Origin of the sequence: Breznakiella homolactica, from assembly GCF_016616095.2 — a bacterium.
Lineage (GTDB): Bacteria > Spirochaetota > Spirochaetia > Treponematales > Breznakiellaceae > Breznakiella > Breznakiella homolactica.
Genome location: NZ_CP067089.2, coordinates 2,014,893 through 2,072,563 on the forward strand (window position 1 = coordinate 2,014,893; position 57,671 = coordinate 2,072,563).

Here is a 57,671-nt window from a genome sequence, read left to right on the forward strand (position 1 = left end):
ATACGCACAGCCCCGGACGATGCTCTGGGTCGCAAGGGTTACTACAAAGGGTGTTATTTTTGCACCTGTCACAAGTGCCCCGTTGACCGCTCCCCATAAAGCCGATAATCCAAGCGCGCAGGCGGCGGCGATAACCGCGGGGATGCCCTTAGCCATCATGACTGCGGAAATTACGGTCGCAAAAGCCGCAATGGAGCCAACCGAAAGATCAATACCGCCGGTGACCACGACAAAAAACTGTCCCACCGCAATGATCGATATTACGGCAGAAAACTGAAGAATGTTTCCCAAATTACGGGATGTTAAAAAGTACGGAGAAACTATTGAACCGACCACCACTGTAAGAATCAAAACTAATACTAAGTAATTGGAAATCAGCTTCTTTCCGAAGGTTACCAATAACTGTTTGCCGCTTTCTGCGTTCATAATGCTATCTCCCGCCGCTACTGGAATAAATTTAAAATTGAGTCCTCAGACTCGATATCATCGTGGGATATTTTTCCCTTAATAACACCCTGGTGCATGATAAGAACTTCGTCGCACATAATTGCTTCACTGATTTCGCTGGTTATCAGAATTACTGAATTTCCGGCTTCCGCATATTGGCGGATAAGCTGGTAAATTTCTTCCTTAGCGCCGACATCAACACCCCGGGTTGGTTCAGCGAAAATCAGGATATTGCAGTTACTGACCAGCCATTTCGCAAAAACCACCTTCTGCTGGTTTCCGCCGCTCAATGCGGCTACCGGCTGCAGGTAATTATTTGAACATTTCAGCTTCACCTGACGGGCCATGTTTCCGACCACTTTTGCTTCTTTTACCCGGTTCATCACCGAAGCCCTGCTGAATGCCTTTAAACTCGCCAGAGACATGTTATGGGTTATGGACAATGGCAGGACCAGGCCCTGAAGCTTTCGTTCTTCCGGCAGCAGACCGAGGCCATACCGGACAGCATCCTGGGGGCTTTTGATTTTTACTTCCTGGTTATGTATACATACCCGGCCTTCCTTGAGAGCTTTGCCGTCAAAGAGCATCAGGGCCAATTCGTTCTGACCGCTTCCGACCAACCCGGTAATGCCGAGGATTTCTCCTTTATGGAGTTCGAAATTGATATTGCTTATATTCGCTCCGTTTCCGATATTTTCGGCGGAAAGAACCACCTCGTCAGTCCCCCCTTTTCCTAAACGGACCGCTTTTCCTTCAAGGGTGCTTTCCATAAGCGATGTCTGCAGATCCTGGCCGATCATCGCCTTGACGAGGAATTTTTCATCCACTCCCTGGAGGGGATACGTATCAATTTTCTTTCCATCCCGCAGAACTGTTGCTTTTCCGCAGAGCTGAAGCATTTCATCCAGCCTGTGGGAGATAAAGATAAAAGTAATGTCCTGCTCCGCCGAGAGGGTTTTAAGAACCGAGAAGAATTTTTCCACATCGGGCTTGGGCAATGCCGCGGTGGGTTCATCGAGCAGAACAATCTTTGCCTTATGATGAAGGGCTTTTCCGAGCTCGACACACTGTTTCTGGGCCATACTCAGAGAGCTGATCGGCACTGTGACATCAAGGGAAAATCCGAGCCACGACATAATTTCCCGGGCTCTTTTATTCATGGTTTTCCAGCTGATAATCCCCATCTTGTTTCTCGGCAGGGATTCAAGAAAAATATTCTCCGCCACGGAGAGGGCCGGAATAAGACTCAGCTCCTGAAAGATCGTAAAAATTCCAGCCTTCTGGGAGTCCCGGGGATTATGGATGCTGGCTTTTACGCCGTCAATTATTATCTCGCCGGAATCCGGTATTTCCACACCGGAAATCATTTTTACCAGGGTCGATTTTCCCGCGCCGTTCTGCCCCAGAAGACCATGGATTTCCCCTTTATGCAGATCCAGGGAAAAATCAGCGAGGGCGTGAACCCCGGGATATGTTTTATTGAGATTTCTAAGCTTTAATAACGGCTGACTATTCATCAGACAGTTCCTCCCGGATACACAGGTTAGATTTCCTTAAATTGGTATGAAGCCAGCAGTTCCCTGTAAGGTTTGAGAGATTCCTCCGTACAGGGTTCAAGGTCGGTCAAGGAATACTCAATTCCCAGGTCTTCATACTTTCCGCGGCCCAGTCTGTGGTAGGGCATAATTTCCACGGAAGTTTGCGGCGACAGATTGCCCTTCACGAAATCAAGGATATTCCGGAAATCAGGCAAAGATGAAACAGTCGGGATAACCGGTATTCTGACGGTGAAATCTTTCTGCAGGCGGTCCATCAGTTTTGACATTTCAACCGCGTTGCTTAATACGAGCTCGTTTCCAGTTCCCATAAAAGTTTTATGGAGCTCATTGTCAAAGAGTTTTATATCAAGGAAAAGATAATCCAGACTGTTCAATAACTTTTCAAAAACTTCCCAGGATGCGATGCCGCAGGTTTCCATCGCGGTAGTTATTCCCAATGATTTTGCCCGTTCCAGAAGGGAATACGCGAAGGCATCCTGCATGGATGCTTCACCGCCGGAAAGGGTTAAACCTCCGACCCGGCTCTTCTGGTACATCAGCTCATCCTTCATAACCTCACGGATTACTTCATCGACGGTTTTCAATTCCGCCACAGCCCGGATCGCCTTCGCGTAACACTGCTTCGTGCAGGGAAAAACGTTGAGCCCTTCTTTATAACAGGTCTCCCTGCAGATCTTACGGTTGTAAGCCTGCCGGCCGTCTTCTAGCGTTACCGCGCCATGGGGACAAAGGCTTACACAGCGGTGGCATCCGATACACTTATCCTTAAAGAAAACAAGTTCATTATGTAAATTCTGGGATTCAGGATTACAGCACCAATTACAGCGCATGGGACAGCCTTTGAGAAAAACAACAGTTCTTACCCCAGGTCCGTCATGAATGCTCCAACGCTGAATATCAAAAACCAAACCCTTGTCCGCACCCAATTCACCCTTTGCCATGGTACTCCTCAAACAGTTCTTCGATATATTTGAAAAAGAACAAAAGCCATATTTAAAAACCCTCGCCGCTGGTTTGGGCAAATTTTTAATATACCATAGTGACAAAAAGCCTAGCCTATGGATGGCTTTTGAATATTTATTGCCTCGCCGGCAGAATGGAATCTTACAACCCGGAATGGTTCCGTTATCTGCAGAACCATTCCGGATCGGTATAACGCCTAAATCCGTTCCTCTGTACGCTCGATGATATCCTGCTGTACTGTTTTATCGAGTCCGACAAAATACGCTGAATACCCAGCGACACGGACAATCAGGCTCCGGTATTTATTGGGATCCTCCTGGGCCCGCTGCAGTGTCTCTCGGGAGACAACATTAAATTGCATCTGCATTCCGCCTTTATCAAAGTAGAAGTCAATAAGATTCACCAGACGTTCCAGGCCTTTTCCGATTTGAACTTCCTGTGCGGCTACTGCCATAGTACTCACCTCCTAGTCCCGCAGATCCGCGGGGCTTAATTTCAAATTGTACAGAGAACCCTCGGACAGATATTTCAGTTCGAGTTTCGAAACTGAACTGACCGCTGCCGTGGGGCCGAGCACATCGGTACCGCGGAAAGGGGACTGCCCGTCAGAGAGCGGGGTTTCTGCCTTTCTGCCGTCCGGTGTAGCGCCGATTGACTTTCCAAAGGGCGTATTGGATGAAACCGTTGTTGTTGACGCCTGGAAATGGCACCCGATTGGTCCCCGTCCATACCGTGTATTCTTGTATTTGGGGAATTCATCACAAACCATCCTGAGGGCGTCCCGGGCGATAAAATCGACTTCATCAATATCATTGCCGTACTTCGGAACCGACAGACACATCTGCTGGATCATCGGACCGGTAGGATCGGTGGTCATATCGGTGAAGTCCGTCCGCAGGGCGTGCTGGAGCTGTTCTCCGGTAATCATTTTATCTTCAAAAATAAGCTTGCGGATGGCGTACAGACTGTTGGCAACCACCGCGAGTCCAATGGTTTGATTGCCGGTAAAGTCGTATTTGGCGCCGCCCTTTTTAATGGATTTTCCCCTGGGAAGGGTTGTTTCCGGACAGGCAAGTATGGCGCTAAAGGGTTCATCGATGTATTCTTCGTATTCCTTGTCGATAGCCTGGTCAATGATTACATGAAGACGGAGGTAATATTTCGCCTGCTCCACAAAGGAATCCCAGAGTTCGTCGTAGCTGGTAAAGGTCCGGAGATCCTTGCCGTTTGAGTTCTTCAGGAGACAAATATCCGTATTGGGATCTGTCCCGCCGTACAAAGCCATTTCCATGCACTTTGCCAGGGAATACCAGGCGGCACCGGTTCGTCCGCCCCGCAGCCCGGGAGGTCCCGGTTCGGCGCATCCGATAATGCAGTAATTTGCGGCATCCTCCTGGCTGTACCCGCGGTTCATCATCGCTTCCATATACATTTTGTCGTTGGCCACCGCAGGGAAACCGGTACCGAGACGGATGGTTTCTACCACTTTCTTTTTGTATTCCGGGGATGATTTATCATTCCACCGGGCGTAGTGCGAAGGCTGGATGGTCCTGGTGTTCTGAATGGCATCGAGAATCAGCATTGACACTTCGTTGGCCGCGTCCTCGCCGGTCTTGGGATCAATACCGCCGATCGTCAGATTCTGGAAAATCGGTTTTCCCCGGAAAAACTGTGTATCGGTCCAGCTCCGGACCCGTTCTACCTGGGAGAGCATGATAAAGAAATTCTCCATCAGTTCCAGAGCGGTTTCATAGGTTTCTATTTTTGCATCAATATCGTGGCGGTAAATATCGATCATCACCTGGTCAAATCTGCCGGGGCATGTTGCCTGGGCGTTGTCTTCGACCTGGACGGCCAGCTGAAGGAACGTGATAAGCTGGAGCGCTTCATGGTATGTCTCGGCGGGAAACTCAGGAACCTTCCGGGCAATTGACGCCATTTTAAGCAGTTCGGCTTTCCGTTTCGGATCACTTTCCTTGGCCGCGGTTTCCTCGGCAAGGTCCGCGTACCGGTGGGCCCATTTGATCACCGCTTCGCAGGATATGATAACAGCCTTGTAAAAAGCCCTCTGATCCATACCGTCACTGCTGGTGGGATCGGCTTTTTCCAGCCCGTCTTTTGCCTGGTTTATTACATCCCGCAGGCCGTGTTCAATATGCCATTTGTAGGGCGGCGCAAAATGGCCGTCTCCGCCCTGGACGTAATTCAAATCATTAATAACACCGATTTTATCCTGCGCAATCAGGACTTCCTCGGGAAGATGGGCGTACACATGATCCTGGTGGGTCTTTCCGCTCCAGTACTCGGCAATTTCCTTTAGTTCAGGAATAATTGCGGGATCCACATTGAATTTATCCGCCGGACGGTCAGGAAGGAAATACGGCTGGCCGCCGATGATTTCCTGCTTAATAAAGTCGGTCGAAAAATCAGGTGCCAGGGGAGAATAGTTGGGCTTGCATGCGTGGCCGCCCATCAGCAGGCTGCCCGGTAAAATGTATAAGGTCATTTTATCCAGGGCATTGGCAAAAGCCATGGCTCTCCTGATAATCTGGGGATATTTTTCTGTCTTTTTGTACGATTCGGTAAAATACCGGGCACGCTCAATGTCGATACCGGCTTTCTGGGAGGATACGTAATCATACAAATTCTGTATCCGGTCCGTCCGCTTTGCTTTTATTGCATATTGGAAATGCAACGGTTCATTTTCCATTGACTCCTGATCACCTGTAAAACTCATAGATCTCTCCGCTTCCAGTTAAAAAATTTACATCCTGATAGGGAATGGTATCCCCATTCCCTATCAGCCGGAACAGCCCGCTTATTTTTTCACCTTGCGGCTGTTTATACAAATCAGAGAAGGATCGTAATACTTCGCGGCGTCTTCGGGGCCGAATGAAGAGGTCTCAACGTATACGGTACCTTCGGGCTGGCCGCCGTTGATCGCGCGGAGCGCCATCTTAACCGCGTCCCATCCCTGGGAATAAGGCTCATTTGTGGTCATGGCCTGGATCGGGCCGTTGGGATTATCCATCATTTCCTTAACCGTCGTCTGGTATCCGTCGTATTCAGCCATAATAACATTGGGCCATATCCCGGCCGCATCCAGGGCCTGAACGATGCCCGCATGCATTACGTCACTGAGACTGACCACGACCTGGAGATCCTGGTGGGCCGTCGCGATGTCACGGATTACCGGCATGGCATCATTGGGAAGCCAGTTGCCGTACTGCAGCGGAAGCCAGTTAATTGTTATCGATTTTGAGGGATTGTCGTTGTTCCACTGGGTCCAGCCTTTCATATATCCTTCAGCGCGGTTTTCGGAATTCACATCCCCGGGATTGCCGCCGATTATGACGCCTTTTGTGCGCCGGACACCGGGGTATTTTTCAGAGAACTTCTGAGCCAGGAGATATCCGCCGGTAGCGCCGCCCGCGACCTCATCTTCAACAACATAACCGTAAATTTTGCGTGCCAGGGTTGCATCCAGCGCGCAGTTAGCGGCAATTACCGGAATCCCGGCATTGTTGGCGGCATTAATTGCTGCGGTAAGTCCCAAAGGATCATTGGGATTGACAATAATCGCACTCACACCACGGTTGATGAGAGTGTTAATATCGGCATTCTGCTGTACCGTATCGCCATTGGCATCAAGGACGATAAGTTCCACATTAGCTTCCTCTGCGGCACTTTCGGTTGCCCCCTGAACCATGGTTTTCCACCAATCACTTCCGGCCAGTCTCCGCTGGGAATAGCCGATAACGATCTTTCCTGAATCGGTATCGGTCTTTCCGCCGGCAAAAATCGAGCCTCCCAAAACAACAAGCGCTAAAAATAAAACGACCAACCTCTTCATCTTCATTGTCCTCCTAAAATACTGATGCGTTAACGTGCACGCATGTGTATTATACTCCAATTTCTTAGGTTGTCAACTTTTTTTTATTTATACAATTTTTTAGAATTTTTATATTATTTAGATAAAAAAAAATTTTCTTATTTTTATTTTTTTTGTTTGACTGCTAATTACTTCTGTGATATTATGCGTGTACGATAACGCTTTCAGTGGCAGAATTGTGTTTTTTGGGGGATTGTTTGGCGGAAAAATGGTGAAATAGTATTTTTCGGCGAATTTGTTATATAATTTATAATTGGTTTTTCTGCTTTTTTTCAGAAGAATCTTTAAAAAAGGTTTGCCTGAAAGATTAATATTGAAACTCCAAGAAAATTATCTAACACCGATTCAGGGGATATGCCATGACTGTCAAACAGATTGCTGAACTCGCGGGGGTCTCCATAGGAACAGTTGACCGTGTTCTGTACCGAAGGGGCCGGGTTTCGCCGGAAACAACAGCAAAAATTGAAGCACTAATCGCAGAGCATAATTTTACGCCAAATCCAATCGCCAGAAGGCTGAAGCGGAACAGGGCTTACCGGTTTTACGCGCTGGTTCCCCAGCAGAATCAGGATTCCGGATATTGGAGACAGGTACGTGAGGGAATCCAGGGAGGGGCCAGCGAAATAACATCCATGGGTGTTGAGACTGAGGTTCTTGAATTTGACCGGTACAGCCCGGCTTCCTTCCATTCCGCGGCCCATTCTATCCTGGAAGCGAAACCCGACGGGGTACTCTTCGCGCCGATCATGCCCAGTGAAACGATTCAGTTTATTCGTTCCCTGGAGGAAAACCGTATTCCCTATGTCTTCTTTGACGCGGATATCCCGGAATCCAACCCTCTGAGCACAATCGGCCAGGATTCATCGAAGGGAGGTTACCTAGCGGGAAGGCTTATCCATCTTTTTGCGGGAAACATCACCGGGCCCGTGGCGGTGCTGGATGTCCATGGTGAGGACTACCATATCATCCGCCGGAAGGATGGGTTTCTCCGGTATGCGGCGGAGACTGGTATAAAAACAATAACTAAGGAATATTTTGATTCATCGGGAGCTCAGCCGGATGAAGGGGAAATGGAGGAATTTCTCCGTGAACACAGCGACCTTAAGGGAATTTTCGTAACGAACTCATCGGCGCACCGTATTGCCACGGTCCTAAAAAAGCTGGGAAAGAAAAAGGATGTTATTATAGTCGGGTACGATTTAATTCCCGAAAACCACGCTCTTTTGAAAGAAGGGTTTATCGACGCCATTATTTCACAGAGACCTGCGACTCAGGGACGGCAGGCGCTGCTTAATCTGTACCGGAATATTGTATTGGACAGGCTTGTTCCGGCAAAAGTAGACATACCCCTGGATGTCTATATCAAGGAAAACGTACCGTCGGAACTTATTGAGATAAATTCAAATACCGATAAAACGGATCAATAAACCCCGCGGAGGCTCGGTACAATACCATTCCGGCTGTACTGTTTCCCGGATTCATACCTGGACGTTGTACGGACGGAAGGCTAATGACGCTTTTTCGGGCCGCTGCTTTTGACCGCGGTTACGAAGGAATCCGGCGCGGGGACTGAAAAGCGCATGACCGTTCCGTTCCGGGGATGGCAGATAACCAGGGATTCCGCGTGCAGGGCGAGCCGTCCCACAGGATTGGTTTTTGCGCCGTACTTCGCGTCTCCGGCGATAGGATTGCCGATATGGCTGAGGTGGACCCTGATTTGATTGCGGCGGCCGGTACCGAGTTCCAGGGAGAGCAATGTGTAAAAGTCCCCGCTGCGGATAGTTTTCCAGTGAGTTACCGCCGGGCTTCCGGTGCTGGTCACCGTCATACGGCTTTCGGAGATTTCTCCCACAGGAGCGTTGATGGTTCCCTGTTCTTCCGCAATCCGCCCCTCCGCTAAGGCTACATACCGGCGCTCCCGGACGGATTCGTTCCATCGTTCCATAAGGTGCTGTTTGATCCGGCCCGATTTTGCCCAGACCATGACACCCGATGTATCCCGGTCCAGCCGGTGAACCGCCGCGGGCCGCCGCTGCTCGCCCTTCTTCCGGAGATACTCGGACAGAATCCAATAGACGGTTCTGTCCCTTTCCGAGGAAGTCGCCACCGAAAGAAGCCCCGCCGGTTTATTTACCACCATGAGATCCCGGTCTTCATAGAGCAGTTCCAGCCGGCCCGGAAGCATCTGGGGAAAACGCGGCCCGCGGCCCCGCGGCGGAGATTCCGCAGCGGAAGGGTTCGTTCCGGAACGGATATTTCCGCCGGCGCTGGGGGCAGAATGTTTTCTACTCATCGGTGTTTTTCCGGAATCACCGCGGCGGCTTTTATTCAATAAAGTCCATCCTCAGGAAGATAAAAACAATCCGTCATATCATGGTCCACAAAAATCTCAATTCCTATAATATCTGTTCATCAATAGGTTTGCCCCCGGGAACCATGGGAAGGACTTTTTCATCCCGGTCGATCCGGGCATCAATAACCGCGGTTTTCCCCGCGGCGATATCCTTCATGGCGTTTTCCAAAGCCGCCGTAAACGAGGCTTTGTCATGGGCGCTGTATCCGGTCAGGCCGTAGGCTTCGGCGAGTTTCACGAAATCCGGCGGACGGTCCAGGGTTGTTTCGGCGTACCGGCCTTCGTAGAAGAGGGTCTGCCACTGTCTGACCATGCCCAGGACACCGTTGTTGAATACAACCACCAGGACAGGAATTTTGTAGGCGTTCACCGTTGAAAGCTCCCCGCAGTTCATCCTGAAGCAGCCGTCGCCGGTAAAGAGAACCACCGGTTTCGCCGGGTTGGCGATCTTGGCTCCCTCGGCGGCTCCCAGGCCGTACCCCATGGTACCGAGCCCGCCGGATGTAAGGAAGCTCCGGGGTTTCGTAAAGGGATAGAACTGGGCGGTCCACATCTGGTGCTGCCCCACATCGGTGGCCACAATCGCTTCGGGACCGAGACGCTTGGCTGTTTCTTCTAATATAAAGCGCGGATGAAGGGCGGTATCACGGCTGTTGGCGGCGGGGCTTTTCTTTTTCCAGCCGTCGATATCCCCGTTCCACTGGGTTTCCATTTTCTGGGGAAGCTTGCCGAGAATTGTTCTGATGATGCATTTAATATCCCCGATAACCCAGGCTTCGGATTTTACGTTTTTATTGATCTCCGCGGGATCTATGTCAAGGTGAAGCACTTTGGCGCCCCGGGCGAATTTATCGGCCTGGCTGGTGACCCGGTCGGAGAAGCGTGCGCCGATACTGACCAGAAGGTCCGCCTTCTGGACCGCTCTGTTGGACGCAACCGTACCATGCATGCCGATCAGTCCGGTGTACAGCCGGTGGTCCGACGGAAAGGAACCGATTCCCATGAGACTTAACGCGACCGGGGCATTAAGCCGTTCGGCAAAGTTCTTAAGCTCTTCGCAGGCGCCGGAAATAATCACCCCGCCGCCGGCATACAGAACCGGCCGTTTGGCTTCAAGGAGCAGTTTTACCGCGGCACCAATATCCGCTTCGGTTACGGTCTGCCGGGTATTGCGTTCAGCCAGGCGCTGAGCTCTGAGGTTAAGGGAGGATTCTCCAGCAGGCGAGTTTTTATCCCGGGGCGCAAGCGCCGCGGTACCGGAATCTGCGGGCCGCCATTCCGCCATGGCGGCGGTAACGTCTTTGGTAATATCGATCAGCACCGGCCCGGGCCTGCCCGACCGGGCCACAGCAAAGGCTTCACGGACAACCTCTGCCAGTTCATTGACATCTTTTACAATCCAGTTGTGCTTAACGATGGGCATGGTAACCCCGGTGATGTCCACTTCCTGGAAACTGTCCTTGCCAAGGAGTCCCGTGGCGACGTTTCCGGTAATTGCCACCAGGGGAACCGAATCCATGTACGCGGTGGCTATACCGGTTACGAGGTTCGTCGCCCCGGGACCGGATGTGGCCAGACATACGCCGACTTTTCCCGTGGACCGGGCGTAGCCGTCCGCCGCGTGGGCGGCGTGCTGTTCATGGCTTACAAGAATATGCCGTATCCGGTCGCTGTTTTTGTACAATTCATCATAGATAAAAAGGACCGAACCGCCGGGATATCCGAAGACAGTGTCCGTGCCCTGTTCGATAAGCGCTTCAATCAGTATCCGGGCTCCGCTGTACTGCATGTCAGACCTCCTTAAAGACCGCCCCGGAAGCGGCGGACGTTACCTGCTGAGCGTAGCGGGCAAGGTATCCGGTGGTCACCCTGGGCGGCAGAGGCTTCCATTCAGCCTTCCGCCGCTCGAGTTCACTGTCGCTGAGTTTTACGGAAATTGAATGGTTATCGATATCGATCGAAATGATATCTCCGTCCTTGAGCAGTCCGATGGTTCCGCCGTCGGCGGCCTCCGGGGAAACGTGGCCGATGGATGCGCCCCTGCTGGCGCCGGAAAACCGGCCGTCGGTGATAAGCGCTACTTTGTCGTCGAGCCCCATTCCGGCTAAGGCGCTGGAGGGTCCGAGCATCTCCCGCATTCCCGGGCCGCCCCGGGGGCCTTCGTAGCGGATGACGATCACATCCCCGGCTTTGATCGTACGCTTCATCACCGCGTCAAAGGCGTCATCCTCGCAGTCGAAAACCCGGGCGGGACCTTCGTGCTTAAGCATGGCAGGCGCCACGGCGCTCCGCTTTACCACCGAACCGTCGGGGGCAAGATTTCCTTTGAGGGCCGCCAGGCCGCCGGTTTCGGAATAGGGATTTTCTATCGGGCGGATAACCTCCGTATCGAGATTAACGGCATCCCGGTAGGCGTCCTCCAGGGTTCCGTACACCGTGGCGGCGGAACCGTCCACGAGATTCCGTTTTGATAACTCCTTGAAGACCGCGGGAATCCCGCCGGCGGCATGGAGGTCCTCTACCGCATGGAATCCCGCCGGGGACAACTTGCAAAGGTTGGGGGTAACTTCGCTGACCGTATTGAGCAGATCCAGGTCGAGCTTTATCCCGGCCTCATGGGCCACCGCCGGGAGGTGGAGCGCCGTATTGGTGGAACAGCCCAGAGCCATATCGAGAGCCAGGGCATTCATGAAACCTTTCTCTGTCATAACCGACAGGGGAAGGATATTCTTTTTCAGAATGTCCATAACCAGCATGCCGGTCTTCTTGGCCAGGCGCAGCCGCTCGGCCATTACCGCGGGGATAGTACCGTTTCCCGGCAGGGCCATTCCCAGGGCCTCGGTGACGCAGTTCATGGAATTGGCGGTAAACATCCCGGAACAGGAACCGCAGCCGGGACAGGCCGCTTCCTCCAGGGCGTACAATTCAGCCTCATCCATGGTCCCGGCGCCCACGGCGCCCACCGCCTCGAACATGGAGGTAAGGGTCAGAGGCTTGCCCTTCCTGCGGCCCGCGAGCATGGGACCGCCGGACACAAAGATCCCCGGTATGTTCAGCCGGGCCGCGGCCATGAGCATTCCCGGAACGACCTTGTCGCAGTTGGGGATATACACCATGGCGTCAAACCCGTGGGCTTTGACCATACACTCCACGGAATCGGCGATCAGCTCCCGGGTAACCAGGGAATAGCGCATGCCCTCATGGCCCATGGCGATTCCGTCGCAGACGCCGATAACCGGGAACTGTACCGGAATACCTCCGGCAAGCCGGACCCCGTCGGCGGCAGCTTTGGCCACGGTATCGAGATGAATATGGCCGGGCACAATCTCACTTTTTGCCACCGCAATACCGATGAGGGGCCGCTGGAATTCCTCATCGATGAATCCCATGGCTTTGAACAGCGACCGGTGGGGTGCCCGGGCAATACCTTTATTAACGGAATCGCTTCTCATATTTTTCTCCTTCCAAATCTACAGCTTGCCTTCCAGAGCCTTGATCACCGCTTCGCCCATGGCTTTGGTACCGACGATTTTCTCTTCGCCCTTTTTGCCGTCCCGCCGGGCAATGTCCCCGGTACGGTACCCCGCGTCGAGCACCGCGCTGACCGCGGCTTCCACAGCGGCGGCTTCCTTCTCCAGTTTGAAGGAATACCGAAGCATCATGGCCGCGGACAGAATCGTCGCCAGGGGATTGGCAGTATCCTTCCCCGCGATGTCCGGCGCCGACCCGTGGATCGGTTCGTACATCCCCATGACGGTTCCCTTTTCCGAATCTGTACCGGCGGATCCGAGGCTGGCGGACGCCAGCATGCCGATGGAACCGGTCAGCACCGAAGCCTCATCCGACAGGATGTCGCCGAAGAGATTGCTGGTCACCATAACATCGAACTGCCCCGGAGCCCGGACAAGCTGCATGGCCGCGTTGTCAACATACATATACGTTGTTTCAATATCGGGATACTGCTTTGCCGTCTCCTGGGCAATTTCCCGCCAGAGCCGGGAGGATTCCAGGACATTAGCCTTATCCACAACGCAGAGTTTTTTGCGGCGGACCGCCGCCGCCGCGTATCCCGAGTGGAGAACCCGTTCGATCTCGGCTTTGGAGTAGGTCTCGGTATCGAAGGCGGACGTGCCGTCACTGCTCCGCCCCCGCGCTCCGAAGTACAGCCCGCCGGTGAGCTCCCGGACGATCAGGAGATCAAAACTGGGTTTGCCCTCGGGATTGCTGGCCGCCAGGACTTCATCCTTGATGGGACAGGCATCCCGGAGCTGGGGCAGCAGCGCCGCGGGCCGGAGATTCGCGAACAGGCCGAGTCCGGACCGGAGCCCCAGAAGCGCCCGCTCCGGGCGGAGATTTCCGGGGAGGGTTTCCCACTGCGGGCCGCCCACGGCACCCAGGAGAACCGCGTCGCACTGTTTTGCCGTTTCCAGGGTCGACGCAGGCAGGGGTTCGCCGGTACTGTCAATGGCGCAGCCGCCGGCTTCAAGTTCAGCGTAATTAAATATATGGCCGAACGTATCACCCACTACATCCAGAACTTCCAGGGCAGGGGCAATTACTTCGGGGCCGATACCGTCTCCGGGAATAACAGCAATTGAATAATTCATGTGATTAATAACCTCTCTATAAATAAGCCTTAAAACGGCGTTCTATATCGCCGATCAGTTTGTATTCTATGGAATCCACCAGGGCGGCCCGGCTTGCTTCAATAATGTCGGCGGAAACACCAACGGTACTCCAGTTTGACATGCCGTCGGTGGATTCGATGAGTACCCGGACCTTTGCGGCGGTGGCATCCTTGCCGTCGATAACCCGGACCTTAAAGTCCGACAGCCGGACCTGTTTCAGTTCGGGGTAGAAATGGTTAAGGGCCCGGCGCAGGGCGCCGTCCAGGGCGTTCACCGGTCCGTCCCCTTCGGCGGCGGCAATTTCGGCCTGGCCGTCGACCCAGACTTTTGCCCAGGCGTGGGAACAGGTTAAGGCATCGCTGCTGGGATGTTCACTGACTACCCGGTACCCTTCAATCTTGAATAGAGGTTTGTACTTGCCCAGCTCCCGCCGGACCAGAAGCTCGAAACTGGCGTCGGCTCCTTCAAACTGCCATCCTTCGGCTTCCAGTGCTTTAAGCCGGGATGCCAGCGCGGCGGTTACGGGATGATCCTTGGTGATCGACGGATCGATTTTTTTAGCCCGCTCCGCGATTGCCGAACGGCCCCCTACTTCGCTCATGAGAAAGCGCCGGTCGTTGCCCACCTTCGCGGGATCGATATGCTCAAAGGAGCGGCTGATCTTGAGGATCCCGTCGGCGTGCATCCCCGCCTTGTGGGCAAAGGCCCGGCTGCCCACGTAGGGCATATCATCCGGAACCGCCACGTTGGCGATCTCCGCCACCCGGCGGGTGATTTCAGAGATTCGCTCCAGCTTTCCCTCCGGCAGGCAGCGCAGCCCGAGTTTAAGCTCTATGGAAGGGATTACCGCTGCCAGGGCGGTATTGCCGGACCGTTCCCCGAAACCGACCAGGGTTCCCTGAACGTGGCGGCAGCCGGCCTGGACCGCGGTGATCGTGTTGGCGCTGGCCATGTCCGCGTCATTGTGGGCGTGGATACCGATCATGGAGGAGGCCGTGACGGAGCCGCCGCCCGCCTTCACCGCGGGGACCTTCATGGATTCACTCTGCTGTATTACAGCGGCGATCCCCGCCCTGATCGTATCCGGAAAGCAGCCGCCGTTGGTATCGCAGAGTACGATCCGGTCGGCTCCGGCTTCCAGGGCCGCCTTTATTGTCGACAGAGCATATTCCGGATTGGCGAGCCACCCGTCAAAAAAATGCTCCGCGTCGTAGATGACGGTCTTGTTCTCTTCCTTAAAGAACGCCACCGTCTCGGCGATCATGGCCAGATTTTCCTCCAGGCTTACCCGGAGGACTTCGGTCACATGGAGATCCCAGCTTTTCCCGAAGAGCACCACCGCATCGGTTCCGGCGTCCAGGAGGCTTTTTACCATGGGATCTTCCCCGGGGGTGGTCCCCTTCTTGCGGGTTGCGCCGAAAGCGCAGAGGGTGGCATTTTCCAGTTTAAGTTCCCCGGCGATCCGGAAGAACTCCATATCCTTGGGATTGCTCCCGGGATTGCCCGCCTCTATCCAGCGGACTCCCAGTTCATCTAAGGCCTGGGCGACGGCGATTTTATCCTGTACCGAAAAAGTTATCCCCTCCCCCTGGGCGCCGTCCCGCAGGGTGGTATCGAATATCTCAACTTCCGGATGAAACCGCTGGTCTTTCTCTAGATGCTCCTCCGGGCTTTTACCGGAATTCCGGTTTTGTTCCATATATTTCTCCATAATAAAGGCCTTCATCGGATCTATACGGATGCTCCAATGGAGCACCCGTGAAAACCCAAGTACGAAGCTAAGCTTCATACTCTGATTCAGACACCTTTCATTGCCTCTTCCCGTTTTCCCTTGGCAACATCCGTGGCGGACAGTTCCCACTCCATAGCGTTGATGGCGGCGATATACGCCTTAATTGAAGATTCCACCACGTCCGTGGAAATACCCCGGCCGTTCCAGAACCGGCCGTCCCAGCTGATCTTAACCGTGGTCTCGCCTTGGGCGTCCTCGCCGCCGGTGATGGCTCCCAGTTCATAGGATTCTAGGTCTGGGTCTTTGCCGGTGATCTGATCGATCGCCTTGAACGCCGCGTCGATGGGGCCGTCCCCGACGGCGACCTTTTCATGGAAACTGCCGTCCTTGTGCTGGAGCCTGATGGTACTGGTGGCGGTCAGAGCGGAACCGGAGTTGACCACCCAGCGGTCGAGCTTGTAGGTCTCGGGCACCGACGAGGCGGCCCCCATCACCAGGGCTTCGATGTCCCGGTCGCTGACCACTTTTTTCTTGTCCGCCAGAACTTTGAACTCCATGAATACCGCGTCCAGGGTTTCCTTCTCCACGGTATATCCCATATCCTTGAGGCGGTCCTCGAAGGCGTGGCGGCCGGAATGTTTGCCCAGGACCATGCGGTTCTTGGGGATACCCACGGATTCGGGGGTCATGATCTCATAGGTCGCCCGGTTTGCCATGACGCCGTGCTGGTGGATTCCCGCTTCGTGGGCAAAGGCGTTTTCACCCACCACCGCTTTGTTGGGCTGTACCTTGACGCCGGTCACCTGGGAAACCAGGCGGCTGGTTGAATAAATCTGTGCCGTATCGATCCGGGTATCGATACCATAGAAATCCTTCCGGACCTTGAGGCCCATAACGATTTCCTCGAGGGAGGCGTTGCCGGCCCGCTCGCCGATGCCGTTTACCGTACATTCAAGCTGGTCCGCACCGGCGGCGGCGGCGGCCAGGGTGTTGGCGACACCGAGCCCCAGGTCGTTGTGGCAGTGCACCGAAAGCCGGGCCCTGTCCATATTAGGGGTGTTCTCTTTCACGTAACCGATAAGCTTGGCGAATTCGTCGGGCATGGCGTACCCCACCGTATCCGGCACATTGACCACCGTGGCCCCCGCGTTTATTACGGCCCCAAAGACTTTGCACAGAAAATCGGGATCACTCCGGGAAGCGTCCTCCGCGGAAAACTCCACATCGCCGCAGAATTTTTTGGCGTAGGCCACCGCTGAAACCGCCCGTTCAATAACCTGTTCAGGGGTCATCTTCAGCTTGTACTCCATGTGGATGGGACTGGTGGCGAGGAAAATATGGATCCGGGGACTTGCCGCGTTCATTAGGGCTTCCCGGCCGGCGTCAATATCCTTTTCCAGGGACCGACACAGGCCGGCCACGGAACAGTCCTTGATAATGCCGGCAATGGTTTTTACCGCTTCCAGGTCTCCGGGACTCGCCGCGGGGAACCCCGCTTCCATCACATCCACGCCGAGTTTTTCAAGCCGGCGGGCTACTTCCAGTTTCTCCTGGAGATTCATGCTGCATCCGGGAGCCTGTTCTCCGTCCCGGAGGGTGGTGTCAAATATCTGCGCAATACGGGCCATAGGGGCCTCCTTCCTTTATCTAGACTTCAGATTTCGGGAGCCAGCTCATCATAGAGCGCAGCTCCTTTCCCACTATTTCGATGGGGTGCTGGGCTTCGATAGCCCGGGTTCTATTGAAGAAGGGACGGTTGGTCTGGTTCTCGCTGATCCAGTTCTTGGCAAAGGTGCCGTTCTGTATCTCCTTCAATACCTGGCGCATGGTGTTTTTCGTTTCCTCGGTGATGATCCGGGGACCGGTAACGTAATCGCCGTATTCGGCGGTGTCCGAGATGGAATACCGCATGTAGGAAAGACCGCCCCGGTTCACCAGATCGATGATGAGCTTCATCTCATGCATCACCTCGAAATAGGCGCTCTCCGGCTGGTAACCCGCTTCGGTAAGCACTTCGTAACCGGCTTTCATGAGGGCCGACACGCCGCCGCAGAGGACCGCCTGTTCACCGAAGAGATCGGTTTCGGTTTCTTCCTTAAAGGTGGTCTCCAGAACACCCGCCCGGGCGCCGCCGATTGCCGCCGCGTAGGCAAGGCCGAGGCGCTTGGCGTCTCCCGAGGCATCCTGGTACACCGCAATCAGACAGGGAACCCCCGCTCCGGCTGCGTACTGTTCCCGTACGGTGTGGCCCGGGCCCTTGGGGGCGATCATCACCACATTGATATCCTTGGGCGGAACTATCTGACCGAAGTGGATATTGAAACCGTGGGCAAAGGCCAGGGTCTTTCCGGGCTTGAGCGCGGGCTTGATGGATTCATCGTAGAGCTTCGCCTGCTTTTCATCGTTGATAAGGATCATGATAAAATCCGCGGCGGCGGCGGCGTCCTTGGCGGTCATGACCTGGAGCCCCGCTTCCTCAGCGCGTTTCCAGGATTTTGAACCTTCGTATAGGCCGACTATTACCTTCATGCCCGATTCTTTGGCGTTGAGCGCGTGGGCGTGTCCCTGGGAACCGTACCCGATAATCGCGATGGTTTTGCCCTGTAGGGCCCCTAGGTCACAGTCTTTTTCATAGTACATAATAGCCATAATGCCTCCTGCACACGGTTTTTCCGTGCAAAATTAATTGTGATCAATTTCAAAAAACGGTTATTTTCGAAATCAATCCTGGAAAAAACAGCGTAAACTCCGCTTTTTCCTATACGTCTGCTGTTACTTTTTCAAAATTGGACATTTTGAAAAAGTCCTTCCTGAGAATCCGGCGCAACCATTGACATTCCGGCGAAGCCGCTCCGAAGAGGACCGCCGCGTTCAATACCTGCGCCGGTTAAATGCTAATGCTTAGGGAAGGTACCGATAGTACCAGGGAGCCGCGCTCCAGGGCTACGAGGCCGGTGCGGGCGAGTTCAAGGATGCCGTAGGGGCGTAGCAGGATAAGGAGGCCTTCCAGCTTTTCAATATCACCGGTAGCCTCGACGGTAATGGTAGAAGGGGATACGTCGATAATCCGTGAGCGGAAAATAGAAGCGATTTCGATAACCGCGGGCCGGGTCGTTTCGTCGGCGCTGATTTTTATGAGCATGATTTCCCGGCGGATACAGGATGAAGAATCCAGTTCCCGGACGGAAATTACGTCCACCAGTTTGCTGAGCTGCTTGACGATCTGTTCAAGCACCGAATCGTCTCCGGTCACCGCTATGGTCATCCGGGAAACCGAAGGATCTTCGGTCTCCCCGACAGTCAGGCTGTCGATATTAAAACCGCGGCGGCTGAAGAGGCCGGAAACCCTGCTCAAGGTTCCCGATCGGTTTTCGACCAAGGCCGAAACCACGTGCCGTTTCATGCCTGCCCCCTATCCCATGGCTTCATTATGAAGCCCTGTACATCCCGAGGAAACGGAAGTCCTCGGTCTTCGTCTTAAGTTCCTCCACGGCTTCATGGAAAACGGAACCCGTTTCAGGAAGTCCCACATCGACGTAAAACATATACCGCCAGGGCTGGCCCTGGATCGGCCGTGATTCAAGCTTAGATAAATTGATACCCTTTTCGCTGAGGATTTTCAAGCATTCAAAGAGGGAACCCGGTTTATCGGAAACCGTAAACACCACCGACGCCTTGTTGGGCGTTCCCGAGCCGAGGCTCGGGGGAACCGGGGCCGCGTCGCCGCCGTTCCGCCGGGAGACAATAACGAACCGGGTATAGTTTAAGGGGTTGGTTTCGATCCCCGCCTTAAGTACCTTGAGGCCGAAGGCTTTGGCCGCGGCCTCACCGGCAATAGCGGCAACCCTGGTGGCTCCTTCCCGGGCGATGGAAGCCACGGCGCTGGCGGTGTCGTTGCATGCCTCCAGCTGCCATTCGGGATGCTTATCGAGAAAGTCCCGGCACTGGGCGAATCCCTGGGGATGGCTGCGGACAATTTTTATGGAATCCATATCGGCTTTTTCATCCCCGATAAGGCAGTGGACAATGCGTAGCTTCAGTTCCCCCACCACGGCGATATCGGGATACCGGAGGAAGAGGTCGTAATTTTCGTGGACCGAACCGGCCAGGCTGTTTTCCACGGGCACCACCCCGTAGACCGCTGAGCCGTCAAGCACGGCATCGAAAATAGCGCTGAATGACGGACAGGAAAGCCGGGGAGCTTCCTCACCGAAGGCCCGCATGAGGGCCTGTTCGGCGAAGGCTCCGGTTTCGCCGGAAAAGGCGATCTTATCGGAAACAGGGGTTTCCGCGGTTTTTTGAAGGGAAACGCCGGGGGCCGACGGCCGGGGGGTCCGGAGAAGCTCCTTACCCACCACCGGGGCCAAAGCCTCAATATCCCGCATGAGCCGTTCGAACTGTTCCGGGTACAGGGACTGGGGCCCGTCGGAAAGAGCCTCGTCCGGGCGGGGATGAACTTCGACGGTGAGGCCGTCCGCCCCGGCGGCGATGGCCGCGAGCCCCGCGGGGCTTACCTTGGCCCGGATACCCACTGCGTGGCTCGGATCCACGATAACCGGCAGATGGGACAGGCGCTTGACCACGGGGATGGCGGAAATATCCAGGGTATTCCTGGTATAGGTCTCAAAGGTCCTGATTCCCCGTTCGCAGAGAATCACGTCCTTAGTCCCGGAGGCCAGGAGGTACTCCGCTGAAAGAAGCCATTCTTCTATGGTCGCGGATGGTCCGCGTTTGAGGAGCACCGGTTTTCCCAGGGCTCCCACTTTCTTGAGCAGCTCAAAGTTCTGCATATTCCTGGCGCCGATCTGGAACATATCCGTCAGATCGTTCATCTGGGCCGCCAGTTCCGGGGAAACTATCTCGGTCACAATGGGCATGCCGTAGGCCTCGCCGGCTTCCTTCATGTATTCCAGGCCCTTCATCCCCAGGCCCTGGAAGGCGTAGGGGCTGGACCGCGGCTTAAAAGCGCCGCCCCGGAGGATTACCGCCCCGGATTCCCTGACCCGGCCGGCGGTTTCCATGATCTGGTCCCGGCTTTCCACGGCGCAGGGACCGGCGATGACGGAAATCCGCGATCCGCCGATCTTTACGGGCCCCACCGTGACAATGGTATCCTCGGGTTTCGTTTCCCGGGAAGCCAGTTCGTAGGGTTTTGACGTGGCGGCGACCCGCTCGACCCCGGGGAGCAGCCCCAGTTCGCGGAGATCCGCCACGCCTTTTCCGGAAGCCCCGATGAGTTCGTCTTCCCCGAAATGCTGATCCCGGACGGAAAACCCCCGGTCCCTGAGATAAATACGGACCAGTTCTTTTTCATGGGGAGAAGCATCTTTGGATAAAACGACAATCATTGCAGGGACCTCCGAATCCCCCAAACAAATGGGTGATCCTTATAGTATCCGTTCACCAGGAAATATTCAAGGGTATTTATGCATGGATATGCAATAAAAGGGATATCCGCTGTATTTTTTTTCACAATTAAAGAAACTGAATTATAGTTAAAGTTTTTATATATCCATATCCAAAAATATCCGGGCCAGGGCCTCCTGCATGGTGGTGCAGGACTGCAGAAGGGATTTCTGCTCCTCCTGGGTCAGTTGGCTGAATGCCGTGTTCATAGCTTCGTACCGGCGGTCCATCTCATTTTCCGCCATTTTTGTCCCCTGGGGCGTAAGGGTGACAAGGATTTCCCGGCGGTCGCTGTCATTGGCAACCCGGTCCACCAAGCCCTGTGTTACCAGCTGGTTGACCCGGTTGGAACAGGCGGAGGCCTTGAGTCCCAGGGTTTTCGCCAGTTTATTGAGGGTACATTTCTTCTGGTTGTACAGAACGAGAATGGCCCGGATATTCAAACTGTAGCTTCTGTTCGGTTCGTTGATGATCCTGTGGAAAATACTCATGCTTCGCCAGGTATCGTAATAGGCCTTTGCCAGTCCGGGGATTGTTGTCATCGTGTCAGTCCTTAATAATTACTATTATTAATTTGCAGCATTAATAGTACATTATTGTAAATATCAGAAAAGCACGAGGTACGCAAGGGCAGGAATGGTGAAAACCGCCAGGACCGTTGAGCAGACCAGGAGTTTCCCCGCGGCGGCGGTGTCGGCATGGTACCGCTGGGCCAGTATGGGAATGGTACTGGCCGACGGCATGGCGGCAATCAGGGTCGGAACCGCCCACATATAGTAATTATCCGGAAACAGCGGACGGAGTATCCCGCACACACCCAGGGGCAGCACCACGAGCCGCAGCAGGCAGGTAAGGTAAACCCGTTTATCCATCAGGGCCTCCCGGATCGGCAGGGACGCGATGGTGATTCCGATACTGAACATCGCCAGGGGCGTGGTGATTCCTCCGATCTGGTTAACAAAAGCCAGCAATTCCGGGCCTACCGGAATCCGCAGAAAGGACAGAATCAGTCCCAGCAGGGCGCCGAGCAACGACGGCGTCAGGAGAATATCCTTCAGCTTCCGCCCTTTTCCGCCGGATAGGATATACGCCCCCGCGGTATGGTTAAACAGACTGAAAACCACGATGAACATGGACGCGTACAGCATGGCGTCCGCGGGCCAGAACGCCCGGATTATGGGAATCCCCACAAAGGCGACATTGGAAAAAACAATACAGTACTGGTGGACACCGGCGCTCTGTTTCGGCAGACCCAGGATTTTCGCGTAGGGTACTGAAAGAAGGAAGCATGCGCCATAGATGGAAATGGCAATCAGGAGGACAATCCCGGTTTCTCCGAGGTTGTCCGGCGAAAAGTTGGTATATACAGAAGAAAAGATCAGCATGGGCAGGGAAATATTGAAGGTAATCCCCGTTATGGTTTTGGGGGCGGAATCATCAAGTATTCCCGCTTTTTTAGCGATAAAACCGATAACAATCATCGCCACGATAAGCAGCAGCCGTATGTAGATGACACTGAAATCCATGGTGGTTAACCTTCTAAAAAAACGGCCCCGCGATCCCGGAGCAGAGTGCGTTCCGGGATCGCGGGGTATGGCGGAATCCGGTCTCAGCGCCGGAGCAGGCCGATGACCGTGTTGAGGGTCAGGCCGAGGGCAAAAAGATAACTGAGGACCATAAAGACAATGAGGGCGGTGGGCCGTTTGTATCCCTGGTTCAGTTTCTTGCTGAACAGCAGCAGCGTAAGGAAGAGCCCAGCCACGGGGGTGGCCACGGAGGTACAGACCTGGGCAACGATGACCAGCTGTATGGGCTGGCGTCCGAAAATAAACGCAACAATCGCCCCGAATGCCAGTACGCAGGAAGAGAAAATCTTGGTGCTCATGTTGTCGAGGCCGCAGGGTTTTCCCAGACTGTCCAGCATCAGCACGGCGGTCCGCTGGGAGGTACCCAGCAGGGAGGAAAACGCGGCGCCCAGCATGCTGAGGCCCATAATTATGGGGGCGAAATTGCCCAGCACCGGACGGAGCTGCTCCGCAAGTTCAGTGGGGCTGCGTACGATTACTCCCTTGGGATAGAGCACAATGGCGCTGGTGAGCAGCATGAGTACCGTTATCAGGGTTACCGAAAAGACGTGGGCCATGGAATCGGTGGTGGTGGCGCCGTTAAAGAGATCCGCCTTCTTCCACTTTTTTTCCCGGCCCAGGTAGGTACCGTAGAGTCCGGTGGTTACCGTGGCGCTGGTACTGATAAACGCCAGGGCGGCGGGAAGAGAACCTTTGGGTACCGAGGGAATAAAAAATCCCTTGGCGAATTCTCCCCACTTCGGCCCGCCGGAAGCGATAACGGTGATGCCGAAACAGATTATCATCAGAAACACGCAGGCGGTTATGGCTTTTTCCAGAATTTTGTAAACCCCGCCGCGGTAAAAAATAACCAGGAGGCACACCAGGCCCATGATGCAGGCGCCGGCCTGCCAGGGGATCCTGAAAATAAGGGTCATGCCGATCCCCGTACCGGTAAAGTTACTGATCGTAAAGGCGGCGCCGCTGAGAAAAGTGGCGGCACCGACAATTACCGTCACCGTACGGCCGTAATGGTCGTGGATGACCTGCAGCACCGGCTTGCCCGCCAGCATTGCCACCCGGTAATTGGTAAGGACAAAGGCGGTTCCCATGACGAATATGGGAATCAGGAGCCACATGAGCTGGTAGCCATAGGTCGAACCGAGAACCGCGGCGGTGGTAATACTGCCGGGACCGATGACCACACCGGTGAGGATCATGCCGGGTCCAACCCTTTTCAGAAGTTCCTTAAAGGGCAGTCTTTTTAATTGGGACGGATCCACCGGTTCTTCGGCTTCCGCCGTGATGGTTCTGCCGGTTTCATTGTTTGACATACCGTACCTCCTTACTGTGACTTTTATATACCCCCCGGGCGTAATGCCTCGGGGGCAAATTCTCCTGTACAGCGGTTTGGCCGCTGTATGTAAACCCGCCGGGATTTACCGCGGCAGTTTGTTGTACACCGCCATGATCCTGTCCTCTGAAATTACCGGCTGGCCGGCAGCGGTGAGCAGGACGCGGAGGTCGTCGATTTCACTCTTCAGAGGGAGTATCATCGGAAGGCGGAGGTATGGGGTGGGATACAACCCCTTGAGCCAGGCGGCGACCTTAAACACCGTGTGCAGCCGGGCATGGGAGCGACCAACGTAGTTGTGCAGATTGTACAGCCCTTTCTCCAGCCAGAATTTTTTAGCTTCGCCGTAGTTTCCGGCCCGCAGGGCGGTGATCAGTTCAATATTGGGTTCCTTGGAATAATTCCAGAAACAGCTCACACTGCCGTCGAGAAGATCGTAAAAATAGTCTTCGTAGAAATGGTGGGCACTGGACTGCAGAAGCCCCACATGGGGTTTGCCCTGTTTTTCCCGTTCCCGGATATGGAAACCCACATCCTTGATGGCCCGGAAGTTGTACATCATTTTCCACCCGACAATATTGGGGAAATGGTCGAGAATAAAATCCACCGTATCCGGGGGATAGGAAAGGCCGTAGACAGGATCTCTGGGACCCGCGCCATGGATGATAAATGGTACGTCACCCACCGCATCGGCGATTATCCCGCAGTTGCTGGTAAAAACCTCGGGGAATCCCCGTACATCCCAGCCGGTGGTCACGTCCAGGCAGCCCATGGGGGGCATAACAAAAATGCCGTCCGCCCCTTCGGCCATGGCATCCTTGGCTTCGTCCCCGAGATAATACGGATCGGCATTGATCACCCCGCAGAACATGGGGACTTTTCCGTTATTTTCTTCCGCCGCGATAGCCATGATCTTCCGTTTTTCTTCCCGGGTCATGGTAAAGATTTCCCCGGCTTCGGGGTTGACGATCAGACCGCCGCCGATACCGATAAAGTCGTCGGTAAGAAAATACCGTACCAGGCTCCTGAACGCTTCATAATCAATTGTGTGGCAGTCTTCCTTTATCGGGAGTCCCAGGGCCACATAAAACCGGTCATACTTGTTTCCGAAATTAACAGCCATACCATTTCTCCTTGTCATATATAATTCGATTATCGTAATATATGATTTTCATATATTTTGATTATCAGATAATTCGATTTTCGTAATATTTGATTTTAGGAGTTTATCACTGCTTTACTGTTCTGTCCAGAAAAATGTTATTGGAGAAATAAGATTTTTAAGACAAATATCCGCCGGCCGGGAATGGAACAGAAATGATATCAATAATACCAGCCTCCCGGTTGACCTCCAGCCCCGGTCCGTGTCCTAATTGTTATATGAAGAAAAACCTAACCCATATCAGGTCGAAAAAAGCGTTTATAATTGACATGGATGGTGTCATTTACCATGGGAATCAGCTGCTCAAGGGGGCCGCGGAATTCGTGGAATGGCTTAACCGTAATGAAAAATCCTATCTTTTTCTGACCAATTCAAGCGAACGTTCTCCCCTGGAACTTTCACAGAAGCTTGCCCGATTGGGGATCATGGTTGATCCCATACATTTCTATACCAGCGCCCTGGCGACGGCGGCGTTTCTGGCGACCCAGAATCCCGGCGGGTCCGTATACGTCATCGGCGAGCCCGGACTTATCCAGGCGCTGTACGACGCCGGTTTTACCATGAATAATGTTAATCCCGATTATGTGGTGGTGGGGGAAGGCCGGGGCTACGGGCTGGAATCCCTGGAAACCGCTGTAAGCCTCGTGCGGAAGGGAGCCCGGCTTATCGGAACGAATTCCGATATCAACGGGCCGTCGGAAAAAGGCATTGTCCCGGCCTGCGGCGCGCTGGTAGCTCCCATAGAACTGGCCGCCGAAACCAAGGCGTATTTTGTGGGGAAACCGAACCCGCTGATGATGCGCCACGCCCTTAAACGGCTTAACGTAAAACTGGAAGACACCGCCATAATCGGCGACCGCATGGATACAGACATTCAGGCGGGGGTTGAATCGGAGATCGAAACGGTTCTCGTTCTTTCGGGGGTAACGGCGCCCGGGGATATCAGCCGCTTCCCGTACCAGCCCAAGCATGTGCTGGAAGGGGTTTTTGAAATCCCCGAAGACTGATAAACCGATAGTTCCTACGCTTTGCTCTGGAGCTTTCCCTGTTTTTTAAGCTGAATAATATAGTCCGCGTATTGTTTGTCAGAAACCGCGATGTGGGTCAAAACCCAGTCCCGGAGAAACCGCACAAAGGTATTGGGAACGAATTTTTTACCGTCCTGGAAATTCTTTACCTCGTTGAGCACTTCCATCACAAAATCTTCATGCTGTTTCTTGTGTACGGAATAATCGGGATAGCTTATTTTCCTGAGAATTTTTTCTTCCGTGTCAAAATGAAGTTTTACGTAGTCCACCGCTTCATGGATAGTCTTAAGAAAAAACGCCCGGGCGGCATCATCCCCCAAACGGCAGCCGGTATAAAGGTCGTTGGTCATCTTCACAAGACCCCGGTGCTGGTCATCGACAAGGGGAATTCCCACGGAAAACCGGTCGTCCCATTCTACAATATGTACCTCGCTCATAACGCCCCCAAAACACCAGAAAGTATATCCGGTAATTTGCTAAAAAGCCAGAATTTTCATTGCTGAAATTCATTTTTCCCTGTATTAGTTTATCATTTCTATCAGGTTTTTCAAGAAAAAAATTAGATATTTCTAACTAAATTAGCTAAGGGAATTCAGCCGGTTTGACCCTGATACGGCTGGGGATTGTCCTTTGCCTCGGCGCGGGCTTTTCGGAGCCGGTCATTGACCGCGGGTCCCAGTCCGGTCTCCGGCACTTCCACAGCCCGGATCGCGGTGTACTGCGGATTGTCCAGTTCGTGGAGAAAGTCAAAAAGATTGGCCGCGGCTTCGTTCATGCTGCCCGATTCGCTGAGGACCCGGATGTTGGCGGGCACCCCGCCGGATGATTCTTCCAAACGGTTTCCGGCTATCCATTGATCCCGGAATTTTCCGTCAAAAAAAACAAAGGCTTCGCTCTTGTTCCAGGGAACCGCCATCATCGCCTCCGGGGAATACAGGTAAAGCCCGGTCCGCGGCGCGTAATGGCTTTTCAGCTGCCCCGGTGCTGCGGGAAGGGGCCCCTCAGCCGCCGCGGTATCCACCGGGCCTATGAGTTCCTCAATCCGTTCCCGGGGCATGCCTCCGGGCCTGAGTATACGGGCACGGCGGCCGCTGATATCGAGAACCGTGGACTCCACGCCGACCCGGACCTTTCCGCCGTCAACGATATAATCCACCCGCCCGCCGAGCTGCTCCGCCACGTGTTCCGCCCGGGTGGGGCTGAGGTACCCGAAGGGATTGGCGCTGGGCGCGGCCACCGCGCCGGTGGAATACCGGATGATTTTCAGCGCCACCGGGTGGTCCGGCAGCCGTACCGCGGCGGTCGGAAGGCCGCTGGTCGCCAGATCGGGAACGGAGTTTTTTTTGGGAAGCACCAGGGTAAGCGGGCCGGGCCACAATTCCGCGCTGAGTATATCCAGGGCTTTCCGCATTTCCGCATCCAGGGCGGTAAGGTCCGCGACCCGTTCCAGGACGGAAACCTCGGCGATATGGATTATGAGCGGATCGAACCGGGGACGCTGTTTCGCCTCGAAGATTTTTGCCAGCGCCGCCGGGTTAAAGGCGTCCCCGCCCAGACCGTATACGGTCTCTGTGGGAAAGGCCACAAGATCGCCGGAACGCAGCGCGGCGGCGGCCCGGCACAGGTCATCTTCCGAGTCGGAAAGCATCTCCATGGACGGCTACACTTCTTTTCTGAAAAGGACCGCGGAACCGGTTCTTCCGATTTCCGTAAACCCGATGCGCCGGAGGTACGATTCGTGGGCGGGAACCTCCGCGGCGGCGGTAAAGACGGATCCCTTCGGCGCGATGCTGGTGGCGGCGGTTTCGAAAAAGAACCGTGCGTTTTTCAGGTCCCGGTATGCCGGCACCGCGTAATCGAGGAGAATCGCGATTTCATTGTCCTTTTCCCGCCGGAACGCCACCAGAGAAACCGGCAGGGTTTCCCGCAGGATAAAACAGCACTCCGCTCCGGCCAGGGTACCGGTTTCGGGATCGGAATTATACGAAGGAAAAAAACGGCGTATATCGTCGTTGCTGAAACGGAGGAACCGCCGGACGTATTCATCCTGCTTCGGATCCACGGCTATGACATCAAACACGCTGGGTTTCCGGTAATCCTTCTGCATCCGGATCAGGTAAAAAATATTGACCCCCACGGTAAACACATTCAAAATCATCACCGGGAAGGATACGATACAGAAACCGTACACCGCAAAACAAAAAGACCCGATCAGATTCATGATCCGCAGCCACTTGATATTCTTCATGGTGAGACTCACCGCGACCAGCACGGAAGACAGCACACCGAACCATTCGACAAACACAGCCCAGCTCATTGGCAATTATTCCTTATATCCATTTTTTTCTTTTGAAGTATACTATCATACCGATAACAATTACAAACATCACCCCCCAGGTGACGTAATAGGCGTAGGGATAATCCAGTTCCGGCATATTCGAAAAATTCATACCGTAAACACCGACAATAAATGTTATGGGGATAAAAATAGTTGAAATAATGGTCAGTACCTTCATGACGCTGTTCATGCGGTTTGAAACCGCCGACATGTTGACTTCCAGAACCCCCGACAGAAGCTCCCGGTAAGTTTCGACGGTTTCCGCGGCCTGGAGCACATTGTCGTAGAGATCCTTGAGGAAGGGGTCGAGATTCTCATTTACCAGGGGCGTTTCCATGCGCTGAAGGGAAGACAGGTTTTCCCGCAGAGGCCAGACAATCCTGCGGATTTTGAGGAGCAGCTGCTTCATATCCTGGAGATCCGGAATAAAGGACGCGTCGTTGTCCAGAATTGCCCGGTCCTCAAAATCTTCTATTTTAGTTCCGATATCATCAAGGGCGACGAAGTACCCGTCGATGACGGAATCCATGATTGCGTAGGCGAGGTAATCGGAACCCATTTTGCGGATCCGCCCGACATTGCCCAGAATCCGCCGGCGGATAGGCTCAAAGAAGGGGCCGTGGCTTTCCTGGAAGGTTATTACCGTATCCTTAGTGAGGATAATGCTGACCTGCTCAATCTCAATACGGCGCTCGGAATTCGCTTTAATGAGCTTAAACGTAATAAAGATGTAATCATCGAATTCCTCAACCTTGGGGCGGTGCTCCGTATTGAGGATATCCTCAAGGGTCAGCGGGTGAACGCCGTAGGTTTCGGAAAGCCGGGAAAGAGCCTCGCCGCAGTCCTTTAGGCCGTTGACGTTAATCCAGGTGATACCCCCGGAACTCCGGTAGCCCAGGAGTTCCTCCATCGTGCCGGCCTGCCGCATCCAGGCACCGGACGGATCGTACCCTATGATGGAAAGCTGCATTTCCCCGGGATCTTTATCCCCCACATACACGGCGCTTCCCGGAGGCAGGCCGATGTCCGGACGATTACTGTTTGCAAGTGAATCCATATTTTAACGATAGTACCGATTACGGTTCCGGGCAAGGTCCGCGGGGAACCGCAAACAGCACAAAACCAGCCGCCGGAATACCCGGTTTTTTTATTAAAATATTATCAGTATTTATATCATATTAATATGATATAAATAATATATTTTATTTCATTATATTATATAAAGTTACAGATAAATAAAAAATTGACATCGAGTTAATATCATGTTATTCTGCTTTAAACAGATTAACCTGATTTTATATTCAAAATTTAACAGAACAAGGAGAAGTCTATGAAACGAGCTGCGGCGCTATTTTTGACCCTGTTCATCGTCCTGTCCGGCGCTTTTGCCGGAGGGTCCCAGGACACCAAAGGAAAAACAACGGTGGTATTCTGGAACGGCTATACCGGCCCCGACCGGCCGGTATTGGAAAAAATTGTTGAAGATTACAACAATGCCCAGGATTCGGTGATCATAAAAATGGAAATTATGCCCTGGGATACCCTGTTCCAGAAGCTTATGCCGGCGCTGATCGCCGGCAACGGACCGGACCTGATCGCCATGTCGGTAGGCCGGTACGCGGAATACGCCCAGGCCGGAAAGCTGGCTAACCTTGATTCCATGCTGGCCCAATCAAAAGACCTCAGCGCCACGGATCTGGTCCCGGGGCTTATGGATGCCGGGATCTTCGGCGGCACCCGGTACGCCATGCCCATGTCTTTCGCGGCGATCGTTATGTACTATAACAAGGCCATGTTCCGGGAAGCCGGCCTCAACCCGGACAATCCCCCCAAAACCATGGCGGAGCTCCAGAACGCCTGGGGCCGGCTCATTAAAAAAGACGCCAGCGGCCAGGTAACCCAGTACGCCCAGGCGGTGGGGGTTAAATCGACGGTCGCCATGGTGCCGATCTTTATGTGGATGTACGGAGCGGACTACCTGAAGGACGGAAAGAGCGTGCTCAATACGGCCCAGGCGCGGCAGGCCATGACCGTACTGGCGGACGCCTACAAATTGGGTCTGTCCCCGGTGGGCCTTACCGGCCAGGAAGCGGACAATCTCTTTGCCGCGGGCAAGGCGGCTATTGAATTCAACGGCCCCTGGGCCATTAACGGCTTCCGGAACGCCGGAATCGATCTCGGCATTGCCGAGGTTCCCGCGGGACCCGCCGCGCACGTGACCTGGGGAGGAGACACGGTTCTCAGTATTACCGCGGATTCCAAGGTCAAGGAAGCGGCATGGGCTTTTATAGAACACTGGAACAGCGCGGAAACACAGCGGACCTGGGCCCTGAATGTGGGGTTCCCCCCTACCCGCACCGACATGGGGAACGACACCGAACTGCTCAAGGGAAATCCCGACATTGTCTATTTCCTCAGGTCCGCCCAGTACGCCCGGATTTTCCTCCCGGCGGAACCCAAGGCTAACCGGATCGATGAGGAAATTCTCGTTCCGCTGTACGAATCGGTATTCCGGGGACTCAAGACTCCCGAGGCGGCCCTCGCCGAGGCCCACGAAAAACTGAATGCCCTGATGGCCGAGTAAACCGCAGAGACCGTTCCTTCCGGGACCGCCGGCGTTCCGGCGAACCCCGGGAGGAACCGCGCAAGGAGATAGGATGAAAGCACTCAGCCTCGACCGGAAAGCCGCCCGCTCCGGGGTGGGCATGGTACTTCCGGCGATGATTATCCTCGGAGTATTTATACTGTACCCGATTGTTCAGTCTTTCTGGATGAGCCTCCACGACTGGAATATTCTGAAAAACCAGAGATCCTTTACGGGGATTTCAAATTATACAAAGGCCTTCAGCGACGAACGCTTTATAGGCGCCATGAAGAATACCCTGATCTATACGGTGAGTTACGTACCGATCCTGATCGTAACATCCCTTATCACCGCGGTATTCCTGAATTACGGATTTACCGGCGCGGGCTTTTTCAAGGGGCTGCTCTTTATACCGGCGATTACATCCATGGCGATCATCGCCATCATTTTCCGGTTTCTCCTGGACGGTGACATCGGGCTGGTGAGTATCTGGCTGCGGAACGCCGGACTGCCGGTAAAGGATTTTCTCAGGATGCCCGAGACGGCCATGGGATCGGTAGTTTTCGTGGGGATCTGGCGTCAGCTGGGATTCAACACGGTGATCTTTCTTTCCGGCCTGAACGCCATCCCCGACAGCCTGTATGAGGCCGCGGAAATCGACGGAGCCGGACGGTTCAGGCAGTTTATTTCCGTCTCGCTTCCCCTGCTCATGCCCACGATGAGTTTCGTGCTCATCACCAATCTGATCAACTCCTTTCAGGTCTTCGATCAGATTTACGTCATGACCAAGGGCGGCCCCATGTTCAGCACCGAAGTGCTGGTGTATTACATTTATTACCGTGGATTCAATGTGTTTGATATGGGCTACGCCTCGGCGCTGGCGTTCCTGCTGTTCTGCATAATCCTGGTCATTACACTTTTCAATCTGAGGGGATTCGGCAAGGCTGAACGGGGCGGAGGTTACGGATGACGAAACTTTCAAAACCCGCCAACGCGATTTTTCTGCTGCTCTTCATCTGCATCGGGGTGATTTTTTTTATTCCCTTCCTGTGGATGTTCCTTTCGTCGTTTAAGCCCGAGGCGCTGATCATGGGGCAGCCGGAAAAACTGTTTCCCGCAAAGGTAACCATGGACAACTACCGGAGCCTGCTGACCCAGATACCCTTCGGGCGGTTCCTGTTCAACTCCCTGTTCTTCGCCGGAGGCGTTACCCTCTGCTCACTGGTCCTGGATTCCATGGCTGGGTACGCCTTCGCGAAACTTCCCTTCAGGGGGAGCCCGGTCCTGTTTATTCTGGTACTGATCACCATGATGGTCCCCTTTCACATTACCATGATTCCCCTGTATCTGATGATGAGCAAAGTCAGAATTATCAACACCTTCTGGGGACTCATGCTGCCGCGTTTTTCCAACGCCTTCGGAATTTACTTTATGCGCCAGGCCTTCCTGTCGGTGCCCAACGACCTCATGGACGCGGGAAGGATCGACGGGCTTTCGGAATTCGGTATCTTCCGGCGGATCATGCTTCCGGTGGTGACGGCGTCTCTTTCGACCCTGGGGGTCTTTCACTTCATGTACAACTGGAACGATTTTCTCTGGCCCATGCTGATGACCAACACCGTGGAGATGCAGACCCTGCCGGTGGGACTCGCCCTGTTCCAGGGGGAGCATGTTATGGAACACGGCCCGATTTTCGCCGGCGCGGTCCTGTCGATCCTGCCTATTCTGGCAATCTTCCTGGCTTCGCAGAAAACATTTATCAAGGGGGTTGCCCTGAGCGGCATCAAAGGATGAATCATGAACAAAGCTGACACCTCGAAGTTTCTCTGGTGCGCGGGTATCGAGGATACTTTCATAGCGGACCCCTTCCCCGCCACGGGAAAGACCCTGGATGAATACGAACTGACCGGCCATTACGGCCAATGGAAAGAGGACTTCGACCGGGTGCAGAACCTCGGGGTGGACGGGCTTCGCTGGGGCATGCCCTGGTACAGGGTGAACCCCGAAAAAAATAAATGGGACTGGACCTGGACCGACGAAACGATCCCCTATCTCGCCGAAGAAAAGGGCATCACCGTGATCCTCGACCTGATGCACTACGGCACTCCCCGCTGGCTGGAACATGCTTTTGTCGATCCCGATTATCCGGCTTATGTTGAAGAATACACCGCCCGGGTTATCGAACGGTACGGAAAATGGCTCACCATGGCGACACCCTTCAACGAACCCCATACGGCCTGCGAGTTTGCCGGCAGCCGCGGCCAGTGGCCGCCCTACGGCACAGGCTGGGACGGGTACGTCCGGGTGCTCAGGGGAATCGTGTACGGCGGACTCCGGCAGACGAAGCTGCTCCAGGAAGCGGGGATCCTCTGCGTTGAGGTTGAATGTTCCGGCGGTGCGGTGGCGGCGGAGCCGCGGTACGAGGAACAGGCTCTGCTGGAACGGACCGTTCAGTCCATGTATTTCGATTTCCTCACCGGCGATATGGAGGCCCTGGAACCGATCCGGCCGTTTCTGCTGGACCACGGCATGACGCAGAAGGACCTTGACTTCTTCTCCGCCAACGGAAGGCCCATCGATATCATGGGAATAAATTATTATCCGCAGTTTTCTTTCCAGGAACTGTACACCGGGGAAGGCGGCGGCATGGAACGGCGGAACCATCAGGAATGGACCGAAGATCTCCGGCGTATCGTGGAAAGACGGTACGAAAAATACCGCTGCCCCATGATCATCACCGAGACGAGCATCCGGGACGACCAGGACATGAAACTCCGGTGGCTCCGGGAATCCGCGGACCTGGCGGTGCAGCTTAACCGGGAGGGGCTGCCCCTGATCGGCTATACCTGGTTTCCGGTGATCGATATGTACGACTGGGAATACCGGATAAATCCGGGCCCCAAGGAAAACTTCAAAGCCCGGTTCGGGTTCTGGGACCATGAACGGAACGCGAACGCCTGTGTCCCGCTCTACCGGGACATAATTTCAGCGTATAAGGAAAGGGAAAATGGAAAGTAACCTGCCCCGGAGCGAATACCCGCGGCCTGACTTTAAACGGAACATCTGGCACAGCCTCAACGGTACCTGGAATTTCGCCTTCGACGACAGCGAAACCGGGGAAGCCCAAAACTGGCACCGGGACGGCGATTTCACCGGCACCATCACCGTGCCGTTTCCCTATCAGAGCGCCGCCTCCGGGATCGGCGACACCGCGTACCATCCGGTACTGTGGTACTCCCGGTTATTCACGGTGCCGGAAAACTTCGGCGGAAACCGGATCCTCCTGTGTTTCGGGGCCGCGGATTTCGAGGCTAAGGTCTGGCTCAACGGCTGCCTGCTCGGAAGCCACACCGGCGGATATACCCCGTTCTCCTTCGACATCACCGATGCCGTGTCAGCAAAAGGGAACAACCGGCTTGTGGTCTCGGTGACCGACCGGAACGATACGGACCAGCCCCGGGGCAAGCAGTACTGGGAAGCAAAACCGGACCGGTGCTGGTATACCCCTTTCTCGGGGCTGTGGCAGTCCGTATGGCTCGAAGCCGTCCCGGATGTGTACTGTACGCATATCAGCCTGATCCCGGATATCGACAGCTCCAGTGTTTCCGGGTGTCTCAGGCTCAGTGCCGCTCCGGCGCAGGAACTGCGGTGTTCGGCAGCTGTACAATTCAAAGGCCGGACAATCCAGACCATGGATTTCTCCGTCCGGGAACGGTCAACTTCATTTACGATCCATATCCGGGAGGAGGATTCCATTGATGAAATCCATTACTGGACCCCGGAAAAGCCAAATCTCTACACCGTCACATTCAAACTGGCCGGGAGCGAAGGAACCGACGAAGTTGCGTGTTACTTCGGGATGCGGAAGATCTCAATCAGGAACGGCCGCATCCTGCTCAACAACAAACCCCTGTACCAGCGGCTCATCCTGGACCAGGCCTACTGGGACGACGGACTCGTCACTCCGGTTTCGGACGAAGAATTCAAACGGGATGTGGAGCTGATAAAGGAACTGGGTTTCAACGGAGTGCGGCTCCACCAGAAAATTGAGGACCCCCGGTTTTACTACTGGGCCGATACCCTGGGACTCCTCGTCTGGGGAGAAATGCCCAGCGCCTACCATTTCAGCCAGGATTCGCGGAAGCATATTATCAGTGAATGGCAGGCTTTTATTGAACGGGATATGAACCACCCGTCGATCATCTGCTGGGTTCCCCTCAACGAATCATGGGGAGTCCGCAATATCGTCAGCAGCAGAGTCCAGCAGGAATTCGCGGTTTCCTTATACCATCTGACGAAATCCATGGATCCCTCCCGGCTGGTGAGTACCAACGACGGCTGGGAACAGGTCACGTCGGATATATGCGGACTCCACGATTACGTCAGGGACGGCGCGGAATTTACACAGCGCTGGGCCGACCTGCCGGCGCTGATGCGCGGGGCGGCACGGGACCGGCTCGCATACGCCGGCGGCTATTCATACCAGGGAGAACCGGTGCTGGTCACGGAATTCGGCGGCATCGCCTTTGCCCGGGACATGGACGGCGGCAATTGGGGATACGCCGGCGGCGCGGCGGATGAAGCGGGATTCCTTACACGGCTGGAGGAGCTGGTGAAGGCCATTCTTTCGGTAAAAGAAGTCCAGGGGTACTGCTACACACAGCTGACCGATGTGTTCCAGGAAGTAAACGGTCTGCTGCACAGCGACCGGAAACCAAAACTCCCTATGAAGGAACTCCGGAGGATCTTCACCCTGCTTCCTTAAAAAAATAAAACCATACCGGCGTGCCGGGAAACCGGCCGCCGATTCAGCCGAGGCGCACCGTAAGGCGGATATCCTGGGGAAAGTTCCCGAACTTTGAACCGAAGATATTGATGCCTCCCCGGTTCTTGGCGTCCTCCTTCACCCCGATCCGCAGAACAATCGAATCGTACGAATGAACAGCAAGATCCTGAACCGTAACCTTCGACAGCTGCCCGCCGTCCATCCAGGATCCCCGCTGGTCCACCGTCCAGGTTTTGAGAAATCCCGACTGGCTGTCGTTGGTGTTCCACCATTTCGGGGTGAGCAGCCCGCGCCGCCCGCCCATATCCCCGGGGGCGGTCCAGGAGCCCAGGTCCCGGCCGTTGATCCAGACGGTGATATCCGACGGCCATTCATCGTTGTGCCCCGGATACTCGGAGCACAGTTCAGCGCTGAATTCGATCGCCTCAATTTCCGCGCCGGCCTTGAAGTTCTTGGGGAACCGGTATTCGAGATATCCCGAGGAAAACCATATCAGCTCCGCCCCTGCCCGGGCCGGATTGAGAAAGGAAACCACGGAGTCGTAGAATCCGATCACCTCCGCCGCGGAAACGAGGCCGCAGGGAGCGGTAACGCTGTAATCATTAAAAAGGCCGATGGGCATTTCCGTTTCGATGGCGCGGCTGTCTTCGTATTCATTTTTGCTGACCAGGGGCAGGATAATTTTTTCATACCGTATGGAACAGATTTTCTGGCTTCCCTTGGTTTCCGCCGGTACCTGACGGGTTTCAATCAGGCTGGCCTTTTCCAGAATCTGGACATTCATGGTGCAGGTTGACTGGGGAATATCAAGGGCGTCGCAGAGCTGCTTGATATTCATGTCCCCCTTTTCCAGGAGCCCGAGAATCTTCCGGCGCAGGTCTGAATCAAGGGCGCGGGCGATGGCGGGAGTATCCTGCAGGGTTGCAAAAAGTATGTTCTGACCCATGAAATTATTATATCATATTCACTTGATATAATACAGTGAAATTCCGATTTAAACCCGGGCAACCGCATTATGTAATAAAGAAACTACAGTACCGATACTAGAAGTATTTGTTTATGGATAGTAGCACCCCCTGGAACCGGCCCCGCACGCTGCCGGAAGCATCCATCCATACCAGAAACCCTGCCCACGGCAGGGCAACCGCATGATGAATAGAGCATAAGCCCGGAAGCATGGGGCAGAGCAGGCAGCGGGGGGTGTCGTATGAAAAGCAATACCGCTGTGCGGATATTGTTTTCATGCGACGGGACCCCTGGACCTGGTTTCACCATGCTTCTGGGGATAGGCCGTAATTATAATGCGGTTGCCCTGTGATTTAAACCCGGGGCCGGTTTACCGCTGTTTTGGGAACCCTGCCCTCCAGGACATCCCGGGCGTTCATGGCCGTGCGGGTTTTGAGGATGGAAACCGCCTCCTGGCTGTAATAGGCGCTGTGGTCGGTTAGGATTACATTATCCATCCCTATCAGGGGGCTCGACGGCGGAAGCGGTTCCCGTTCGAATACATCGAGACCGGCGGCGCCGAGTTTTCCCGTATTCAGCGCCTCGATAAGATCATCCTCGTTGATTACCGGTCCCCGGGAAGTATTGATGATGATGGCGCCGTCCTTCATATTCGCTATAGTACGCCGGTTTATAATATGCCGGGTATCCTCCCGGAGGGGCAGATGGAGGGAAATAAAATCGGAGCAGCCGATAACATCGTCAAAGGAAGCGGCCTCGCCGAACATACCCGGAAGCAGTTTCCGTTCAATGCTGGGATCACAAACCAGTATCCTGCTGAACCCGAAGCCCTGCACTTTTTCCCAGAACGCCCGGCCGGTAGCTCCGAATCCGAGGATCCCCAGGGTACGGCCGGACATGCGCCTGATCGGCTGGTTGAGGTTCCAGCCGCCCCGCCGGACCCCCCGGTCCTTAAAGGGAATCCGCCGGACACAGCAGAGGAGCATCCCAAGGGCGTGTTCCGCCACCTCCTCGGTGCAGTAACCGGGAACATTGGTGACCCATATCCCTTTTTTTTCCGCCGCCCGGATATCCACATTGTCATAGCCGATCCCATACCGGGAAATAACCCTGCACCGGCGCAGTTTCTCCACCACAGCGGCGGTGACCGGAGCCTGGTTAAGAAGAATCGCGTCGGCGTCGGCACAGGCGGCGATAACATCCGGTTCGGTATGGCAGTCCGCAACAACCAGTTCCGCGGAAAACCCGGAAAAAGCCTGTTCCTCTTCATCATTCCAGCCGAACCGGTCGTCGCTTATGACTATTTTCATCATCATCCTTCTTTGGTACTATGCATCTATGATCAAGTACATACTGTTTGACATGGACAACACCCTGTATTCCCCGCGCTTCAAAGTCGAAGACGCCGTGGGAGAACGGATGAACAAATTCCTCGCGGATTTTCTTGACATTCCCATCGATGAAGCGGTCCGGCTCCGGCAGACCCATGTTCCCAAATACGGCACCACCATGCAGTGGCTGGTCGCCGAAAAAGGCTTCACCGATATCGACGGCATGTACGCCGCGGCGTATCCCGACGGGGAAGCCGACAGCCTTTTTCCGGATCCGGAACTCCGCACATTCCTCACGCAGCTTCCGGTCCCCTACGCGATACTGACCAATTCACCCATGGAACACGTTCACCGGGTTCTGGACCGGCTCGCCGTCAGAGACCTCTTTTCCCATATTTTCGACATCCGCTGGGCCGGACTGAAGGGTAAGCCTTCGGCGGAAACCTTCCGCCGGGTCCTGGAAACGGTGGACGCGGAGCCGGAAACGACCCTCTTTGTGGATGATTACCCCCTCTTTGTCGAAGGTTTTCTGAACATCGGCGGCAAGGGAATTCTTATTGATGAAGAAAACCGGCATCCCCAGTGGCCCCACGCTAAAATACGGGAGCTCACGGAATTGCTGGAATTTCTGGACTAAAAACGCAGGAGCGGTCAGGCGGGCGGGGAATATTTTTCGTAATGCACCCGGGATACATCAAACCGGTTAACCATTTCGGGCTGTTTTTCCGGATAGCCTAAAGCAACCAGGGAAAAGGGAATAATGCGGGAAGGCAGACTGAACCGGCCGGAGAATGCCCGGACCCGTTCCCCGTCGGGATACCAGCCGAGCCAGACCCCGCCGAGATCCTCATCCACAATCTGGAGAAGCATATTCTCCGTGGCCGCCGAGAGATCCTGGATCCACCAGTTCGCGCCGTTTTCCCGGGGTTTCGCCGCCGTCAGGTCAACGCAGACAGCTATTATAACCGGAGCGTGTTCCGCCGGCCCCGCGTAGGGACTCATCCGGGATATATCCTTCCTCGCGGCGGCATCGGTTACGACCAGGAACTCCCAGGGACGGAGGTTGATCGCCGACGGCGCTTCCATGGCCGCGTGGAGGATGCGGGTAATTTTCCCCTGTTCCACGGGCTGGGGCAGAAATTTCCTGACCGAACGGCGCTTAAAAATATTAGTCATGAAGGGCTCCTTTTTTAACTGAAAACCGCCGGAACGTTATGTACGGCGGTTACGTAAAGCATAGACCGAAACGGACGGCCGGTCAATTTGCGGGAGTAGCATAGAGGCTGACAAGCCGGAAAGCACCCGTGTTTACCGGTTCCGCGGGTCCTGTCGTATACAAAAGGGATTGGCTCCTCGTCGGCCTTCGGCCTAGAAAGTCGCTCAATCCCTTTTGTATACGACACCCGGTGTTACCGTCACGGACGGATGCTTTCCGTCTTAGCTGGCTCTATGCCGCCCTTCGCGGGAGGTAGGCTCCTATATCATCCCGGAAACGGCCTCACCCCCAGCCCCCTCCACAGCAAGGCACCCGCAGTATATACAGAACAGCGGCACAGAAGCATGGTGTGAAACGGTAACACGGGGTGTCAGATGGAAAGAAATACCCCTTGGGGTGTTTTTTTCATCTGACAGGACCCCACAAAACGCATCTCCATGCTTCTGTGCCGGGCACCGCATACCGCAGGATGCCCTGCCATACCTTGAAACAAAGCCGCGGCGCCGGATATTATAGGAAAATAATAAGGAAGATCTTTTCGGGTTTATCGGAAAAGACTATCCCTACAAGGAGCTGCAGACAGCAATGGCTAAGTACCCGTTTGAGACCATCGAACCGAAATGGCAGAAGTTCTGGGAGGAAAACAAAACCTTCCGGGCTGCCGAAGATCCGGCAATCCCCAAGGACAGGCGTCAGTACGTCCTGGATATGTTCCCCTATCCTTCGGCCCAGGGCCTGCATGTGGGCCATCCCGAAGGCTATACCGCTACGGATATTTACTGCCGCTACCTACGGATGAACGGATACAACGTGCTCCACCCCATGGGATTCGACGCCTTCGGCCTCCCGGCGGAAAACTACGCCATCAAGACCGGCACCCATCCGTCGGTGACCACCGCGGAGAATATCGAAAAATACCGGAAACAGATAAAATCCCTGGGATTCTCCTACGACTGGGACCGTGAGGTGGATACCTCCAGTCCGGAGTTCTACAGATGGACCCAATGGATTTTCCTCAAATTGTTTGAAATGGGCCTGGCCTATGAATCGGATACCCCGATCAATTGGTGCCCTTCCTGCAAAACCGGCCTCGCCAATGAGGAAGTCAAGGACGGCGCCTGCGAACGCTGCGGCACCAAGGTTACCCGCAAGCGTATCCGCCAGTGGATACTGAAGATCACCGCCTACGCCGAACGGCTTCTGGAGGACCTGGACGGTCTGGACTGGCCCGAGCCGGTCAAGCTCATGCAGCGCAACTGGATCGGCCGGTCCGAAGGGGCCAACGTCGTCTTCAAAATCGACGGCCACCCTGACGAGCTTGAGATCTATACCACCCGGCCGGACACCCTCTTCGGGGCGACCTACATGGTCCTTGCCCCGGAGCATCCCCTGGTAAAAAAGATAACCGCCCCGGAACAGAAAGCCGCGGTGGACGCCTACCTTGAAGAGGCGGCAAAAAAGAGCGACCTGGAACGAACGGACCTGGCGAAGGTAAAAACCGGGGTATTCTCCGGAGCCTACGGGATCAACCCGGTAAACAACACGAAGATCCCCATCTGGATCGCGGACTATGTGCTTATCTCCTACGGTACCGGCGCCATTATGGCGGTCCCCGCCCATGATGAACGGGACTGGGAATTCGCAAAAACATTCAGCCTGCCCATAATACAGGTGGTCGCTTCCGAGCCGCCCGCGGCGGGAAAGGACTATTCCCGGGAACTGGCGGAGTGTACCGCCGCCGACGGCTGGGCGGTTAATTCCGGCCAGTTTGACGGAACCCCCACGGCGGAATTCAAAAAGAAAATAACGGACTGGCTTGAGGAAAAAGGTATCGGGAAAAAAGCGGTCAACTACAAGCTCCGGGACTGGATCTTCAGCCGCCAGCGCTACTGGGGAGAACCGATCCCCATCATCCACTGCCCCAAGGACGGCATTGTTGCGGTGCCGGAGGATCAGCTCCCCCTGACTCTGCCTGAGGTAAGTTCCTACGCTCCCACGGGTACCGGAGAATCCCCCCTGGCGGGGATCGACAGCTGGGTCAACACCACCTGCCCCGTATGCGGCGGACCGGCCAAGCGTGAAACAAATACCATGCCCCAGTGGGCCGGTTCCTGCTGGTATTACCTGCGGTACCTGGACCCCCACAATGATAAAGCCTTTGCCGCCCAGGATAAAATCGATTACTGGATGCCCGTGGACCTCTATGTGGGAGGAACGGAGCACGCGGTCCTCCATCTCCTCTACAGCCGTTTCTGGCACAAGGTGCTTTACGATCTGAAGCTGGTAAATTCAAAAGAACCCTTCCAGCGGCTGGTCAACCAGGGAATGATCCTCGGTGAGGACAACCAGAAGATGTCCAAGAGCCGCGGGAACGTGATCAACCCCGATGACATTGTCCGGGAATACGGCGCCGACTCCATGCGGATGTACGAAATGTTTATGGGCCCCCTGGAAGTTTCCAAACCCTGGACCACCGCAGGTCTCGTCGGAGTCTCCCGTTTCCTGGAACGCCTCTGGGCAGCCGGCGAAAAGCCCCTTACCGATGAGCCCGGCAGCAATGAACTGATGAAGCTCATGCACAAAACCATCAAGAAGGTTACCGAAGATACGGCTACCCTCAATTTCAATACCGCCATCAGCGCCATGATGATTTATTCCAATGAGCTTGCGAAACTTCCGGAAATTCCCCGCGGACTCTGGGAGCCCATGGTGCAGATGCTTTCCGCCTATGCCCCCCATCTCGGGGAGGAATTGTGGGAGAAAATGGGCAACACCGGATCGGTATCCCTGTCGGACTGGCCGGCTTTTGACGAAGAGCTCGCCGCCGATAATGAAGTTACCGTGGTCGTGCAGGTAAACGGCAAGGTCAGGGATAAATTCACCGCCGCCGCCGGGACCCCCAGGGAAGCGCTGGAAAAAACAGCCCGGGCGCTCCCGGGGATACTCAAGTGGACCGAAGGCAAGGAAATCGCCAAGGTTATCGCTGTCCCGGACAAGCTCGTCAACATTGTTGTGAAGTAAGTTCCATGGAAGGCCTGCCGGTCGCGGTTTTCTGCGAAAAAATAGGGTTCCGGGATGAGGCCCTCCGCTTCATCCTGGACTATCCCCTGGCTGAAAAGGACTGGCGGGCTTACCGGGCTTTGTTCTTCCGGGACCAGGAGCGGTTTATCGCCGCTGTCCAGGAAACCGAAGACAGTCCGGGGTTGTTCCTCATTTTGTACGCCAGGCTTTCGGCGGAAGCTTTCGGGGAATACCGGGAACGGAACATTCCGGAAGGTATTTTTTTCGGCACATTCATGGACCTGTTCTTCTGGCATGAAAATTATTTCAGCCAGACCGGGAAACACGGTATCGCTGTTTCCCGGTGGATGCCCCGGCACATACTGCTGCGGATTTTCAGGCTTGGAAGGCTCCAGTTTGAACCCCAGGCCCTTAGTCTCGATCTTGAAGCGGAGGGGATGGTTTTCCGCACCGGGGACCTGGTTCTCAATGTTCATATACCCCAGGGAGCCCCGCTGGTTCCGGAGGAATGCGAAAAATCATACCGGGAAGCGCTGCTTTTTTTCCGCGGAATAAATCCGGTTTTCATCTGCAATTCATGGCTGCTCTTTCCCGGCCTGCCGGAACTGCTCCCGCCGGAAAGCAATATCCTGTCTTTCCAGAAACCTTACCGGATTTACGATGTTGCCCTCGATTCCCGCCAGGGGGAAGAACGCATTTTCGGCACAGTGCTGGACGATCCCCGGGATTATCCCGAAGGAACAAACCTCCAGCGCAGCGCCAAGGCGTATCTTACCGCGGGGAACCGCATCGGACAGGGAAAGGGATTTTTTTATTATGGCTTCCATTCCGGGGAAACCCGGCAATAACTCACTTTGCCGGGCTGGTAAAATCGAGAAAATTCCTCTCGAATATTTTTTCGAGAATGCTCTCCGGGAGATTGAGGCCGTGCATCACCGTGGGAGACCGGCCCATGACAAAATCCTTGTCCACCTCGAGAATATAATCTTCCTTCCGGGTCAGAAAATCCCGTATGAGATTAATCCGGAATTCACTGTCCTTAATTGAAAGGGGGACCGCTTCCTCTGATACCAGACAGTCGGTCCCGATGTCCGTACCGAAACAGATTCTGTCCTGATATTCAACGAAAAACTTTTCCGCCGCGTCGGCCTGTTCCGAAAGATTGTAGAACATCTCTATCCCCGGAGTCAGGTCGATCCGCACATTGGGATACTTCCCGAAAATCTCCGCAAGCCGGGGCAGCTGCCGGGACAGAAAAAAGAAATGAGCAAAGATGACGCGCAATTTCCGGTGGCGTTCCAGAACGGCCAGTATCTGCCGGTATTGTTCTTCATTGTTGATATACGTTTCATCGTAGTACCAGCCCAGCGCCTTCGCGCTGTCCCCTATCTGGGAAATATCCCAGAATTCCTCGGGATCGTTTACATGGATGAGCAGGGGAACCTGCCGGTCCTCCAGAAAGGTCCAGTAAGCGTCCCAGAGGGGATCGTCGAAATCCGGAATTTCCCAGCGCTTCCGCACATCCGGTTTCCCCTCCAGCATTTTTATTCCGGTACAGCCCATTTCCATAAGCCGTTCCGCTTCGCCTGCCAGGGCGGAGGAAAGTTCGGTCCGCGGCAGGCGGTACACATCCCTATTGATTCCGCCGAATACATAAACCGGCACCGGACAGGTTTTCCCGAACTCGAAGGCCTCGGCCTCGGCCGAAAGTACACCCTTTTTCGGTACACACTGCAGGGCGACACCGCTGAGCCGGTATTGTTCGATAATTGAATTCAAACGTTCCGCTCCGGCGGATTGTACATAATGGATGTGACAATCGATCATAGTTCATTATACCATACTTTCCCGGCGGCAGCGGACATTTTCAAGTTTTTTTTCCAGTTCCGCCCGACGGTTCCCGGAAATCAATTCCTTGAACCCGGAGAGACTCGATTCAAACTGTTCAATACGGAAGAGAAGCTGATTCCGGTTCTCAATAAAAAGTCCCGCCCACATGGGAGCGTTGATCATGGCTATCCTGGTGAGATCCTCAAAACTTCCGCCGCCGAACCGCGTTATGGCGGTATCATCCTGGCAGTCGATCAGGGAAGAAGCGATAACGTGGCAGAGCTGGGATGTAAACGCGATGTTCCGGTCATGCTCCTCCGGGGTGGTTTCCGTGATCCGGCCGAAACCCATCCGCAGGATAAGGTCCCTGATAAACCGGAGGTTTTCCGGACGGTTCCGTGCCAGGGGTGTGAGGATGTAGTTTTTCCCGGTAAAGCTGCAGGCCGCAGCCTGGCGGAATCCGCCTTTTTCACTGCCCGCCATGGGGTGCCCGGGAATAAAATCGAGATCCTGGGGAAGTTCATGTTCCATTGATTCCGCGATCGTTCTTTTGACTCCGGTGACATCGGTTATGATTGTTCCTGGACGGAAAGCGGCCATATTGTTTTTCATGAATGCGAGGGCATCTTCCGGGTTGAGGCAAATAAATACCACATCGCATTGTGAAAGCATGTCCGCGGCCCCGGCAAATCCCGCATCAATGAGGCCGACTGTTTCAGCTTCCGCAAGAATTTCCCGGTCGATGTCATGGGCAAGGATGCGGCCGTCCGGTCCGCTGACAACCTTGGAACGCAGTGCCATGGCGACAGCCCCGCCCATGAGTCCGAGCCCGGCAATCCCGTAACAGAGATTTTCCATCTCTTTCATAGAGTCTTCCCTTCCATTGCCGCGTATTTCCCGATGGAATCCATCAGCGAAGAAAATTCTTCCGGGGTCAGAGACTGCTCACCATCGGAGAGGGCGTTTTCCGGATCATTGTGGACTTCGATTATGAGACCATCCGCGCCGGCGGCGACCGCGGCTTTTGCCATGGCAGGGACAAGCCAGTTTATTCCCGTGCCGTGGCTCGGGTCTACTATAACCGGCAGGTGGCTTTTTTTCTTGAGGAAGGGCACGGCGCTCAGGTCAAGGGTGTTGCGGGTATAATTGTCGAAACTCCGGATACCCCGTTCACAGAGGATAATATTTTCGTTTCCTCCGGCCATGATGTACTCAGCCGCCATAAGCAGCTCCGAAACCGTGGACGCTAAACCCCGTTTAAGCAGCACCGGCTTCCGGCAGCGGCCGAGTTCCCTGAGGAGCGTGAAATTCTGCATATTCCTGGCTCCGATCTGGATTATATCCACCCCGTCGAACACTTCGAGCTGGTGAATGGCCATGAGTTCCGTCACCACCGGAAGGCCGGTTTCACGCTTCGCTTCCATAAGCAGGTCGAGGCCCTCGCAGCCTAATCCCTGGAAACTGTAGGGAGAGGTCCTCGGCTTAAACGCGCCGCCCCGCAGGAAACCCGCCCCGGCCTGCTGTATCTTCCGGGCCACCGAAACTATCTGTTCCCGGTTTTCCACTGAACAGGGACCGGCGATTACGGCGAGGGTTCCGGCGCCCACAGACCGGGGCTGGCCGTCTCCGCCATAAACGGTGATGCGGGTATCCTCGGGATGGAAAAGCCGGTTAGCCATTTTATATGGTTCTTCCACCCGGATAATCTTTTCCACCAGGTGGTGGGCTGTAAGCCGGTCGGCATCGATGCGGCTCGTATCCCCCACAAGTCCCAGAATTATCCGTGACTGTCCCTCCGAACAATGGACATCAACACCATGCCGCTTTAAACCTTCGGTAAAAGCTGCCAGGTCCTTCTTTTTTGTACCGTTCCTCACTGCGATAATCATATACTGCTCCTCACTCCGTTATTCATGCATCCGCTCCGGCGGATTAAATTTGGGCATAAAAAAAGGGAGACTCCCTGCGGAGTCTCCCTGTTAAAAGGCGATCAGAAGCTTTCTAGGAACACATCCTAAAAGCCCTGCACTCCGCGGTTTTTGGGGACAAATAAAAATAATAAAAGTAAGCCTGGCTGGCAGAAGAGAAGGTTTGTCCTGTCCGGTTATCCGCGGAATCGTTCATCAATAAATCCTTGGTCAAAAGTGTACGGCAATCAACCGGGATTGTCAATATTGGGGAAGTACAGCGTCTTTTAAGCCGGAAAGCATCCGCGGGTGCCCGATCCGGGGTATTTTAACTATCCTATGCCGCCGCAGCCTTCAGCCGAAACACTTTTCGTAAAACCCGGCGTAATCCTTTCCATCGATTTCGGCCAGGTCAATATTGTTGGCCTCCAGCATCTGGATCTTAGCCTTGGTCTTTGCGTCGTAGTCCGCGTTTTTTTTGATGAAATACCGAATCCGGTTTTTCCGTTCCGCCCGGCCGCTGTTTATAAGCCTGCTCCGGTGGATAATAAGCCACCATAGGTCTGATTCCACAAAATCCAGGGAAAGGCCGATGATATCTATGTCGGCGTCAAAAAAATAATCCATCCACGTCCCGGGACTGTTCCCGCCGGGGTCCTTCTTCCGTTCAATATCCTGCTTTATCAGGCGGTTCCGCATGGTTTGGATATAGGCTGAATAATGCTCGTATCCCAGGCAGATGGTCCGGGGATAACCGGCCTCCCCGTGGATATGCCACACACTGGTACCCTTTGCGTCAATCCGCCGGTACAGGCTGTACCGGGTCTCCCGGGTTTCCGAATCGAAGGGGCCTCCGCTGCCGGCGGCGGCTTTCTCAACGGCGTAGTCGTAATTGGTGGTCAGGATCGTGGAATAGTTTTTCAGCACAAGATTGTGAAAATTGTTGGGCTCGATCTTTTCCGTTTCCTTCGCGATGAAGGAAAGGAGTTCCGTTTCATCCTTGATCAGCTCCTCCCGGAAAGCCCGGGAGAGGATCTCCTCGTACAGCAGCGTGAAGGGTTTTTCCGCCTTGGAAATTTTCCCTGAACCGTATCCGCCGATCAGATGATCTACCAGAGTATCCCAGGAGTAATCAGCGGAAAACCGGTTTATTCCGTTGCCCAGCAGCAATACCGCAGCCATGTTTCCTCGTCATTATAATGAATAATACAGCACATCCGACCACTCCCCGAATCCCAGGAGCCAGTCCCGGTCCTTGGGCTGTTCCGCCGCGTCCCGGTAGAACTGTTCAATTTCGCCGTCAATGTTTCCAAGCTGTTTCAGCAGGTCCCGGTTCTGTTCCCCGAAATCCCGGTCTTCCATCTGGTACAGCTCCCCGCATTCCAGAACAAAATACCGTTCCTCCGGAATCCCCGCGAAAAATTTCCGGGTTTCCGCGAGAAGCCGTTCCAGCTCGGCGGTATCATAGAGATCCCTGGTTTTCAGTTCCTCAATAAAAGCGTACATCCGCTCCAGTCCCGGCCGGTATTCGCCGATGACGGCGATGGGATCTTTATAATCAAACAGGATTGAAGACACTTCCCGGGGATTCACCGAAAGAAGGAGTTTGAAACACAGGGGAACTCCGTAGTTCCATTCCCCGATGGAGGCTGCGGGATCGCCGTCCTCACGCTTCCGCTCCGTGGGATCAAAATTTACGGCGTAAAGGTAACTTCGGTTTGCCATGGTACCTCCTGTCTATCGCAGCGCCCTGTTCAGTAAAAACAGGGTCTTTTCATTTTCAGTTTTTGATTTTATTGAATAAAAACTCACGGCGTAAGCCAGCTCCCGGGTCCGGCTGATGCCCGGAACAATGAGCTTATCATCCTCCATATCCAGTACTCGGCCGGAAAGAAGTTCCCGGAAACCCCGTTCATCTTTGCTGTAAAAAAACTCCAGAAGTTCCCCGCCCCGGATGGTAAACCAGCCGTTACCCGCCTGGGTGTTGAAACTCATCACCCGTATATCCGGTCCTATTGCCGCCGGCGTCCAGGTATTGAAAAAAGGTTCCCCAATTTTCATAATTTCCTGTTCCGCAACAGCACCGTTCCGGTCAATCTCCAGTACCGAGATTTTCCCCTCCTCTTCCGCCAGCAGGCGGGACGGGCCGCCGAAACTCAGACTGAGAACCTGCTGGAAGAAACGGCCCCCGAGGTCAATGGTCCGGCGGCGGAGCTCTTCTCCGGCGGCGTTTATTTCCCGGTGGAGAAAGGAGTTCCCTTCCCGGGCAATGAGGTGGAGACTGTCACCGTCAGGATATATTTTATTATCCCGGGGAAGGGCGGCTTTTTTATTATGCCGCTTTTTTAAAACACCGTCTTTGAATTCCATAAGCAGAAGCCTGTCCGGTTTTGTATCCGACCACAGATCCGCGTCATGGAAAACCGGAAAGGCACCGCAGATACCCGCCCAGCGTCCCAGAAACGGACGGTGTCCTTTGGGTGTTTCCATTTCAGCCCGGCCAAACAGGGGAACGGTGATTTCCAGCTCCCTGTCAGGGTCGTAAGCGACCAAAGATACCCAGGGGCGGCCGCCGGGATCAAGAAACAGGCTGGGAAGAATTCCCGCGGTTTCCTGCAGGTGTGGTCCGGCAATGCCGTCACTGCCAATAAAACTATACACCGGATCGTAGGTGCCGTCAGCTTTATAGACATAATCGGCCAGGATGGTTTTGCCGTCCCAGCCGATCTGGCCATGGGCGGAAATACCGTTTTCCGTTTCCAGGATGGTCATGGGACCGAATTCCGTCTCCCGTGTCCGTGTTTTCACGTTTGCATATTCTTTTAATTCGTTCATACAGCAGCCTCCTCCCGGTACCGACAAAAGCAGGCCGGATAATTATCCGCCGCAGGAAGGGATAAGCCGTCTTTTCTGCAGATAATCTACAATACCGGCGATTACCACCGCCCCGAGGACGGCGGCGACCGAACTCACCGCCAGCTCCCACAGGCGCCACGTACCGGACCAGAGGAAACGCCGCAGAACCAATAAGCCGGCGGTAACCAGAAAAAAGACCGGCCAGTACCACCGCCGCGGCTGTTCCTCCGGCAGGGAATCCCGGGGCATGGCGAGGACTGCGCCGGCAATTATCAGACCGCCGGCAATGGTACTGCAATGCTGGAAAAGCCGGTACAGGGCTATCAGGTGCCCCGGAGAGCCCAGAGGTTTTTGCAGAATAGAAAAATGGCGCACAAAAAAACCGGTCCGGTGGGTAAAGCTGTCCCATAACAGATGGGAAGCAATGCCTATCAGCACCGAAAGTATGACCGCGATCCAATGGGTCCTGAAATACCGCAGCCAGTCCGTCCCGCGGTACCGGATGAACCGGGCTTTTAAAAAACCAGGGAGATGGGTTATCAGCGGATCCCGGACAACTGCGTGGAAAAGAATCAGAACAAGAAAACACAGAGGCATATTGAAATACAAAGTACCCGCCAGGGTATGGCTCACACTGCTGCGCATCCGGAAAAAATATTCAAAGTCCGGAATGATACTCCCCATAACCAGAGCGCTCAGGGAAAGCGGCAGCCGTTTTGATTTAACCAGCGGCAGAACCGCCGCGGGATGGGAAAAAGTAAAGGGCATTGCATCACCTCCGGGTAGTGTTCAGTTTTCCCGTTTTCATTATACCACACCGGACAGATAAATTAATACAGCAGGACAGGACCAAAAACACCGGACCTGGATTGTTCCGGATTTTTATACTACATTTTAATTATAACAAAATAAGAGGTTATTCATGGCTAGCAGTGTTTCCGGCCAATCCAACGAAAAAATAGCCCTCCGTATTGCCGGAGTTGTCATTGTCCTCAATCTTCTTCTGGCGTCTTTTAAGTTTTTCGCCGGCATCGCCGCAAAATCCGATGCCATGGTTTCAGACGCTTTTCACTCCGCGACGGATATTATAACCACCATTATCATGCTTATCGGTATTAAAATCGCCAGCAAGGAAGCGGATGACAAACACCCTTACGGGTATGAGCGTTTTGAATGTATTTTTTCCATGATCCTGGCGGCGGTAGTGGCCGCTGTAGGTCTGGGTATAGGTTATTCCGGAATGCAGAAGGTGATTTCCGGAAATTACAATACCCTGGAAATTCCCGGGGTTCTTGCCCTGGCAGCCGCACTGGTTTCTATTGTGGTAAAGGAGGGAATGTTCTGGTATACCCGGTGGGGGGCAAAAAAAATCGATTCCGGAGCCCTTATGGCCGACGCGTGGCACAACCGCGCGGATGCTCTTTCTTCCGTGGGCAGCTTTCTGGGTATCCTGGGAGCCCGTATGGGATACCCCGTACTCGATCCCTTGGCGGGAGTACTCATCGCCCTGTTTATTCTCAAGGCGGCCTTTGATATTTTTACGGATGCCATCAAAAAGGTTACCGACAATTCCTGTGATCCCCAGGTTGTTGAAGGTATGAAGGAAATGATCCTCCGCCAGAACGGAGTCGGGGGAATCGGCGGAATCAAGACGCGGCTCTTTGCTTCCCGGGTATTTGTGGATGTGGTGGTGTTAACCGACGGTAACCAAACTCTGAATCAGGCCCATTCTATTACCCGAGGCATTCAGAATGCCATGGCAGAGAATTACCCTAAAGTTAAACACTGCACCGTACAGCTCAATCCTCTGGAAGAATAAGAGTCGGCGGATGAACAGGTTGACGTATCAACCCTTTTATACGGTTCGTTTTTTACGGCGGCTTCATAAAAGTAAAATAATTGAAGCTATAAAGAAAATTGAGAAAAATGACGATACATAATTTAAGGGTATCTGCGACGAAGAAATTTACAGTGGTTGCAATACCCGCAATAAGGTTCTATTATTTTAATATACATTACTACGTTGTATAGAATGTATAAATAGCAATTGAAATACAAAGTAAAGGAGTCATTTCCATGGCAAAGAAAGCAGCCCCTACACCGGGCAGTGTCCTGCAGAACAAGTTTATGAAGGAGTATCAGCTTGAGGTAAAACAGCTCGCGGATGATACTGGTATCCCCGCGGCAACCCTGAAGCAGATTCTTGAAAACAAGAAAAAGCTCACCCCTGATTTGGCCCTGCGCCTGTCAAAGTACTTCAGCAACCAGCCCGGATTCTGGGTTGAGCTCCAGTACAACTACGACTTCTTCGAACTGGCCCAGGACATGAAACTCGCAGAGAGTCTCAAGAATATGAAAAAGGCCAAGAAACCCGCGGCGCCCAAAGCTGCGGCCAAACCCGGCGCCAAGGCAGCCCCCAAAAAGGCAGCGGCTCCGAAAAAAGCAGCCGCTCCGGCAAAAAAACCTGCCGCTAAACCGGCAGCAAAGAAAGCTCCGGCAGCAAAGAAATAGTACAGCTGAAAAAAGGCCGCATAAGCGGCCTTTTTTATTTGTCTCAGCGGAACCTTTTACCGGGAAAAAGCCGCTTTCAGCACCACACCGTGCCGGAACAGATACGGGAATGACTGGGGGGTTATTTCAGAGTCCGAAGGCTGGCCTCCGCCGAAGGTCACCATACCCCGGCCGGAAATATTATAGCCCAATCCGACCCCCAGCATGGACTTGCCTATTTGCTTCGACCAGCCCAGACCTACGGTCAGATCATACTGAACACCGACCAGAAAAAACTTTTTCGCGGTAATGGTCTTTCCCGGGTTAGCCTCAGACAGGCGGCGGGCCCCTTCATCGCTTATTTCAATAGGACCGCCGAAGAGGGTATCCTGGGTGTAGAGCCAAAGGAAAAACCCTTCCCGCCGGGTGATGATCTGCCAGTTCATTGTCTCAAACCCGATAATAAGCCCATAGGTATTAAAGGAAATAGTATCCTCATACACCGGATACGCCCACTTATCATCCGTAAGGGCCTGGAATTCCAGCGGCATTTCGTACCGGGTATAGGACAATCCGAAGTAACGGCCGAAGTTATAAATCCCTTCCTGTTCGTTATCTTTGATCCACCACATGGGAATAAGCAGGTCAACGCTCAGGTATTTCGTATCCACATTGGTGCTGTCCGGCTGCCCGGAAACATACCCCCCATCCCACCAGGCATCTCCCGCCAGTTTGCCGCCGGAGACCCTGATGGCGGCGTTCTTATAACCGACTCTGCCTAAAAAATTGTAAAGCTTTCCTACAAAGTTATTGTCCAGGTCGAGACTGATACCAACATTAAAACCCTTCTTGTGCCAGAGCTCGCCTTCATAGGTGGTGAACCTGTTGGAATCCAGATCAAAAACCAGCCCGTCTTTATCGGAGAAATAATTATAACTGTTGTCCGGGTAATGCCGCACCCATTGTCCTGAGCGCCAGAATGCATACGGCTGCAGGGTAATACCTATCAAAGCCTTTAAAGATCCCTGCTTCTGCGCCGGTTCCGCGGCAATCTCTGATGAGCTGCCATTCTGGGAAAAAACGAAGCAATTCAATATCAGGAATAAGACCATGATGAAACAGATCCGTTTATACATATATCCCCCCTTTTCGGGTACTCCGGTATCTCATGGTGTTCCGCATCCGCTGACAGTTACAGTATATCACGGCTCATGGCTGCTGCATAGCGAAAATCCGGGAGGCCCAAACGCCTGACACAGCCCGCGGCACAGTCAATATCAGGGTTTCCGTCACCATACTCATCTCCCCAATGATACATAATCATAGGTACCTTCCGAAAAGTGTTTCAACCGCGTCCTCATCATACCGGTCTTCTCCCCGCCAGTACCCGGCGAAGGTCCAGTCGTCTTTTCCCCGCATCGGCCGTTCATAAGAACCGGGTTTCAGCACACCGATACAGGCGAGAATTTCTATCAGGATCCGGCGTTCATTTTGGCTTGAACGGACCGCCGCCGTCAGCCGTTTCTCCAAACTCCCGGGGTAATCACCATTCCCGCTGGTCCCTATAGTTTTAAGGATTTCCCGGAATATATCCCGGTCGCTCCCGGAAGGTTCGGGAATTTCTTCCCGGGAAAACCGGCACAGATCAAACCATGTGTAGAGCAGTTCACCGTGGCGTACCCCGCCCCATTTGATCCGCTCAAAATTGAGAACATTGATATCCGCATCTTTATATAATTCATCCCCGATAATTCCGTATTTTAAGTCCCGGCAGACACCGCAGGTGCAGGAGGTATACTCTACGGTTCCGTCAGCACCGCGGCTGTAGCCGCTCACCGCCGGAGTATAAATATGGGGAACGATGTATCCGGCGATTCCATAGGAAGCGATTCCGGAACGCCAGTCGAGACGGCGGAGGGACAGGCTGCACAGAAACGCCCTGGCCACGGTATCCCGGTGTACGCTTTCCCGCAGAGCGATGATTTCTCCGACGCAGTCGTCATGGGAAATGGTAACGGGATCAAACATAAGTCCCCGGGACTTGGCGTACGCAAAATCCTCCGCGTCCGTATGAGGTTTATCGAGCCATCCGCTTTTCCAGTACGTTTTAAATAAGATATCCTTTGCCTTTTTGTCCATACCATCAGTTCCCTGTTTATCCGGCACCTGTTTTTCCGGGACCGGCTTCTGATTCAGTCCTTCCATTCCAGGTTTTCCAGAAGTATATCTATCCGCGGTTTGAGCCATGCGTAACGGCTGCTCCTGAGCAGCAAGGGCGGCCGGCCATCCGAAAAGGTCACCCGGCACTGCCAGATATAATTGAAGTTTCCCGCCCGGGCAAAGACCGGCCGGTAACCGTCGGAATTGTGCTTGTGTTCAACAGTTCTGCTCAGGGAAAAATCCGCGTCCCGGTATTCATAGGGGCTGGTTCCGAGGACACTGCAAAGTTCAAAGCCTGTTTCCCGGAGACGGATCCGGCAAGTAGCAAAGTAGATAAGCTGGAAACCCCAGGCGGCAGCCCCCAGAAACAGCACCGTACCAATGAGAAGGTTGATCCCGGTACGTTCCAGATAGAAGTCCCGGTCGGTAAAATGGAATATATACAAAGCGAAAATCCCTGCGGCGATAAGGAGAATTCCTGAGCCGGCGAAGCGGATACGCCCGGGAATAACCGTCTGAACAGCCCCCAGCGGATGGTCATCCGAGCCGGAATTTTTTCCCGGATGCCGGAAAACCCGGCGGCCGGAACGGCGGTCCGAAGCAAGGCTGTCGTTTCCGCCGGGATCAGACAGCGGTATACCGGGCCCAGTGCCGGCCAGTCCGGTTTTGTATATCGCCAGCTTCCTCCGGGTATAAATATACGCCGCGGCACCGACCGCTGAAACAACGGCGGCAGCGATGAGTAATATACGATACTGCACAGTCTGGTCCACGGTATCCTCCCCTTTTAAACATATCCTGGAGCATACAAAAAATCCACCGCGGCAAAGATCAAATTTATCCGATGGGGTTTTGGAGCACAGCGGAAGTATGGTATAATTTCCTATGGAAGAAACCATAGCATTGCATTATCCCGTACTGTTCATTCACGGCGCAGGATTCAGGGATAAAACACTTGGCGTCAATTACTGGGGAAGAATCCCTAAGCATTACGTTGAAAATGGTATTTCCGTATATTACGGAGGAACAGATGCCTGGGGATCTATTGAAAAAAACGGCGAACTAATACAAACCAGAATTCACGAAATTTTAAAAACAGAAAAAACGGATAAAGTTAATATCATTGCCCATTCACGGGGCGGCCTTGAAGCCCGCTACGTAATAAATGAATTGGCTATGGCGGAGAAAATAGCTTCATTAACTACCATATCCACACCGCATCACGGCTCAAAGGCAATGAACATCGCTTTGCGGTTTCCGGAGAAACTATATGAATTTATTTCCTTTTTTATCAATATCTGGTTTAAAATAGCGGGGGACAAATATCCCGATTTTTTCAGAAGCAGCAGACAATTATCAGAGAAAAAATGCAGTGAATTTAACAGCAAATACCCAAACAAAGAATCCGTATACTATCAAAGCTACGCGTCGGAATTAAAATATTTCTTTGGTGATTTACTTTTTCTGTTTACATATCCTCTTATTAAGATTTTCGATGGAAAAAATGACGGACTTTGTCCAGTAGAATCCGCGAAATGGGGAGAGTTCAAGGGAGTAATTACCACCAAAGGTTTATTTGGAATATCCCATTCCGGAGTAATAGATCTGTACAGATTAAAGTACAAAGGACTGGATCTTATTCAATTGTATATGGAAATTTTAAAAACCTTATCAGAACGGGGCTGCTGACATCCGCCGGTATTTTGCCGGATTATAGACACGTTTATCTTTTGGATAATTTTTTGAATGAAACCCTCTGCCCTTGCAATCTATTCCGGCTGCGTGTATGTTGAGAAAACAATAAATTGAATGTTCTATCCGGGGGATACAGCTGTATGAATATGGCGCTGAAAATTTTAGTCATAACCATCCTTTCACTTATCGGCCTTATACTTATAGGATTGCTCATAGTTTTGATTAACAGCCCGGGCAGGCTCGCGCCGTTAAAAGATTCCCGGAATAAAGTTATTCCGGGGTCAATTTCCGAGAAAGTATGGGTTGACATTAATGGAATCAGACAGGGCATGTTTATCCGCGGAGAGAATCCGCAAAACCCGGTGATACTGTATTTGCACGGCGGCCCCGGAACGCCGCTGCTGCCGTTCATTTCATATCTGGAAAAAAGTGAGCGTCTGGAAAAATATTTTACCATGTGCTACTGGGATCAGCGGGGCTCCGGAATGACCTATTCCCGTTCAACAGATCCGTCAACCATGACCACAGCGCAGATGGTGGAAGATACCCGCGCAGTAACGGAATACCTTAAATCACGGTTCGGCCAGGACAGAATATATCTCATGGGACATTCTTGGGGTTCATATCTTGGGGTAAAAACCATAGAGAAATACCCAGAAAATTATCTTGCCTATATCGGTATCGGACAGCTCTCCGACCAGCGGGAGTCGGAACGCCTGGCCTACAAATATATGCTGAACCACGCAGCGGAGATCGGCGATAAGAAGGTGATAGAAAAACTGGAACCGTTCGATCCCGACGCGGATACGTTCCCTCAGAATGAATATCTCATCAACGTACGGACAGCGATTATCAACAAGTACGGGGTAGGAATGATGCATGAAGGAGTGACTTTTCCAACGATACTTAAAGCCTTGATTTCGTTCAAAGGATATACCCTGCCCGAAAAAACAGCGTGGTTTCTCGGCGCCGACTTTTCCATGGCCTACCTTTTTGACCGTGTAGTAATGAAAGACAGTCTTTTCGAGTCATCGGCAAGTTTTGAAGTCCCCTTTTATATAACTCAAGGGTTTTACGATTACCAGGTTTCATACACCCTGGCGAAAAACTATCTGGAAACTCTGGACGCGCCTAAAAAAGGATTCTTCACATTTGAGAATTCCGCCCATTCCCCGAACATGGAAGAGCCTGAATTATTTGTGAAAACCGTCCGCCAGATTGCGGAGGAAAACCCCGGGATTACGGAATAATAAGCCGGAACAATGGAAATTATAATTAATATTCTTTTGATTATTCTAATATTTACCTTCACAATTAAGAAAGTAAATGGCAGGTATTTTCGTTTTGAGTATGCAATAAACGTATTAATAATATTTTATTTGCTGATACTTTTAAATCTGATTAAAAGTTATTTTGAACTGCCGGAACTCAATCTAAAATGCGTTAACTATGCCGCGGCATACATTCTATTGTATTGGTATTTAACAATAACCATAAAAAGATTTTATGACCTCGGTATGGAAGGCTGGAATTTATTAACGCTGCTTATACCAATATACGGGATAATAGCAGCTATATATTTACTGATAAAAAAAGGCGAAGATGGGATTAATAAATTTGATAAAGCCATTGATTACAATAAAGCAGTAAATAAAAAAACACGGATCATTGATATATATGACGAATACTTCCGTGTGGATAACCATAAATATTATCTAAAAAAAAATGGAAATGAATACAAAATAGGTTTTCCGAAAAATATCACCAAACAAGATATAATCAAAAACTATTTATCAGAAACGCATGAGAATAAAGAAGATGGATATGGGGAAATAATAACAATAGAGAAAAAAGAATTTGAAGGAATGATAAGAAATTTAAAATTAGCAGAAGTCCGGGAATCATTTTATTTAATAAAATCGGAAACAAAAATATTTATCAGAAAGGAAAACTTTAAATACAGTATAATACTTGAAAAAGAAGCTGATACGGAAATAAGAGCAGTGATCAACAGAATGGCGGGATTTCCCGAGAAAATAGAAACGAAGGATTATATAATTTATAAAAAGATACAAAAAAAGGATATACGTGGTTTAATAAACAGTATTTAAAATAAACCGCAAGGTTTATTACCACAGAAAGCAATGGGCATGATTTATGAAAAGGATGAAATTAAAGTGCATTTTTCATTACGATAAATCATTTGATGAAGACCATAAAGAGCTGATGTGTTTTTATGCACAGAATGACAGTCTTTATTTTTTGAATTGGGAAAAGTCAAACCTATATTCCATAAGGATTCAGGATTTATCATAAACTGTATTCACAGCACCTGACGTTTGTCAGGTGCGGAACAGTATTTTTCGGCCGTATCAAACATTTTTGGAAATCCGTAATTTAGC

At 53.3% G+C, this 57,671-nt stretch carries 52 protein-coding genes (2 of these 52 cut by a window edge); 15 read left to right on the forward strand and 37 right to left on the reverse strand.

What is annotated here, in order from left to right; all coding sequences use genetic code 11:
* The 6 genes from JFL75_RS09210 to JFL75_RS09235 all read right to left on the reverse strand — a co-directional run.
* Positions 1-426: the start of an ABC transporter permease gene (locus JFL75_RS09210; RefSeq protein WP_215626391.1), read on the reverse strand. Its footprint begins 573 nt before the window's first position; the window shows 426 of its 999 coding nt (coding positions 1-426); it begins with the start codon at positions 424-426; the stop codon falls past the left edge of the window.
* 17 nt (positions 427-443) lie between these two features.
* Positions 444-1,964, reverse strand: a complete 1,521-nt coding sequence (locus JFL75_RS09215) for a sugar ABC transporter ATP-binding protein (RefSeq protein WP_215626392.1) — start codon at positions 1,962-1,964, stop codon at positions 444-446.
* Positions 1,965-1,990: 26 nt separating this feature from the next.
* Positions 1,991-2,947, reverse strand: coding sequence for a glycyl-radical enzyme activating protein (locus tag JFL75_RS09220; RefSeq protein ID WP_223292809.1), 957 nt, complete (start codon positions 2,945-2,947; stop codon positions 1,991-1,993).
* 218 nt (positions 2,948-3,165) lie between these two features.
* On the reverse strand, positions 3,166-3,423 hold the full coding sequence (locus JFL75_RS09225) for a glycine radical domain-containing protein (protein WP_215626393.1): 258 nt from the start codon (positions 3,421-3,423) through the stop codon (positions 3,166-3,168).
* 12 nt (positions 3,424-3,435) lie between these two features.
* On the reverse strand, positions 3,436-5,706 hold the full coding sequence (locus JFL75_RS09230; protein ID WP_215626394.1) for a pyruvate formate lyase family protein: 2,271 nt from the start codon (positions 5,704-5,706) through the stop codon (positions 3,436-3,438).
* A gap of 81 nt (positions 5,707-5,787) precedes the next feature.
* On the reverse strand, positions 5,788-6,822 hold the full coding sequence (locus tag JFL75_RS09235) for a sugar ABC transporter substrate-binding protein (RefSeq protein WP_215626395.1): 1,035 nt from the start codon (positions 6,820-6,822) through the stop codon (positions 5,788-5,790).
* Between the two features lie 398 nt (positions 6,823-7,220).
* Between JFL75_RS09235 and JFL75_RS09240 the strand changes: the two genes are divergently transcribed.
* Positions 7,221-8,288 carry a LacI family DNA-binding transcriptional regulator gene (locus JFL75_RS09240; protein WP_215626396.1) on the forward strand — a complete coding sequence of 356 codons (1,068 nt, stop codon included), beginning with the start codon at positions 7,221-7,223 and terminating at the stop codon, positions 8,286-8,288.
* Positions 8,289-8,368: 80 nt separating this feature from the next.
* On the opposite strand, the gene JFL75_RS09245 is transcribed toward JFL75_RS09240, so the two are convergent.
* The 13 genes from JFL75_RS09245 to JFL75_RS09305 form a co-directional block, all read right to left on the reverse strand.
* Positions 8,369-9,154: an RluA family pseudouridine synthase gene (locus JFL75_RS09245; RefSeq protein WP_223292810.1), complete on the reverse strand. Its 786-nt coding sequence runs from the start codon at positions 9,152-9,154 to the stop codon at positions 8,369-8,371.
* 103 nt (positions 9,155-9,257) lie between these two features.
* Positions 9,258-11,003 (reverse strand): biosynthetic-type acetolactate synthase large subunit, encoded by a 1,746-nt coding sequence (gene ilvB, locus JFL75_RS09250; RefSeq protein ID WP_215626397.1) that lies wholly within the window; start codon positions 11,001-11,003, stop codon positions 9,258-9,260.
* Between the two features lies 1 nt (position 11,004).
* Positions 11,005-12,666, reverse strand: a complete 1,662-nt coding sequence (gene ilvD / locus JFL75_RS09255) for a dihydroxy-acid dehydratase (protein ID WP_215626398.1) — start codon at positions 12,664-12,666, stop codon at positions 11,005-11,007.
* An 18-nt stretch (positions 12,667-12,684) separates the two neighbouring features.
* The gene (gene leuB, locus JFL75_RS09260) at positions 12,685-13,821 is read right to left on the reverse strand and encodes a 3-isopropylmalate dehydrogenase (protein ID WP_215626399.1); all 1,137 of its coding nucleotides are present in this window, start codon (positions 13,819-13,821) and stop codon (positions 12,685-12,687) included.
* Between the two features lie 16 nt (positions 13,822-13,837).
* On the reverse strand, positions 13,838-15,541 hold the full coding sequence (gene cimA, locus JFL75_RS09265; protein ID WP_215626400.1) for a citramalate synthase: 1,704 nt from the start codon (positions 15,539-15,541) through the stop codon (positions 13,838-13,840).
* Between the two features lie 98 nt (positions 15,542-15,639).
* Complete coding sequence (locus JFL75_RS09270) at positions 15,640-17,202, reverse strand: 2-isopropylmalate synthase (RefSeq protein WP_215626401.1); 1,563 nt, start codon at positions 17,200-17,202, stop codon at positions 15,640-15,642.
* Between the two features lie 19 nt (positions 17,203-17,221).
* Positions 17,222-18,223, reverse strand: coding sequence for a ketol-acid reductoisomerase (gene ilvC, locus JFL75_RS09275; protein WP_215626402.1), 1,002 nt, complete (start codon positions 18,221-18,223; stop codon positions 17,222-17,224).
* Positions 18,224-18,461: 238 nt separating this feature from the next.
* On the reverse strand, positions 18,462-18,977 hold the full coding sequence (ilvN, locus tag JFL75_RS09280) for an acetolactate synthase small subunit (protein ID WP_215626403.1): 516 nt from the start codon (positions 18,975-18,977) through the stop codon (positions 18,462-18,464).
* A 25-nt stretch (positions 18,978-19,002) separates the two neighbouring features.
* A complete protein-coding gene (gene aroF / locus JFL75_RS09285) occupies positions 19,003-20,922 on the reverse strand; it encodes a 3-deoxy-7-phosphoheptulonate synthase (protein ID WP_215626404.1) in 1,920 nt (639 codons plus the stop codon).
* 156 nt (positions 20,923-21,078) lie between these two features.
* The gene (locus tag JFL75_RS09290; protein WP_215626405.1) at positions 21,079-21,522 is read right to left on the reverse strand and encodes a MarR family winged helix-turn-helix transcriptional regulator; all 444 of its coding nucleotides are present in this window, start codon (positions 21,520-21,522) and stop codon (positions 21,079-21,081) included.
* 63 nt (positions 21,523-21,585) lie between these two features.
* Positions 21,586-22,506 carry an AEC family transporter gene (locus tag JFL75_RS09295; RefSeq protein ID WP_215626406.1) on the reverse strand — a complete coding sequence of 307 codons (921 nt, stop codon included), beginning with the start codon at positions 22,504-22,506 and terminating at the stop codon, positions 21,586-21,588.
* Positions 22,507-22,589: 83 nt separating this feature from the next.
* Complete coding sequence (locus tag JFL75_RS09300) at positions 22,590-23,879, reverse strand: Nramp family divalent metal transporter (protein ID WP_215626407.1); 1,290 nt, start codon at positions 23,877-23,879, stop codon at positions 22,590-22,592.
* Positions 23,880-23,984: 105 nt separating this feature from the next.
* Positions 23,985-25,022, reverse strand: a complete 1,038-nt coding sequence (locus JFL75_RS09305; RefSeq protein WP_215626408.1) for a dihydrodipicolinate synthase family protein — start codon at positions 25,020-25,022, stop codon at positions 23,985-23,987.
* Between the two features lie 257 nt (positions 25,023-25,279).
* Between JFL75_RS09305 and JFL75_RS09310 the strand changes: the two genes are divergently transcribed.
* Positions 25,280-26,068 carry an HAD-IIA family hydrolase gene (locus JFL75_RS09310; protein ID WP_215626409.1) on the forward strand — a complete coding sequence of 263 codons (789 nt, stop codon included), beginning with the start codon at positions 25,280-25,282 and terminating at the stop codon, positions 26,066-26,068.
* 14 nt (positions 26,069-26,082) lie between these two features.
* On the opposite strand, the gene JFL75_RS09315 is transcribed toward JFL75_RS09310, so the two are convergent.
* The 4 genes from JFL75_RS09315 to corA all read right to left on the reverse strand — a co-directional run bounded on the left by JFL75_RS09315 (position 26,083) and on the right by corA (position 29,484).
* Positions 26,083-26,526 (reverse strand): bacteriohemerythrin, encoded by a 444-nt coding sequence (locus tag JFL75_RS09315; protein ID WP_215626410.1) that lies wholly within the window; start codon positions 26,524-26,526, stop codon positions 26,083-26,085.
* 155 nt (positions 26,527-26,681) lie between these two features.
* Complete coding sequence (locus JFL75_RS09320) at positions 26,682-27,743, reverse strand: L-threonylcarbamoyladenylate synthase (RefSeq protein ID WP_215626411.1); 1,062 nt, start codon at positions 27,741-27,743, stop codon at positions 26,682-26,684.
* Between the two features lie 6 nt (positions 27,744-27,749).
* On the reverse strand, positions 27,750-28,406 hold the full coding sequence (locus JFL75_RS09325; protein WP_215626412.1) for a YgjV family protein: 657 nt from the start codon (positions 28,404-28,406) through the stop codon (positions 27,750-27,752).
* Between the two features lie 13 nt (positions 28,407-28,419).
* Positions 28,420-29,484, reverse strand: a complete 1,065-nt coding sequence (gene corA, locus JFL75_RS09330; RefSeq protein ID WP_223292811.1) for a magnesium/cobalt transporter CorA — start codon at positions 29,482-29,484, stop codon at positions 28,420-28,422.
* 273 nt (positions 29,485-29,757) lie between these two features.
* Between corA and JFL75_RS09335 the strand changes: the two genes are divergently transcribed.
* From JFL75_RS09335 to JFL75_RS09355, 5 genes are all read left to right on the forward strand, one after another.
* Complete coding sequence (locus tag JFL75_RS09335; RefSeq protein WP_215626413.1) at positions 29,758-31,011, forward strand: ABC transporter substrate-binding protein; 1,254 nt, start codon at positions 29,758-29,760, stop codon at positions 31,009-31,011.
* A gap of 73 nt (positions 31,012-31,084) precedes the next feature.
* Positions 31,085-31,981 (forward strand): carbohydrate ABC transporter permease, encoded by an 897-nt coding sequence (locus JFL75_RS09340; RefSeq protein ID WP_215626414.1) that lies wholly within the window; start codon positions 31,085-31,087, stop codon positions 31,979-31,981.
* Positions 31,978-32,805, forward strand: coding sequence for a carbohydrate ABC transporter permease (locus tag JFL75_RS09345; RefSeq protein ID WP_215626415.1), 828 nt, complete (start codon positions 31,978-31,980; stop codon positions 32,803-32,805). Before JFL75_RS09340 ends, JFL75_RS09345 begins: the two co-directional genes overlap by 4 nt.
* 3 nt (positions 32,806-32,808) lie before the next feature.
* On the forward strand, positions 32,809-34,029 hold the full coding sequence (locus tag JFL75_RS09350) for a family 1 glycosylhydrolase (RefSeq protein ID WP_215626416.1): 1,221 nt from the start codon (positions 32,809-32,811) through the stop codon (positions 34,027-34,029).
* Entirely contained in the window at positions 34,019-35,776 is a 1,758-nt protein-coding gene (locus tag JFL75_RS09355; RefSeq protein WP_215626417.1) for a glycoside hydrolase family 2 protein, read from the forward strand. The genes JFL75_RS09350 and JFL75_RS09355 overlap by 11 nt, the downstream gene beginning before the upstream one ends.
* Before the next feature lie 43 nt (positions 35,777-35,819).
* On the opposite strand, the gene JFL75_RS09360 is transcribed toward JFL75_RS09355, so the two are convergent.
* Positions 35,820-36,743 (reverse strand): ArsR/SmtB family transcription factor, encoded by a 924-nt coding sequence (locus JFL75_RS09360; RefSeq protein ID WP_215626418.1) that lies wholly within the window; start codon positions 36,741-36,743, stop codon positions 35,820-35,822.
* 373 nt (positions 36,744-37,116) lie between these two features.
* Positions 37,117-38,079, reverse strand: a complete 963-nt coding sequence (locus JFL75_RS09365; protein ID WP_215626419.1) for a C-terminal binding protein — start codon at positions 38,077-38,079, stop codon at positions 37,117-37,119.
* A gap of 22 nt (positions 38,080-38,101) precedes the next feature.
* Between JFL75_RS09365 and JFL75_RS09370 the strand changes: the two genes are divergently transcribed.
* Positions 38,102-38,731, forward strand: coding sequence for an HAD-IA family hydrolase (locus JFL75_RS09370; RefSeq protein WP_215626420.1), 630 nt, complete (start codon positions 38,102-38,104; stop codon positions 38,729-38,731).
* Positions 38,732-38,745: 14 nt separating this feature from the next.
* Here the strand turns inward: JFL75_RS09370 and JFL75_RS09375 are convergent, their stop codons facing one another.
* Positions 38,746-39,270, reverse strand: a complete 525-nt coding sequence (locus JFL75_RS09375) for a nitroreductase family protein (protein ID WP_215626421.1) — start codon at positions 39,268-39,270, stop codon at positions 38,746-38,748.
* Between the two features lie 625 nt (positions 39,271-39,895).
* Here JFL75_RS09375 and leuS point away from each other — a divergent pair.
* On the forward strand, positions 39,896-42,331 hold the full coding sequence (gene leuS / locus JFL75_RS09380) for a leucine--tRNA ligase (protein ID WP_215626422.1): 2,436 nt from the start codon (positions 39,896-39,898) through the stop codon (positions 42,329-42,331).
* A 5-nt stretch (positions 42,332-42,336) separates the two neighbouring features.
* Positions 42,337-43,179: an acyltransferase domain-containing protein gene (locus JFL75_RS09385; RefSeq protein WP_215626423.1), complete on the forward strand. Its 843-nt coding sequence runs from the start codon at positions 42,337-42,339 to the stop codon at positions 43,177-43,179.
* Position 43,180: 1 nt separating this feature from the next.
* Here JFL75_RS09385 and JFL75_RS09390 read toward each other — a convergent pair whose 3' ends face one another.
* The 7 genes from JFL75_RS09390 to JFL75_RS09420 all read right to left on the reverse strand — a co-directional run bounded on the left by JFL75_RS09390 (position 43,181) and on the right by JFL75_RS09420 (position 49,692).
* Positions 43,181-44,110 carry an amidohydrolase family protein gene (locus JFL75_RS09390; RefSeq protein ID WP_215626424.1) on the reverse strand — a complete coding sequence of 310 codons (930 nt, stop codon included), beginning with the start codon at positions 44,108-44,110 and terminating at the stop codon, positions 43,181-43,183.
* A 54-nt stretch (positions 44,111-44,164) separates the two neighbouring features.
* Positions 44,165-45,028 (reverse strand): prephenate dehydrogenase, encoded by an 864-nt coding sequence (locus tag JFL75_RS09395; protein ID WP_215626425.1) that lies wholly within the window; start codon positions 45,026-45,028, stop codon positions 44,165-44,167.
* Positions 45,025-46,050, reverse strand: a complete 1,026-nt coding sequence (gene aroF, locus JFL75_RS09400; RefSeq protein WP_215626426.1) for a 3-deoxy-7-phosphoheptulonate synthase — start codon at positions 46,048-46,050, stop codon at positions 45,025-45,027. The genes JFL75_RS09395 and aroF (JFL75_RS09400) overlap by 4 nt, the downstream gene beginning before the upstream one ends.
* Positions 46,051-46,422: 372 nt before the next feature.
* Positions 46,423-47,250: an SIR2 family protein gene (locus JFL75_RS09405; RefSeq protein WP_215626427.1), complete on the reverse strand. Its 828-nt coding sequence runs from the start codon at positions 47,248-47,250 to the stop codon at positions 46,423-46,425.
* A 12-nt stretch (positions 47,251-47,262) separates the two neighbouring features.
* Positions 47,263-47,793 (reverse strand): DUF7822 domain-containing protein, encoded by a 531-nt coding sequence (locus JFL75_RS09410; protein WP_215626428.1) that lies wholly within the window; start codon positions 47,791-47,793, stop codon positions 47,263-47,265.
* 12 nt (positions 47,794-47,805) lie between these two features.
* Entirely contained in the window at positions 47,806-48,903 is a 1,098-nt protein-coding gene (locus JFL75_RS09415) for a hypothetical protein (protein ID WP_215626429.1), read from the reverse strand.
* Between the two features lie 42 nt (positions 48,904-48,945).
* Positions 48,946-49,692, reverse strand: a complete 747-nt coding sequence (locus JFL75_RS09420) for a DUF4184 family protein (protein WP_215626430.1) — start codon at positions 49,690-49,692, stop codon at positions 48,946-48,948.
* A gap of 154 nt (positions 49,693-49,846) precedes the next feature.
* Here JFL75_RS09420 and JFL75_RS09425 point away from each other — a divergent pair, with 154 nt between their 5' ends.
* Both JFL75_RS09425 and JFL75_RS09430 read left to right on the forward strand, forming a co-directional pair.
* Positions 49,847-50,743 (forward strand): cation diffusion facilitator family transporter, encoded by an 897-nt coding sequence (locus tag JFL75_RS09425; RefSeq protein ID WP_215626431.1) that lies wholly within the window; start codon positions 49,847-49,849, stop codon positions 50,741-50,743.
* 257 nt (positions 50,744-51,000) lie between these two features.
* On the forward strand, positions 51,001-51,435 hold the full coding sequence (locus JFL75_RS09430) for a HigA family addiction module antitoxin (RefSeq protein ID WP_215626432.1): 435 nt from the start codon (positions 51,001-51,003) through the stop codon (positions 51,433-51,435).
* A gap of 56 nt (positions 51,436-51,491) precedes the next feature.
* Here JFL75_RS09430 and JFL75_RS09435 read toward each other — a convergent pair whose 3' ends face one another.
* The 3 genes from JFL75_RS09435 to JFL75_RS09445 form a co-directional block, all read right to left on the reverse strand.
* The gene (locus tag JFL75_RS09435) at positions 51,492-52,550 is read right to left on the reverse strand and encodes a hypothetical protein (protein WP_215626433.1); all 1,059 of its coding nucleotides are present in this window, start codon (positions 52,548-52,550) and stop codon (positions 51,492-51,494) included.
* Positions 52,551-52,734: 184 nt separating this feature from the next.
* Positions 52,735-53,619 carry a hypothetical protein gene (locus JFL75_RS09440; RefSeq protein ID WP_215626434.1) on the reverse strand — a complete coding sequence of 295 codons (885 nt, stop codon included), beginning with the start codon at positions 53,617-53,619 and terminating at the stop codon, positions 52,735-52,737.
* Positions 53,607-54,347, reverse strand: a complete 741-nt coding sequence (locus tag JFL75_RS09445; protein WP_215626435.1) for a hypothetical protein — start codon at positions 54,345-54,347, stop codon at positions 53,607-53,609. Before JFL75_RS09445 ends, JFL75_RS09440 begins: the two co-directional genes overlap by 13 nt.
* A 112-nt stretch (positions 54,348-54,459) precedes the next feature.
* Between JFL75_RS09445 and JFL75_RS09450 the strand changes: the two genes are divergently transcribed.
* The 3 genes from JFL75_RS09450 (at position 54,460) to JFL75_RS09460 (ending at position 57,380) form a co-directional block, all read left to right on the forward strand.
* Positions 54,460-55,263 (forward strand): esterase/lipase family protein, encoded by an 804-nt coding sequence (locus JFL75_RS09450; protein WP_215626436.1) that lies wholly within the window; start codon positions 54,460-54,462, stop codon positions 55,261-55,263.
* Between the two features lie 152 nt (positions 55,264-55,415).
* Positions 55,416-56,519 carry an alpha/beta hydrolase gene (locus JFL75_RS09455; protein WP_215626437.1) on the forward strand — a complete coding sequence of 368 codons (1,104 nt, stop codon included), beginning with the start codon at positions 55,416-55,418 and terminating at the stop codon, positions 56,517-56,519.
* A 12-nt stretch (positions 56,520-56,531) separates the two neighbouring features.
* Positions 56,532-57,380, forward strand: coding sequence for a DUF805 domain-containing protein (locus JFL75_RS09460; RefSeq protein WP_215626438.1), 849 nt, complete (start codon positions 56,532-56,534; stop codon positions 57,378-57,380).
* Positions 57,381-57,641: 261 nt separating this feature from the next.
* Here the strand turns inward: JFL75_RS09460 and JFL75_RS09465 are convergent, their stop codons facing one another.
* Positions 57,642-57,671: the end of a glucosamine-6-phosphate deaminase gene (locus tag JFL75_RS09465; RefSeq protein ID WP_215626439.1), read on the reverse strand. The gene runs 678 nt beyond the window's last position; 30 of the gene's 708 nt are visible here — the last part of the coding sequence; the start codon falls outside the window, past its right edge; its stop codon occupies positions 57,642-57,644.

Coding starts and splice junctions, on each gene's coding strand:
- JFL75_RS09215 (WP_215626392.1), bottom strand. CDS start 1,964: ATGAATAGTCAGCCGTTATTAAAGCTTAGAAATCTCAATAAAACATAT.
- JFL75_RS09220 (WP_223292809.1), bottom strand. CDS start 2,947: ATGGCAAAGGGTGAATTGGGTGCGGACAAGGGTTTGGTTTTTGATATT.
- JFL75_RS09225 (WP_215626393.1), bottom strand. CDS start 3,423: ATGGCAGTAGCCGCACAGGAAGTTCAAATCGGAAAAGGCCTGGAACGT.
- JFL75_RS09230 (WP_215626394.1), bottom strand. CDS start 5,706: ATGAGTTTTACAGGTGATCAGGAGTCAATGGAAAATGAACCGTTGCAT.
- JFL75_RS09235 (WP_215626395.1), bottom strand. CDS start 6,822: ATGAAGAGGTTGGTCGTTTTATTTTTAGCGCTTGTTGTTTTGGGAGGC.
- JFL75_RS09240 (WP_215626396.1), top strand. CDS start 7,221: ATGACTGTCAAACAGATTGCTGAACTCGCGGGGGTCTCCATAGGAACA.
- JFL75_RS09245 (WP_223292810.1), bottom strand. CDS start 9,154: ATGAGTAGAAAACATTCTGCCCCCAGCGCCGGCGGAAATATCCGTTCC.
- ilvB (WP_215626397.1), bottom strand. CDS start 11,003: ATGCAGTACAGCGGAGCCCGGATACTGATTGAAGCGCTTATCGAACAG.
- ilvD (WP_215626398.1), bottom strand. CDS start 12,666: ATGAGAAGCGATTCCGTTAATAAAGGTATTGCCCGGGCACCCCACCGG.
- leuB (WP_215626399.1), bottom strand. CDS start 13,821: ATGAATTATTCAATTGCTGTTATTCCCGGAGACGGTATCGGCCCCGAA.
- cimA (WP_215626400.1), bottom strand. CDS start 15,541: ATGGAACAAAACCGGAATTCCGGTAAAAGCCCGGAGGAGCATCTAGAG.
- JFL75_RS09270 (WP_215626401.1), bottom strand. CDS start 17,202: ATGGCCCGTATTGCGCAGATATTTGACACCACCCTCCGGGACGGAGAA.
- ilvC (WP_215626402.1), bottom strand. CDS start 18,223: ATGGCTATTATGTACTATGAAAAAGACTGTGACCTAGGGGCCCTACAG.
- ilvN (WP_215626403.1), bottom strand. CDS start 18,977: ATGAAACGGCACGTGGTTTCGGCCTTGGTCGAAAACCGATCGGGAACC.
- aroF (WP_215626404.1), bottom strand. CDS start 20,922: ATGATTGTCGTTTTATCCAAAGATGCTTCTCCCCATGAAAAAGAACTG.
- JFL75_RS09290 (WP_215626405.1), bottom strand. CDS start 21,522: ATGACAACAATCCCCGGACTGGCAAAGGCCTATTACGATACCTGGCGA.
- JFL75_RS09295 (WP_215626406.1), bottom strand. CDS start 22,506: ATGGATTTCAGTGTCATCTACATACGGCTGCTGCTTATCGTGGCGATG.
- JFL75_RS09300 (WP_215626407.1), bottom strand. CDS start 23,879: ATGTCAAACAATGAAACCGGCAGAACCATCACGGCGGAAGCCGAAGAA.
- JFL75_RS09305 (WP_215626408.1), bottom strand. CDS start 25,022: ATGGCTGTTAATTTCGGAAACAAGTATGACCGGTTTTATGTGGCCCTG.
- JFL75_RS09310 (WP_215626409.1), top strand. CDS start 25,280: ATGAAGAAAAACCTAACCCATATCAGGTCGAAAAAAGCGTTTATAATT.
- JFL75_RS09315 (WP_215626410.1), bottom strand. CDS start 26,526: ATGAGCGAGGTACATATTGTAGAATGGGACGACCGGTTTTCCGTGGGA.
- JFL75_RS09320 (WP_215626411.1), bottom strand. CDS start 27,743: ATGGAGATGCTTTCCGACTCGGAAGATGACCTGTGCCGGGCCGCCGCC.
- JFL75_RS09325 (WP_215626412.1), bottom strand. CDS start 28,406: ATGAGCTGGGCTGTGTTTGTCGAATGGTTCGGTGTGCTGTCTTCCGTG.
- corA (WP_223292811.1), bottom strand. CDS start 29,484: ATGGATTCACTTGCAAACAGTAATCGTCCGGACATCGGCCTGCCTCCG.
- JFL75_RS09335 (WP_215626413.1), top strand. CDS start 29,758: ATGAAACGAGCTGCGGCGCTATTTTTGACCCTGTTCATCGTCCTGTCC.
- JFL75_RS09340 (WP_215626414.1), top strand. CDS start 31,085: ATGAAAGCACTCAGCCTCGACCGGAAAGCCGCCCGCTCCGGGGTGGGC.
- JFL75_RS09345 (WP_215626415.1), top strand. CDS start 31,978: ATGACGAAACTTTCAAAACCCGCCAACGCGATTTTTCTGCTGCTCTTC.
- JFL75_RS09350 (WP_215626416.1), top strand. CDS start 32,809: ATGAACAAAGCTGACACCTCGAAGTTTCTCTGGTGCGCGGGTATCGAG.
- JFL75_RS09355 (WP_215626417.1), top strand. CDS start 34,019: ATGGAAAGTAACCTGCCCCGGAGCGAATACCCGCGGCCTGACTTTAAA.
- JFL75_RS09360 (WP_215626418.1), bottom strand. CDS start 36,743: ATGGGTCAGAACATACTTTTTGCAACCCTGCAGGATACTCCCGCCATC.
- JFL75_RS09365 (WP_215626419.1), bottom strand. CDS start 38,079: ATGATGATGAAAATAGTCATAAGCGACGACCGGTTCGGCTGGAATGAT.
- JFL75_RS09370 (WP_215626420.1), top strand. CDS start 38,102: ATGATCAAGTACATACTGTTTGACATGGACAACACCCTGTATTCCCCG.
- JFL75_RS09375 (WP_215626421.1), bottom strand. CDS start 39,270: ATGACTAATATTTTTAAGCGCCGTTCGGTCAGGAAATTTCTGCCCCAG.
- leuS (WP_215626422.1), top strand. CDS start 39,896: ATGGCTAAGTACCCGTTTGAGACCATCGAACCGAAATGGCAGAAGTTC.
- JFL75_RS09385 (WP_215626423.1), top strand. CDS start 42,337: ATGGAAGGCCTGCCGGTCGCGGTTTTCTGCGAAAAAATAGGGTTCCGG.
- JFL75_RS09395 (WP_215626425.1), bottom strand. CDS start 45,028: ATGAAAGAGATGGAAAATCTCTGTTACGGGATTGCCGGGCTCGGACTC.
- aroF (WP_215626426.1), bottom strand. CDS start 46,050: ATGATTATCGCAGTGAGGAACGGTACAAAAAAGAAGGACCTGGCAGCT.
- JFL75_RS09405 (WP_215626427.1), bottom strand. CDS start 47,250: ATGGCTGCGGTATTGCTGCTGGGCAACGGAATAAACCGGTTTTCCGCT.
- JFL75_RS09410 (WP_215626428.1), bottom strand. CDS start 47,793: ATGGCAAACCGAAGTTACCTTTACGCCGTAAATTTTGATCCCACGGAG.
- JFL75_RS09415 (WP_215626429.1), bottom strand. CDS start 48,903: ATGAACGAATTAAAAGAATATGCAAACGTGAAAACACGGACACGGGAG.
- JFL75_RS09420 (WP_215626430.1), bottom strand. CDS start 49,692: ATGCCCTTTACTTTTTCCCATCCCGCGGCGGTTCTGCCGCTGGTTAAA.
- JFL75_RS09425 (WP_215626431.1), top strand. CDS start 49,847: ATGGCTAGCAGTGTTTCCGGCCAATCCAACGAAAAAATAGCCCTCCGT.
- JFL75_RS09430 (WP_215626432.1), top strand. CDS start 51,001: ATGGCAAAGAAAGCAGCCCCTACACCGGGCAGTGTCCTGCAGAACAAG.
- JFL75_RS09435 (WP_215626433.1), bottom strand. CDS start 52,550: ATGTATAAACGGATCTGTTTCATCATGGTCTTATTCCTGATATTGAAT.
- JFL75_RS09440 (WP_215626434.1), bottom strand. CDS start 53,619: ATGGAAGGACTGAATCAGAAGCCGGTCCCGGAAAAACAGGTGCCGGAT.
- JFL75_RS09450 (WP_215626436.1), top strand. CDS start 54,460: ATGGAAGAAACCATAGCATTGCATTATCCCGTACTGTTCATTCACGGC.
- JFL75_RS09455 (WP_215626437.1), top strand. CDS start 55,416: ATGGCGCTGAAAATTTTAGTCATAACCATCCTTTCACTTATCGGCCTT.
- JFL75_RS09460 (WP_215626438.1), top strand. CDS start 56,532: ATGGAAATTATAATTAATATTCTTTTGATTATTCTAATATTTACCTTC.